Origin of the sequence: Paenarthrobacter sp. NPDC057355 (assembly GCF_042667405.1) — a bacterium.
Lineage (GTDB): Bacteria > Actinomycetota > Actinomycetes > Actinomycetales > Micrococcaceae > Arthrobacter.
In genome coordinates, this window is sequence record NZ_JBHVAL010000008.1 from 1 (window position 1) to 55,372 (window position 55,372).

Consider the following 55,372-nt stretch of genomic DNA (forward strand, 5'->3'; position numbering starts at 1 on the left):
ACAACAAAATCCATAACGGACCTTTCCCCGCCCCGCGTGCCAGGCCACAAGCGACACACAAACTGTCACACAACAGCCTGACACACAGGGAATTTGCGGGCGCGCTCGCAGGCTTCCCGCGAACTGGGCAGAGCCACCCATCATCCAAGGGCCCGCAGGATGCGTTCCTTGAAGGCCCGTTCCTGGAACAAGTCCTTCCACTCGATCCGAATGAAGCGCCAGCCATCTTCCATGAGTGCCTTCTCACGCCGGCGTTCCTGGAAGATGACCTCTTCCGTCGGCTTGTAGTCGAAGTACTTGGTTCGCCCGTCAAACTCCAAAGCCAGCTTCACGTCTTCCCAAGCGAAGTCCATGCGATGGTGGCCAATCCGGGTTTGAACCTCAAATTGCGGCTGAGGGGGCTTGATGCGCAATCTCTGCATCAGGTCACGGGTGAGCGTCTCCCCAGCGGACTCGGAGCGCGGATCCGCGTTCTCCAGTGCCTTGCGCAGCGTTCGGATACCCCGTTTGCCGCTGGAGGCCGCCGCCATGCGGGTGAGCATTTGGATGTCCGCGCCCAATCGCAGCCCATGGTCCATGATCACCAGTGCCTTTGGATAGCTGAGTATTCTCGCGCAGTCGAACATGGTGCGTTCCAGCGAGGTCGCCCGCAGCCCCCGAACCATCACCACCTCTTCTTCGGAAAAGCTCTCCGTGTGTCCCTTGACGTCCTTGCCCCAGCGGTCCGAAGAAGGCCTGACTGCGGAAAGCACATGGACCTTGTCGTCGACACCCCACACGAACAATCCATGGAGCCGTGCCGCAGAGAGGTGGCTGTACACGAATCCGCCCGACGACGTCGTCAGCGTGCCATGGGCGTGCGCCACGATGCGCTCCATCGCCTGCCGCCGAGGACCCAAGGCGTTCCACTTGCTGGTGCGGATGTAGCAGCCGTATCTCAGCCGCCGCATTTCCCCCGCGTCCACCATTGCCTTGATTCTTCGAGCGTTTAGCCCGAAACGGAGTAGTTCATCGGTTCTCCACAAGTAGCCGCGCGACGGCAGCGCCAAGACGGGCGTGACCGCAGTTGCTGACATCGATTCCATCGGTCCAGCATCACCGGGGCCCGGCCTGCCCTGGTAGAGCGGAGCGTCGCTATGTGGATAGCCACCCCGAAACAACGGGAACCCTGCGAAACCGCCTGCAACTTTGCGGCGATTGCGCACGCTTCCCTCGAAGTGGGGGAACAAGCCAACGCTGCAGCGTACGGTTGAAACAGCGGACGACGTCGACCACGAGTTGCCGGGTCACCTCACCGAGGTGCCCCGAACCGCTGAACTGCAACACTTTTGGGGAGTGAACATGGCAGAAGAGAAGAGCACCAGGAATCCGCCGAACCTGGGATTCCTTGCATTGCAGGAGACTGCCTGGACCTTGGGCGTCATAGCGATGGTCCTCAACGCAACGAACCGTGGCTTCGACTGGATCTGGATAAGCCTGCTGGTCTGCTGGCAAGCGTCCATCCTCTGGGGCTTCGTAAAGCTCCGCCGCGCACAAACCGCCTAAACACCCAAAGACTCCGCAGTCACTTCGCCGGGAGTAGCCAACCGGCCGGACGGCAAACATCCGCAAGCGTGCGTCAAAGCGACGAAGGAGCAGCACGCGGAGGATGTGTGCCGTCCGGCAGCATCGAAGCCCTACGCCCCCACGAACTCGTCGGACTCCTCAAACTCCACGGCCGCGATGATTTCCTTGGTTTCGGGGTGGATCATGAAGGCCTCCTCGTCGTCCTCGATCATGAGGTAGTCGCCGTGATCGGTGGAGAAGTGCCAGGCGAGGGTCTTCACGCCGTCGTGCTCGTAGTTCGGATCGCCCATGGTGATCTTCTCCAGCGCAAAGCCGGCCACATCGCACAGCTCGCGGATGATGACCTCGAACTCGGGGGCGTTGAGAAGGGCTTCCTCCTCGGCCTCCGCCTGTCGCAGGGCCAGATCCGGGATGAGGGCGACGCGCGCCGCGATGTGTGCCTCGATCTCTTCGTCGGAAAGAATCAGCAGTTCGGACTGGTCTCGGAGGTACACGGCGTTGAGATCGATGATGTCCTCCTCCTCGAGCAGGGCCTCGAACTCACCGTCGAGTTCTTCAAGGGCCACAACGGCCGCGACGGGCGTCTCGGACTCAGCCAACTCGCCGTCAAGGTAGGTTTCGGCTTCGTCCTCCGTCAACTCATCAAAAGCTGAGGCGGTGCGGTTAAAGAGCTCCAAGTGGCGGAGAGCGCCCATGGCTTCAAGGCCCGCACGGACATAGGCATCAACCTCTTCACGCTCTGGAGCGGTAAACACATACTGCGCGAACCCGCCGGAGAGTGCCTGGGTCAGGTAGAAGTCCACAAAGTAGCTGTTGAGCGCAGCCGGCGCGATCTCGTCGCTGTTGAGGAGCTCGGCGTACATCTCATTCACAACATTGACGTTGGAATCCACGACATCGGCGTTGCCTGCTTCCAAAGCGGTCTTGTTCAGGACGACGGGGTATTCGTTGGTAGTCATGGGAAATCCTCACTGCTGAAAGCTGATGGTGCTCCGGACACCTACAAAGTACGCGTGGCAATGGCGTCGCAATCGAGGTGGAGGTTAACGGTGGGCGAAGTTTGGGGGCCGCTGCAGGCTGACTAAGATTGAGCAGATAACCTCCTGCCGAAAGTAGCCCGACGCATGCCGTCCCCCACAGACGAATCCTGGGAACTGGCCATTCAGACTCCAGCCATCAACGACCGCTCCCTGGCGGCCGGACTGGCGTATGCCATGGGCAGCCGGGTGAGCGGCATTTCCTTCGATCCGGCTACCGGGCTCCTGTTGGGCAAGGTCCGCGGCAGCGGTCCGCAACCCTATTCGACGTCGGCCAAACTGGTCCGCAAACCGGCCGGCTGGAGCTGCACTGTGGGGATCTGTAGCTGCCCGGTCCGCAAGGACTGCAAGCACGTGGCGGCCCTGCTCTTCACAGCCGAAGACCACCCCACCATCCGCGCCCAGCTCCTGTCGCAGGCGCCCGGCATCCAGACGGCCAGACCTTCTGACATCGGCTCAGTGCGTCCGGCCTGGGAACAAGCCCTCAACAGGCTGATCGCCAAGCCCGGCACTGCGCCCACCGCTGCTGGAATCCCCCTGGCTCTCCAGTTCGAAGTGGAGGAACCGGCCGCACACTTCTCCTACACAGGACGGCGCGACCCCATGCGCAGCGTCCGCCAATTGAAGGCACGCCCGGTCATGATGGGTGCCAAGGGCAAGTGGATCCGCGGCGACGTGTCCTGGAACAACCTGAGCTATGTCAGTTTCCGGCGCGAATTCAACGAAGTCCACGTCGAGTGGCTTCAGACTTTCCTGGCAGCGCACGGTTCCAGCAACGGCCGGCAACAGCCCTCGGGCGCGATGTGGCTGAGCCTGAACGACTTCGCCGCCAAGAACCTGTGGGCCCTCCTCGATGAGGCGAAAAAGGCTGGCCTCCCGCTCGTCCACTCCGCTGGGAGCGAGCCTGTCCGCGTCGAGGCCCAACCCGCCGTCGTCGGACTCAGTTTGGCGCGACTGGACGCGAACGGAACCGAAAGCGCAACGCACGACGGCGGCCTGGAACTTGCGCCGTCCGTCACCGTAGGCGGGGAGGCCGTGGATCCCGGGACCTTGGGTTTCCTGGGTAAGCCGGCCACCGGCATCTTCTTTACCCATTCCGGCGAAACGCTGCCCGGAGTGCCGCAGCAGAACAACCTGATCACCCTTGCCCCGATTGAGGGTGCCATCAGCGACGAGCTGCTGGAGTTCGTCACCGAGGGGCAGACGCTCCAGATCCCCGCCGAGGACGAGAGCCGCTTCCTCACCTCGTTCTACCCGAAGCTGCGGCAATCCACGCCCGTGCAGGCCGCCGACAAGTCCGTGGAGCTGCCCACGCTGGCCGTGCCGACGCTCTCGCTCCTGGCCAACTACGGCAACGACCACAAAGTCCGGCTGCACTGGGAATGGCACTACACCTCGGGCACGCTCGTCACCGCCCAGCCACTCTGGCGGCATCCGGACGACCGCGGCTACCGCGACGACCCCGAAGAAGCCCGCATCCTGGAGTCGCTCGGCCGGCCGTGGGACTTGGTCCCTGCGCTCGCGGAGTCGGCAACGGGAGGATGGGGCGCCCCGCGCCTGGCTGCGACCGCGGAACTGGGCGGCCTGGACACACTGGCCTTCACCGAAGAGGTCCTTCCCGCCCTCAAGGAACTGCCCGACGTCGTGGTGGAAACTTCCGGCGACATCGCTGACTACCGCGAGGCTGAAGAAGCCCCGGTGGTGTCCATCTCCACCAAGGAGACCGCAAGTGGGGACTGGTTCGACCTCGGAATCGTGATCACCCTCGAGGGCGAGCCCGTCTCCTTCGCGGCCGTCTTCTCCGCGCTCGCCGCCGGCCAAACCCGCATGCTCCTGCCCAGCGGCGCGCACTTCTCCTTGGACCTGCCCGAACTGCACCAGCTCCGCGCCCTGATCGACGAAGCCCGCTCGCTGCAGGACAACCCGGACAACAAGGACGGCACCCTTCAGATCAGCCGCTTCCAGGCCGGGCTCTGGGATGAGCTCGCACAGCTCGGAATTGTGAATGAACAGGCCGTCGCCTGGCGCGAGGCCGTTGGCGGACTGCTCGACGACGGCGTGACCGGGCTGCCGCTGCCGGCCGGCCTTAACGCTGAGCTGCGTCCGTATCAGCTGGAGGGTTTCAACTGGCTCAGCTTCCTGTACAAGCACAGCCTCGGAGGCGTGCTGGCGGACGACATGGGCCTGGGCAAGACCGTGCAGGCGATCGCGTTGATGTGCGCGGCCAAGGAGCTGGCCGTGTCCAGCGGCAATGACAGGGCTCCGTTCCTGGTTGTGGCTCCTACCAGCGTGGTGAGCAACTGGGCCTTGGAGGCACAACGGTTCGCTCCGGGCCTGGTGGTGCGCACGGTTTCGGAAACCTTTGCGAAAAGCGGGCTGCTGCCCTCGGAGGCCATGGCGGGCGCCGACGTCGTCATTACTTCCTATGCCTTGTTCCGGATCGATTACGAGGCCTACGCCTATTTCCAATGGGCCGGACTGATGCTGGACGAGGCCCAGTTCGTGAAAAACCACCAATCCAAGGCGTACCAGTGCGCACGGAAATTGCCTTCCCGGTTCAAGCTGGCCATCACCGGCACCCCTCTGGAAAACAACCTCATGGAGTTCTGGGCGTTGACGTCCATCGTGGCTCCGGGTCTGTTCCCGAGCCCCAAGAGGTTCGCCGAGAACTACCAAAAGCCGGTGGAGAAAAACGGTGACTCGGCGCAGCTGGGCAAGCTCCGGCGTCGTGTGCGTCCGCTGATGATGCGCCGCACCAAAGAGCAGGTCATCAAGGACCTGCCGCCCAAGCAGGAACAGGTTCTCGAAGTCGTGCTGAACCCGCGGCACCAGAAGGTCTACCAAACCCACCTGCAGCGTGAGCGGCAGAAGATCCTGGGGTTGATCGACGACGTCAACAAGAACCGCTTCACGATTTTCCAGTCGCTGACGTTGCTGCGGCAGCTGAGTTTGGATGCGTCGCTGGTGGATTCTTCGCTGTCAGGTGTCCGGTCATCGAAGCTCGATGTGCTGTTCGAACAACTTGAAGACATCATCTCCGAGGGTCACCGGACGCTGATCTTCAGCCAGTTCACCGGTTTCCTGGGCAAGGTCCGCGAACGGCTGGATTCCGAGGGCGTGGAGTACTGCTACCTCGATGGCAGCACCCGGAACCGTGGCGATGTGGTCAGCGAGTTCAAGAACGGCACTGCGCCGGTGTTCCTGATCTCGCTCAAGGCAGGTGGCTTCGGCCTGAACCTGACCGAAGCCGACTACGTTTTCCTGTTGGATCCGTGGTGGAACCCGGCATCCGAAGCCCAGGCCGTGGACCGCACCCACCGCATTGGGCAAGCGCGGAACGTCATGGTCTACCGGCTGGTGGCCAAGGACACCATTGAAGAAAAGGTCATGGCGTTGAAGGCCAAGAAGTCGCAGCTGTTCGCGGATGTGATGGAAGGCGACGCGTTGGCCGGCGGCTCGTTGACTGCGGAGGACCTGGCAGCGCTGTTCGCGGAGTAGGGGCGGGTCACGTTTTCTTCCCGGCGGGCGGAGCCGCGGTGATATCCCCGCGCTCCCCGCCCTTGACGACCGTGATGGCCACGTCCTCCTCGACGCTGAACAGACGTTGCCCGACGCCGTTGACGTAGACCCAGACACCACTGCCATCCGGCATGACATTCACAACCACACCTGCATCAAAAGCAGCACCAGGTTGCTTAACCTCGACTTCGTCTCCCGGCACGAAGTATTCCCATGCCTTGTAGTAGCGCACCGGCAAGGCCTCCGGATCCGACATCACGAACACAGTGCTGTTTTCCACTGGTAACCGTTCCCCCTCACTTTCCCGCTTAACTAGCAGTGAGGGGAGGGGCCAGATCGTGACGGGCGGATCAGTCGTCCAGCCGAACACCCCGCAGCAACAGCATCGTCCCGCCCACGGCAACCGCCGATGCCAGGAACACTCCGGCCGCTCCCAGACCCACGGCCACAACGCCGATGGCACTGGGCAACAGCACTTGTCCCACACGGTTTCCGGCCAGCCTCAATGCCAGTGCGCGCCCGCGTTGACCGGCCGGGGCCTGAGCGGAAAGCCACGACATCGTAAGCGGCTGACCGATTCCCAACCCGAGGCCCAGGAATGCCATGACCACGAACAACAGCCAACCGGGCATCGGAACCGCCGCTACCGCAAGGGCGATGGTGGAGACGGCCAAGCTCAGCACCAGCAGCCGCATCCGGCCCAGCTTGCGGGACATGCTGCCCAGTCCGATCCGCGAAACCATGGAAAACAGTGCGCGGACGGTCAGCATGAGACCCACCGTGGCGGCGGACAGTCCGCGCTCGGCGCCCAGCGCGGGGAGGTAGACGACGGTCAGGTCGACGACGGCCAGAACGGTGGCGCTCGTGGCGAGAGCCCGTACGACGCCGGGCGTCTTCAGCAGCGCGATCGCACCACCCTTGGGCGCATTCTTTGCTTTCGGCTTGCTGTTCCGCCCGCTGACACGGCGCGAAACAACGAACGTGGTCAGGAACAACACCAGGCTCATGCCAACCGACAAGATAAAGATCGCTTGCGTGTTCGGGTGCACCGAAGCCCCGCCCACCACGGAGATCGCCAGCGGGCCAAGAGCCTGCCCCAGCGACGCCGCGAACGTCAGATATCCGAAGGCCGAGTCCAGACGGGACGAGGCCGCATTGTTCGCCACCACCGCCTGCTGCCCCACCACACAGGCCAGCTGTCCCGCGCCCAGGAGTGCCGTTCCGGCCACCAACGCAGCCACTGACGTCCCCCAGAAGAGCAGGAACAACGAACAACCAAGAACGACGGCGGACCCGATCGCCATCAGGCGACGCTCACCCAACCGGTCCACAAGTCCGCCAATCGGCAGCGCGAGCAGCAACGGGAAGACAGCGTAACTGGCTGCCAGGACGCCGAGAGCGAAGGCCGGGACGTCGAGTTCCAGTGCCCTGTAGGTGGCAGCTGGCCGGACCAGGAAAGTCACTGCTTGTATCAGTGCCGAGTGGATGAGGAGTGCTGTAGACGAACGGCGCCCGAGTTCGCCGATCATCGAACGTCGAGACCTTGCTGTGAAATGACCCGTAAGGTTTCATCGCGGGCACCAATGACGTGGTCGAAAGCAATCCGGCCCGCCTTTTCAGCATCCTTGGAAGCAATGGCATCCACCAGCAGCCGATGGTTGGCAAGTGCTTCGTCGCGCCGTTGGGGAGCGTTGTTGGTGAAGTATCGGTAGCGCTCCACGTGGCTGGAGATTTGCCCGTGAAAGCGTTGGGCCCAGGAGTTGCCGGCGATCCTGGCGATGGCAGCGTGCAGAGCTACCCCGTACTTCATCGCTTCATCCGCGAACTCCACCAGCGCTGCGTTGCGGGCCACGATCCCGCGAAGTTCTTCGAGGTCTTCCGCGGTGGCGTTGGCGCACGCTTCCTGGGCCATCAGGGATTCCAAGGCGGCACGGACGTCGTACAACTCTGAGATGGCTTTTTCGTCGAGCACCGGAACCAGCACTCCACCGGTGGGTTGTTGCTCCAGGAGGCTTTCAGAGATCAGCCTGCGGATCGCTTCCCGCAGTGGGGTCCGGCTGACCTGCAGCTCGTTCGCCATGGCGGGTTCATAGATGCGCTCCCCGGGCTTGAGTTCCAGGCTGAGGATTCGCCGTTTGAGCTCGCTGTAGACGAGGTGCGCTCCAGTGTTCCGGGCTTGTGAGTCTGCCAATGCTGCCGCCGTAAAGAGAAGGTGTACTTGTATACATCTATACACCATGCTGCGCCGAGTGATTGTCCGCCCCGCCCAGGGTCCCGCCTACTGCACCACGTCAAACCCTCCGTCACGTCCCATTACCTTCCCTGCGACCCTCGATCACTTGCTTCAAGAAAGTGCGGGAGCGATACGCCCAAGGCACGGGGATGTGCCAGAGGGTGGCAGGGAAAAGAAAAACGCTCCCCCACCGGCAGCTCCGGAAGAGCACTGGTGAGGGAGCGTCGGAACGCTTGGGGTTACTGTCCGGCGGAGCAGAGCTGGCCGAACTTGGCGCCGGCCTCTTGGAAGGCTTCGGTCAGTTCACCCATCCGGGCTTCGTCCGGGGTCTCTTTGGCTTGCTCGTCCAGGTATTCCAGGATGGCGGTGACCACTGGCTTCATTTCGTCAGATGCCACCGGCTCGATGGGTCGGACGGCGTTGGCTGCACGGTTCGACAGGGTCTGGCTCGGGACCTGTGAGATGCCGCCGGCCGCGGCGACGTTCACGCGGTCGCAGGTTTCCTTGGTGGTCAGCTGCTGCTGAGCGGAACAGGCGGAGGCCGAGACAAGCAGCCCGGCAGCGATCAGGACAGTGGTGAGTTTCTTCATGGTTCCCTCAGTGGTCGACGTCCCTTTGATTGTAAACAGAGCTGGGCCAAGCCCACGCATCGGCGCCACCTTCTCAGCGGGCTAGCTGGACGGTGGCGCCGTCGAACCACCGGTGGACCGGTTGGCTGAGAGGCTCACGCACGACGGCGTCCAGCAGTTCCGCTGCGGCCCTTCCGTACTCGCGAGGTGCTAAATCGATGGCGCTGATGAGCCGGTTTCCGACCTCAAGATGGGCCGCTCCTGCGAGCGACGCGACGTCCAGATCCCTGCCAAGGGAGAGATCGCGGCCCTCCAGGACTATCTGGCACTGCGCCGCGTGTCCCTGCGCGCCGCAGACCAATGCGTCGGCACCTTCCACGTCCACTGCCTCGGTGATGGCCGCAACCAAGTCCCGTGGAGATGCATTGGCTCCAACTTCCAGGACCCTTGCGGATATCCCGTTCCTCAAGCACCAACGAGTGAATGTTGCGCGCGTGTCCACGGCCCAGGACGAGGCGATGGCATCGTCCACCGCGAGCAGCACCGGATTGCGTCGGCCCCTCATCAACAGATGATCCAGCACCTCGGTCTGCAGTTCCGCGTGATGGGCTTCGAGTGTCGCCTGGATACCGTTTTCGCCCGGGCCGGAGTACCTGCCGACGCTTACAGTGGGGATGCCCTCCGCCAGCATGGTAGCCACCAATGGTTCCCCGGGTGAGGGGTCGATAGCGATCGCGCCATCCACTTGGAAGGCTCTTTTGGGGGTCAGATCCCGGGCGAAGAGTGTCACGTCGTAGTCAGCTGCGGCCGCGCCCTCGGTGACGCCGAAGGCAAAGTCCATGTAAAAAGCAAGACTTCGCGCCACTGGCGGAACGTACAGGCCGATGGTGCCGATCCGGTTCACGCGCAGGCTGCGGGCCGCCCGGTTGGTGACGTAGCCGAGGCGTTTTGCTGTTTCCTGGATGAGTTGGCGCTTCTCGTCGGAGATCCGGCCGGTTCCACCGAGCGCGCTGGAAACTGTCGTTTTGGAGAGGCCAAGCTCGCGCGCAATGTCCACTATTGTCGCCCTGCTTCTCGCCATTCCTCCATCCTAGGCGGACGAGCACATATAACCCTTCACTGGAATCCTCCGGCCAAATTTTCCCTTGACAACGGGCGATGTGACGGCGGACACTGGAATTGCGGGAACGTTCCCGCAAACTTCAAACCCTCATCATCCGGCCAATGATGCTCCGGAAGAAACGGATCCCCAATGTCCCTCGTCGTCTCAGCTTCGGATCGCCGACGCTACATCCGGAGAGCGATCTTCGCCTTCGACCTCCTGATCTTGCTCGCCCCACCTATCCATTGGTTCTTCGGCAATGGCGGCGCAATGTCCGTCTGGTATTTCCTTGGGGCCAACGCCCTGGTCACGCTGTCCTTGTTCGCCCTCTGGATGACAAGCAACAAGGAAGAGGAGGATGTCCGATGAACATGATGATCGGTTACGGAGCGATCCTTCTCTTCACTCTCCTGGTTGTTGTTGTTATGAACCGCAGCAAGCGCGGGGACTCGTCCCTGAGCGAATACGCAACGGGAGGCAGGTCCTTCAACTCTTTCTTCGGCACCATGGCCTTCCTCAACACCTGGATCGCGGGTACGGTTTTTATTGCTTTTGCTGGACTGACTGCCAGCGCGGGAGTCATCGGGTTCTACTCACTTTCCTACTCGTTGCTCAGCGTGGTGTTGATGTTCTTCCTGGGCACGCCCGTCAACAAGTGGGGCCGAATCCATGACTTGCGTACGCAAGCGGATCTTCTTGGCCTCCGCTACAACTCCCGCACGGTCCGGGTCATTGCTGCAATAATCGGCGTTGTTGCCTCCATCCCATGGGTGGTGCTGGGCATGCAGTCCCTCGGCTTGGTTTTCTCCACGCTGTCATTCGGAGCCGTTTCCCCCTATCTAGCGGTGGTGATAGGTGTCCTCTTCATCGCAGCCCGCCAAATCTGGACTGTCCGCCTTGGGACCCGCGGGCTCATCATCAGCGACATGGTCCAAGGTCTCTTCGCGTATGGAATCGGCTTCCTTCTGATCCTTGGGCTGCTCGTGTGGTTGTTCACCAACGGACACGGATTCGGCGAGGTATCCCCTGCCTTGCTCCTTTTGCCCGGCCCGGACAGCCCGGCGGGTCCGCTCTACCTGTTCTCCTTGATGTTCACGGGCATGATGGGGGCCTGGTGCTGGCCTGATCTTTTCGTCCGGATGTTCAGCGTGAGGACCCCTCGCACCGTGCAGAAATCAGCCGTCCAGGCCGCCCCGATCATGCTTCTCTTCTCCGGCGCACTGACAACGGCTTGCCTGCTCGCATCCAGCGTGCCGGGGGTAGCCGACGCTCCGGATACTGTGTGGTTCACGCTCGCCGGCGTTGGTGGTGCGGTGGGCATCGCCGTGGCAGGCGTGTGCGTTGTTGCCGCGACCATGGGCAATGTTGGAGCAAACCTCCAAGCCGTCGGAACCCAAGTTGTCAACGATGTCATCGGCGGCCGGGGCAGGGAGCGTGTGGAGTCCTCAAAGGGCGCAAAAATCGCGGTCGCCGTCATCACTGCGATCTCCGCGGGTGCAGCGCTTCTCATGGCAAACCAAGTTTCAGGCCTCATCGCCATCGCTTTCGTGTCCTACCAGGCCGTCTGCCAGCTCGCACCCACTCTATTGCTTGGAATTTTCTGGAGACGCGGCACTGCTGCCGCCGCTACCGCTTCCATGGTCACCGGAACCCTTACAGCTGCGGTCCTGGAGATCATGTACCCCAGTCCACTCTCGATTCCGTGGCTCGGCGGGCTGACCTCCGGAGTCGCCGGACTGATCGTCAACCTCGCCGTCTACTTGGCGGTTTCCCTCATCAAACCGGCCCCGGCAGCCGAGCAGCAACGAGTCAACACACTGTTCGACGACCTGAAGAGGACACCAAATATCCAACCGGCGCCCCACACCGCCGACGATCACGCCAGCGCATAAGCAACCGGCCAATCACCCGACCCGCGTTCCCAGCTTCAAGGAGAAATCCCGTGACAACCGCGGATGCAATCGTCTTCGCCAAGACCATCCACACGCTCGATCCTGACAAACCAGCCGCCACCGCCCTTGCGATCAAAGGCGGCCGGATTGCCGCCGTCGGGGACTTTCCGGAGATTCAGCCGCACCGCGGCACCTCCACAGTGATCCACGACTACGGCGATGCAACCATCGTCCCTGGCCTCAACGACAGCCACACACACGTTGTATTCGGGCTCGATTTGGTCCGGGGAATACAGCTGACCGACATCGGTCCCCTCGCTGAAGTCCAGCGCGTGGTGGCAGGCGCGGCATCAACTGCTGAGAAGGGAGGGTGGGTTACTGGCTGGGGCCTTGACCCGAACAACTTCACCAACACCGGCTTCAACGGCAGGCTCTTCGATGAATTTACCGGCGACTGGCCAATGTTCCTGCGGATGCGTGACGGCCACTCGGCAATTGTGAACTCCGCCGCTCTTGCCGCGGCCGGGATCACGGGGGCCGTGGACTTTCCCGACGAGTCAGTCGTGGAAGTCGACGACGACGGCGTCCCGACCGGTTACCTCGTCGAGTTCAGCGCCATGGACCTTGTAACGAAGGCGATGCCGAAGGAGACCTTCGAGGTCCGCGCCGAAAGGCTGGCCGCGTTGCTCAGGGCGATGGCCGCCGTCGGAATTACATCCACGCATGTTATGGATTTCGCCGATGGCTCCGGCGAACTGGCCGCGCATCTTGAATCCAACGGTGAGTTGCCACTGAGGTTGCGGTTCTCGCCGATGATTAATGCCGGCGCTTCGATGGCCGAGCTGGAAGAAGCCGCCGCCCTGCAGGGAACAGGCGGAAGGCGTTGGCGGGTGGAGGGCGTGAAGTTCTTCATCGACGGAACCATCGACAACGGCTCCGCCTGGCTGGAAAAGCCGGACATCTACGGCGAAAACAGGGAATCGGTGTGGACTGATCCGGAGGATTTCCAAAAGGCGCTGCGGTTCTTTGTTGAACGCGGGATACCGACGGCCACGCATGCCATCGGCGACCAAGGCGTGCGGTATGTCCTGGAAGCCTTGGAAGCTGCCGGCGACGCCCGTCACTTGGCCGCGCACAGGATCGAGCACATCGAAACCATTCCGGACGATCTGGTGGAGCGGTTTTCGGAACTGGGAGTCGCCGCAAGCATGCAACCCGTGCACGGAACCCACCACACCCGGGCCGACCGGACCGACAACTGGTCGGTGCGGCTCGGAGAGGAGCGCGCCTCGCGGGGTTGGCGCTGCCGGGACCTTCGGGAAGCAGGGGTAATTGTGGCCCTCGGATCCGACTGGCCGATCACCCCCTTCGACCCGAGGGCCATGATGGCGGATTCCATTCTTCGCCGCCCTGTTGAGCGTCCGGATGTGGTGCCGGTCCAGCCCGAACAAGCACTCACATCGCTCATGGCATTGGAGGGGTACACCACCCACGCTGCCGCGGCTGCAGGGCTTGGCTCGGAAATGGGAAGCATCTCCGTGGGTAAATTGGCTGATCTCACCATTTTCGAGCACGACCCGCTGATGGTTGCGCCCGAGAAACTTGCCCGGACTTCCGTGGTCGGGACGTTTGTAGGTGGAGTGCCCACCCAGTGACCGCGTCAACGGGACCCAGCGGGCTGCCCTAGGCTGGGGGACATGGCGATCATTCACAAAGCAACCCTGTCCCCCACCAAGCTCGAACTCATCGCTGACTACCTGCCCACGCAGCCGTGGTTCATCCAGGACGGCGCTCCGGAACTCATCGGCGCCTACCGCTTTGACGATCCCGCGGGCGAGGTCGGCTTGGAAACACACGTCGTGGCTGCGGGCGAGCGGATCTACCAGGTTCCCCTCAGCTACCGGGGCCACGAGCTGGGCGGCGCCAACGAATGGCTGATTGGCACCATGGAACACTCGGTCCTGGGCAAGCGCTGGGTGTACGACGCCTGCGCCGACCCGGTCTACGTCAAGGCCCTCGCCACGGCCATCCTCACCGGCCAGGAAGAGGCGGCCTTGATGGTCGACGGTGAGCCCGAGCCCCGGCCCAGCAGCGTCACAGTCAAAGGCAGCGGAACGCTCGACGGCGGCCTGCCCGCCTTGAGCGCGTCGGCGCCGGTATCGGGCAGCGGCGTGACAATCATCGACGCCGGCGAGCTCCGGTTGAAGGTGACCCGCGTTCTGGACGCAGCGGCGGACACATCTACAACCACGGGTGCAGCACCGGAACTTCACCACGAGCTGGTCCTCAACGGACAGTGGGCCGGCCTGGAGAAGCCCGTGGAGTTGGCCTCCGTGATCCGGAACTAGGTTCCGGGGTCGCCTCCTAAGGGCCTGTTGCCTGTCGGGCCCACGGCGTAGGCTGGCTCACGGGGCCATCTACTCCGATAGGGGTGCACAAATGTACAAACCGCAGAACATCTTTGCCGCTGCGCAGGACCTTGCCCAGGAATGGGTAAACCACGCAACAGAGGGAACCAGCTCACAGACCGATGCCGTGGTGCGGTGGGCCTTGGCCAGGATCAATCATGCGGATGTCCCGTCGGTGGTCCACGGCGTGATGCTCACTCTCACTGGTAACAAGAAGACTGCCAAAGCGGCCCAGCGCACCGCCGCCAAGGCCGTGAAGCGGGCAACGCGCACTCTGTCCCGCCAAACCAGGAAGCAACCAAGCGGTCCGCGGGGTCTGGTGATCGCCCTGCTGGCAGCCCTTTTCGGAGCCGGCGTCGTTCTGGCGTGGCGGACGATTATGCCTTCCGGCGAGCCTGAGCCCGCGAAAAGGGCAGATGGGTCCGTTCAACCTCCCGTGCCGCCGGTTCCCTGAAGCGCTGGCGCCCGCACAGCTACCCGGAAGCGTCCCCGCCGCGCTTGGCGATGCGCCGCCGCAACGAAGATCCGGCAAGAAGCAAGTAGGCTCCTGAACTGGCCAAAAGGAATCCCACCACGCCCAGTACCACCAGCTGGGTGATGATTCCCACGATCACCATCACGAAACCGCAAACGACGGCGAGGACTCCACCTGTAGTGCGGGCCATCGCTCCGCGAAGGCGGCCTGACTTCAGTTCAAGGGCAAGGTCTGGATCCGTTGCAACCAGGTCCCGCTCCAGCTCTTCCAAGCTCCTGCGCTCTTCATCCGACAAGGACACCGGAATCTTCCTCACCACACGAGCAGGGTCGCCATCCCGGCACTGCTGCTCACCTACCGGCACGGACGCTGCTTGCCGTGCTTTGCCTTCATTATCTTCCCGATTGTCCCTTCCAGCTACTGCCCTTCCAGCAATGTCCGCAACTGTCCTTCACCAGCTGTGAACCCGCGCGCATACTGGGGATATGAGCGACAGGGATGACTTTCTGGCATGGGTCAGGTCCGCTTTGTATGAAGCAGAATTGGCCCTTCATAACGGCGACGCGGCACCACGCCGGGTGCTGTGGTCCCGGAAAGAGCCCGTCAGCGTGCTGGGGGCCTTCCGCAATGCTTATGGGCAGCAGGAACTCAATGAACTCTTTGAAGCACTGGGCGCCAGCTTTTCCGACTGCACGTCCTACGAGTTCGAGCTCCAGGCCTACGACGTCATCGGGGACATGGCGTACACGGCAGGTTTGGAACACACCTCAGCCACGCTGAATGGGACCCCACGGACCTACACGCTCAGGGCAACCCAGGTGTACCGCCGCGAGAATGGCGAGTGGAAGGTAGCCCACAGACACGGCGATACAGTGGCAGACTGAGAGGGAGTTCTACTCTCTTTTCGGACAACGAACCACTGATCGGAAGGTTCCTCTTCCCATGGCCAAAAAATCCACAGTCACGTCCAAATCCACAGTCACGTCCACTCCCGTAAAAACCGTCCGCGTTCCCAGGAAACGTTCACGCGGGCGCACGCTCTGGCTCATCGCTGCAGGACTCGTTGCCGGCATCGCAGGCGGAGTCTTCGCTGTCAGGATGCTGGTGCCGCCCGGCGAACCCGAACCGGTTCGTAACCCTGAACCCCAGCCCGGTGAATTCCTGCCCAGGGAAGAGCCGGTGGAAATCTCAACGAGGATGCGCCCGGGAGAGTGGACCGAGGAGTCCCTTCAGGCGCACGTTGAGGACTATCGGCGCCGGATCAGGGAGATGGGTGCAAAAGAATCGCAGATCGTCACCAACGTGGAGCGCACGGAGACGGGTGCCGCCCGGGTGGTGGTCAGTTGGGACCGGACCCGGGATTAGCTCCCCGTTCGTACAGTTCTTCGCCCAGCCGCGGACGCCATACGACGACGGCCTGGGACCTGCCGCGCGGGCGCTGGCCCCGGGCGAGGCTCACCACGTCTCCGGCGGCTCCGGCCGCGAAGATCCTGGTGTCAACAGGCGTCCGGCGCCGCGACAGTTCCTCGGTCAGCTCAGCCACCCGGTACTGCAGGGCGGCTACCTGGTTTTCGAGGTCAAGAATGCGTTTAATGCCTTCGAGGGAAACTCCGGACTGTGAGAGGCGTTGGACCTCCCGCAGCTTGTTGACATCGTTTTGCGAATAGCGACGGGACTTGCCCGGCGCACGGCTGGGCGAGACGATGCCCAGCCGGTCGTACTGGCGCAACGTCTGCGGATGCATGTCGGCAAGCTCCGCAGCAACGGAGATGACAAATATCGGCTGGTTGACGTCGATTGCCATGACGTTCTCCTTACAACCGGGCCTTCGCGGCCAGGTCGTGACGCGGGTTGGCGTCAGAGGTGGCTGCAGCGAAAGCCTTCACGGCTTCTTCCGCTTCTTTGTTCAGGTTTTGGGGTACGGCGACGTCGATGGTCACCAGCAGGTCGCCGGTCGCCTTCGATGTCTTCACGCCGCGGCCCTTCACCCGCAATGTGCGGCCAGCGGGGGTGCCCGCCGGAACACGCAACTTGACGGTGTCGCCGTCGAGCGTTGGAACCTCAATGGTGGCGCCAAGCACCGCTTCCGCGAACGTGACCGGCACGTGGATGCGGATGTTGTCGCCGTCGCGCTGGAAGAAATCATGGGGTTTGACGTTGACCGTGATGATGAGGTCACCGTTTCCGGCCGGGCCAACGTTGCCCTTGCCGCGCTGGCGTACCTTCTGGCCGTCCTTGATCCCCGCGGGAATCTTGACGTCGATGACGTTCCCGTTGCTCTCACGAAGGCTCACCGTGGTGCCCTTGATGGAACCCGCGAACGAGATAGTGGTGGACGCGGTGCGGTCCGAGCCCTTCTGCGGTGCGCGCTGGAAGCCCGTGGGGCCACCACCGAATCCGCCGCCGAAGAGGTCAGCGAACTCAGGCGGAATACCGCCGCCCTGCGGCTGACGTGCCCCGGCTCCGCCGCCGAACAGGCCACCGAACAGGTCCTCGAACCCACCGTTGGCCCCGGCTCCGCCACGCCCTGCCCCCGGTGCGAACCGCGCGCCGCCACCCATGGCCCGGATGGCGTCATACTGCTGCCGGTCCTCGGGACTCGACAACACCGAGTAAGCCTCGGAAATGTCCTTAAACTTCTTCTCCGCGACTGCATCCCCGGCGTTCGTATCGGGGTGGTACTGCCGGGCAAGCTTGCGGTACGCCTTCTTGATGTCAGCGTCGGACGCGTCCTTGGCAACACCAAGGATCGCGTAGAAATCCTTTTCAACCCAGTCCTGGCTGGCCAAGAGCGTTTCCTTTCGTTGTGGGAACGAGATGGCAGTTCATGGCAATGTTTCGGTCAAACACTGTCACGAACTGCCATCTCGAAGGGTACTAAGCGGGAACCGCGACGATAACCTGGGCTGCGCGGAGGACACGCTCGCCTGAGCGGTATCCGGAGCGCAGCACTTGGCTGACAGTGTCAACCTGGATGTCTTCGCCGGGCTGCTGGATGAGTGCTTCGTGGATGGTGGGATCGAATTCGACTCCCGTGTCCGCGATGCGTTCCAGTCCGTACGTCTTGAGCGCGTTCTCCAGCTTGGTCGCGATGGCGGCGAAGGGACCGCCTTCGAGGTCACCGTGCTGGCGAGCGGCGTCGACGTCGTCCAGTACCGGGAGCAGGGAGTTCAGGACGCCTATGACGGCCATCTCCCCTGCTACGGCGCGGTCGCGCTCGACGCGCTTGCGGTAGTTGACGTACTCAGCCTGGAGGCGAAGGAGGTCGTTGCGGAGCTCCGCTGCCTGGGCTTCGGCTGCCGCACCGGAGGCCACCGACTCTTCAGCCGGCACCTCTACCCCGTTGAGGATTTCCTCAGCCTGGGAGAGGGCGTCGCCGTCCGTCGGAGCCGCGTTGCCTTCGGCACCCGCTTCGCCCTGGGGGTGGCGGGCGGCCCCGGTCTCCGGGTCAACCTTGCGGTTGTCCCGGATAACCGGCTTCTGCTGGCCCGATCCCTCGTTGGCGCCGCGCTCGTCAGAGTGCTCTGCTTCGTTGCCGTGATGAGGCATGGCTACTTCTTCGCTTCGTCTTCGTCGATGATTTCGGCGTCAACGATGTCTTCGTCGTTGGCAGCCTTGTCACCTGCAGGAGCACCTTCGGCACCGGCACCCGGAGCGTCAGCTGCGGCGGCCTGCGAGTAGATGGCTTCGCCGAGCTTGGTCTGGGAAGCCTGGAGCTTCTCGAACGCCGTCTTCACGGCTGCGTCGTCGGTGCCTTCCAGAGCGGACTTGAGGGCGTCGACGTCGGCCTTGACCTCAGTCTTGACCTCTTCAGGCAGCTTGTCGTCGTTGTCGGCGATCAGCTTCTCCACGGAGTAGGCGAGCTGCTCAGCGGAGTTACGGGTGTCCGTAGCTTCGCGGCGGGCCTTGTCCTCTGCAGCGTGCTCTTCGGCTTCGCGGACCATGCGGTCGATGTCGTCCTTGGACAGTGCCGTGCCACCGGTGATGGTCATGGACTGCTCCTTGCCGGTGCCCTTGTCCTTGGCGGACACGTGGACGATACCGTTGGCGTCGATGTCGAAGGTGACCTCAACCTGCGGAACACCACGAGGTGCCGGAGCGATGCCCGTCAGTTCGAACGTGCCCAGCGGCTTGTTGTCGCGGGTGAATTCGCGCTCGCCCTGGAAGACCTGGATGGCCACGGACGGCTGGTTGTCGTCGGCGGTGGTGAAGGTCTCGGAACGCTTGGTCGGGATGGCCGTGTTGCGCTCGATGAGGTGCGTCATGACGCCACCCTTGGTTTCGATACCGAGGGACAGCGGCGTGACGTCGATGAGGAGAACGTCCTTGCGCTCACCCTTCAGGACACCGGCCTGCAGTGCAGCACCAACGGCCACAACTTCATCCGGGTTGACGCCCTTGTTGGGTTCCTTGCCGCCAGCGAGTTCCTTGACGAGCTCGGAGACAGCAGGCATACGGGTGGAGCCACCGACGAGGACGATGTGGTCGATGTCGGAAACCTTGATGCCGGCTTCAGCAATGACGTCGTGGAACGGCTTCTTGGTGCGGTCCAGCAGGTCCTTGGTGAGGTCCTGGAACTTGGCACGGGTCAGCTGCTCGTCCAGGTGGACCGGGCCGTCGGGGGTGACCGACAGGTACTGGAGGGAGATGTTGGTGCTGGTCGAGGAGGAGAGTTCCTTCTTGGCCTGCTCGGCAGCTTCGCGAAGACGCTGCAGGGCGATCTTGTCCTTGGAGAGGTCGATGCCCTTGACCTTGAGCTGGCTCAGGAGCCATTCGACGACGCGGTTATCCCAGTCGTCGCCACCGAGACGGTTGTCACCGGCGGTTGCGCGGACCTGGATGGTGGAGAAGTTGTCTTCGTCCTTGCCAACCTCGAGGAGGGAGACGTCGAATGTTCCGCCACCGAGGTCGAAGACCAGGATGAGTTCGTCTTCCTTGCCCTTGTCCAGGCCGTAGGCCAGGGCGGCCGCGGTGGGCTCGTTGACGATGCGGAGGACGTTGAGGCCTGCGATTTCGCCGGCTTCCTTGGTGGACTGGCGCTCGGCGTCGTTGAAGTAGGCCGGAACGGTGATCACAGCGTCGGTGACCTTTTCGCCCAAGTAGCTCTCGGCGTCGTTCTTAAGCTTCATGAGGATACGCGCGGAAATTTCCTGCGGCGTGTACTTCTTGTCATCGATGGCGACGGTCCAGTCGGTGCCCATGTGGCGCTTGACGGAGGCGATGGTGCGATCGATGTTGTTGACGGCCTGGCGCTTGGCGATTTCGCCAACCAGGACCTCGCCGGACTTGGAGAACGCGACGACGGACGGCGTGGTGCGGCCGCCTTCTGCGTTGGCGATGACGGTGGGCTCGCCACCTTCAAGAACAGAGACCACGGAGTTGGTTGTTCCGAGGTCGATACCTACTGCACGTGACATATCTTGTTTCCTTTCAATGACCGATGTTGACGATTGCGTCCGGCCCGCAGGGGTCCGCTGCTGCGGCCTTGCTGGTTCGGGAGCCTGCTCAACAATCGCCTAGTTGAGCGTTCTGCACTCAACTGTACTCAGCCTCAGAAGGATGTCAATCCAAAGTTGAGTCGAGTACGCTCAACCTTGTCGGCCGGACCGTCTACTTGCCCGTGTTTGCAGGGATTCCGCTGCCCTTTTCGCTCTGGGTGAACTGATCCGGGGGCTCCGGCTTATACACCCAGGCCACCAGCACCACCGAGATGATCATCAGCAGGAACCACGCCAGGAGCTTGTCGATGGACACCGCCTGCCAGCCCGCCAGCTGGTTCGGATACAGCCACGCCCGCGACCACGTGCCGATGTTCTCCGCGAACCAGATGAACAATGCCACGAGCAGGAACGACACCAGGATCGGCATGCGGAACCGCTTCCGGAACACCCTGAAATGCATCACGCACCGGCCGTAGACAAGCACGACGGCGGCAAGCAGCACCCAGCGAAGGTCAAGGATGTAGTGGTGCGAGAAGAAGTTGACGTAGATCGCGCCGGCAACCAGGGCCGTGATCCATCGCCGCGGGTAGCGGTCGAAGCGGAGATCGAACAGCCTGAACACCCGGACCATGTACGAACCCACGGCGGCGTACATGAATCCGCTGAACAACGGCACGGCGCCGATCCGGAGCACCCCTTCAGCGTCGTAGGCCCAGGACCCAACGTCCGTCTTGAACAGCTCCATCACGGTCCCCACCACATGGAAGAGCAGGATCACCCGGAGCTCGCGCAATGTCTCCAGTTTGAAGCAGATCATCAGGACCTGGATGACGACGGCGGCAATGGTCAGGAAATCATTGCTGGCCAGGCCCGCGTTGGCGGGATACCAGAGCCGGACTCCGATGATCGCCGCCAGCAGCAGGGCACCGAATACGCAGGCCCACGCCTGCTTCAGGCCGAAGACCACGAACTCGGTGAGCCGCGCGCGGAGCTTTCCCCCGGAGCGGTCCAAGTAACGGTGGGCGGCTTGGTCGATCGCCTGCTCCACCGATGTGGAATTACGCATGGGGCTCCCCACTGTCCACAGCAAGTTGCCGCAAGTAGTAGTCCCGGGGCCAGTGCCGCACCCGCTGCGGCAGCCGAGGGTAGACGCGCCCCGCAGCCCTCATGACCCGGTTGAACCTGCGGGTATGGCCGGGGCTCCACTCGAAACCGTAGGCGTCGCGCACATGGCCGGGCAGCAGGCCGGCCGTGAGGAATCGGGCCAGCGGCATGGCCAGCCGCAGCAGCTGCGGACCCCCGGAAGGATGGAGCAAATCCCGGGCAACACCCAACGCCCTGGCGTCCGGCTGCAGCGCGGCCACCTCGGCATTCCAATACTGAGCGAAGGCGTTCCGGTCCCGTGGCCACATGCTGGCCGGGAGCTGCAGGGCAGTCCCGATCCGGGCGTATTCGCGGTAGATGCGGTCGGCGGCGTCGTCGTCGAGCGGTCCATGGACCTGTTCATAGACGGTGACGGCAGTGTCGTACAGGGTGGCGACCACCCACAGCTGGGATGCGGCGTCGAAGGCACTGTAGCCCGCGGACGAATCATCGGCTCCCCGGCGGACAGGAGCGTGGGCGCGATTCACGGCTCGGCGGACAGCCTTCAATTGTTCGTCGGAGCCGTAAACCACCGCATAGACGTAGGTCATGGTGGCGCGGAGCCTGTCCATGGGACGTTCGGCGAAATTGCTGTGCTCCGCAACGCCGTGACCCACTCGCGGATTGGCGATCTGCAGGAGAATCGCGCGTCCCGCACCGGCCAGCAGCACGCCCTCCGCGCCGATATCCGCCAATCCCCGAACCATCCGAATACTCTAGCGCCCTTCCCTTAGAGCCCGGCCACACCCTCAAGCACTGCCAGCTGGTGCTCGAACAGCTCGTCGCGGGCCCTGAATGTGTCTGGACCGTACTGACCGAAAACCTCGAAACTGATAGCGCCAAAAATTGAGGTCCACACGAGCACGCCGCGCGCCAGGGACGACTCCGCGACCGTGAGGTTCAGTTCGGAGCGGATAGCCTCCAGGTCCGCGGTCAGCGCCGGAGGAATCACGACGTCGGGACCCACCTCCGCGTTGAGCGCCCCCGCTCGCTGGGCTGCGTCAAAGATGCCCACCAGGCGGAAAATCACCCGGGTTCCCGGGACGGTGGTGCGCTCCCCCGGAGCCTGGTATCCGGGCACGGGGCTGCCGAAGAGGAGGGCGTAGCTGGCGGGCTCCCGGATCGCCCACTGCCGGACTGCACGGCCCAACGCCCTGAACTGCCCCGGAAAGTCCGCCTCCGGAACCGCTGCCACGGCTGCATCCACCTCGTCACCGAGCTCGTTGTAGCCGTCGATCAGCAGGAGGGTGAGGAGTTCGTCGCGGTTCTGGACGTAGCGGTAGACGGCGGAAGACACGACGCCGAGGTCCCTCGCCACGGCACGCAGGGACAAGGCGGCCGCGCCATGGATAGCCAAATGTTCCCGGCCGATCCTGACGATATCCACCAGCGTTTGGGCGCGGGCGCGTTCCCGTGGAGTCGCGGCCTTGGGCCTGGGGGTTTCGTTGGGTGCCATGCTTCCAGCTTGCCACAAGAGAGAGCGCCGTCAACATTCGAGAGCAGTGCTCTTGACATTCAACCAAACGGTCGCCATTCTGAATGAGAGAGCAGTGCTCTCTCATTCAATCCAAGCAAGCCCAGAAAGAGGCCACCATGTACGTTGTCACAGGAGCAGGACCCGTCGGATACACCATCGCCGAACAACTGGCGGAGCAAGGGCACAGGGTGCGGGTGCTGACCCGCTCAGGAAGCGACCCGGAACATCCCCTCGTGGAAAAGAAGCGCGTGGACGCCTCCGATCCCGCGCAGCTCAACGAAGCGGTGGCAGGAGCATCGGCCATCTTCCACTGCATCCACGGATCCGCCTACCGCGCCGCAGCGTGGGCCGCCGAACTCCCCCAGGCCGAGCAAGTGGTGATGGACGCAGCGGCGGCCGCGGGCGCCGTCGTCGTCTTTCCTGAAAGCCTGTACTCGTACAGCGAGCCGGACCGAATCATGACCGAAGCGGGCCCGCGAGCAGCCAGCGGCGGTAAGCGCGGCATCCGGACCTCCCTGTTGAACGCGCGCCAGGCCCACGCGGCGAACACCGTGAGCGTGGTGGCAGGCGACTTCTACGGCCCGCTCGTGAAGATGGCCCACGCCGGCGAGCGCATGGTCACGCCGCTCCTGGCGGGCAAAGCGGTGCAGGTCATCGGGAGCTCGCGCCAGCCGCATTCGTTTACTTATGTTCCCGATCTGGCCGCCGCCATGATCGCTGCGGCCAGGAAGCCGGCGCTATGGAACACTGTCCTGCACGCCCCCACCGGGCCAGCCATCACCCAGCGTGAGATGGCGGCAGCGTACGCCTCAACCGCCGGCGTTGCTGCTCCGAAGGTAAGCGCCGTGCCCGGCTGGGTGCTGCGGACGGCTGGCTTCTTTTCCACGGACATGCGGGAACTGGCCGAGCTGCTGTACCAGTTCGAGCGGCCATTCGTGATGGATTCCACGGAAAGCCAGCGGCTCCTGGGACTCGAACCGACTCCCCTGCCGGAGGCAGCCGCAGCTACCGTGGCATGGTGGCTGCAAGCCGCCCGGCAAACCGATCAGGCCGCTTAGCCCTGGCTGATGTCGGCTCAATGGGTTTGTGGCATCCTGGCCCTTGGATTCCAGTGACTACGCGGAATTGCGGGAGTAGCCTAGTTCCAGTTGAAGTTGTGGATCTCTGTCCGGCTGGGGTTTCTGCCGTGGGCCATGTGCATGCGTCGCTGTCCGACCTTCTGGGGGTACTTTCCAATGCCGTCGCTCCCCAACACGTAAGGTTCGACGACGGGTCCCCCACTGCCTTTGTTCCGCCGCCTGACGCTCCCGTTACGGTCCGCGCCGTCGCCCTTACCCGGGTGGGAAGGTCCCGGCGGGATGGACCTGTCCTGGACCTCGAATTGAGGGTGGCCGTGGAATGCCATGGACCGGAACAGCTGGACAACATGGAGCAGCTCCTCCTGGCGGTTGAGCTCCACACGCACTACTCAGTGGTGTCCAATGGGGAGTTCCGGCTTGAAGAGTACTCCAATGCCATTCAGCAGGGGCTGGGGTTCATGGTCCGCGTTCCGGTGGCACTCCCCTTTGAGGAACCCTCGGATCCCCCCTTCCGTGAGCCGGTCGCCGGGAACGCCAATGCCGGACGCAGGATCAGCGGGCGGTTGGTGGACGCGCACAACAAGGGCATCCCTGACGCCTATATCCATGCGCACTCATCTGCCGTAGCCGTGGTCAGCGATGCCACCGGGCATTTCGAAGTGCTGGCGTCCGCTGACGACCTTCAGCATTTTGCCGTTGCCGTGGGCGGCACGGAACGGGAAGTCTCGGCGACCACCCGTAGCCTTCCCGTGATTATCCGCTGGGTTTAGGGGATCACTTTCCGGAATGGTTTGCCCGCCGGTGCCCATGCCATGAAAAGATCAACCATGCGTCCCATGCAGCACTCCAGCAAACTACAGAACGTCCGGTACGAACTCCGCGGACCCATCCTCCAAGCAGCCAAGGCCATGGAAGCCGAAGGCCACCGCATCTTGAAGATGAACCTTGGAGACACGGCACCGTTCGGGCTGGAGGCGCCGGAGTCTGTGGTGGTGGACATGATCCACCACATCCGCGGTGCGCAGGGCTACAGCGACTCCAAGGGGATATTCTCCGCACGCACGGCGATCTCGCAGTACTACCAAACGCGCGGACTGATGAACATCGGCGTCGAGGACATCTTTATCGGCAACGGTGTCAGCGAGCTCATTTCCATGACCCTGCAGGCCTTCATGGAGAACGGCGACGAGATCCTTATCCCGGCGCCGGACTACCCCTTGTGGACCGCCGCCGTGACGCTCACCGGCGGCAAGCCCGTGCACTACCTCTGCGACGAGGACGAAAACTGGTGGCCGGACATGGCCGACGTCGAAGCCAAAATCACGCCCCGTACCCGCGGAATAGTGATCATCAATCCCAACAACCCCACTGGCGCCGTATATCCACGGCACATTGTGGAGCAGTTCGCGGCCCTCGCCCGAAAGTACGATCTGGTGCTCTTCTCCGACGAGATCTACGAGAAGATCCGTTACGTCGATGCCCCGCACATCCACACGGCCTCCGTCGCGGACGACGTCTGCGTGCTGACGTTCAGCGGCTTGTCCAAGGCCTACCGGATGCCCGGTTACCGTGCGGGGTGGGTTGCGGTGACGGGACCCTTGGCTGCCACTGCCGCCTACCGTGAGTCCTTGGAACTGCTGGCGTCCCTGCGGTTGTGCGCCAATGTGCCAGCGCAGCACGCAATCCAAACCTGCCTGGGTGGCTATCAAAGCATCGAAGCGCTCATCGCACCGGGTGGACGTCTGCGGGAACAGCGTGATCTGGCATGGAAACTCCTCACCGCTATCCCAGGAGTATCCTGCGTTCCTGCTGCCGGAGCGATGTACCTCTTCCCGCGCCTTGATCCGGAGATCTACCCCATCGCATCGGACGAGAAATTCGTCCTCCAGCTCTTGCAGGAACAGAAGATCCTGGTGTCACACGGAACGGCCTTCAACTGGCCAACTCCGGACCACTTCCGTTTCGTGATCCTCCCTGCAGTTGGGGACATCGAGGAAGCCGTACGCCGGATCTCGCATTTCCTCGCCGCGTACCGGAACCGCCCGGCGGAGGACTGACCGGAACCGGCTACGGTGCCGCCGGACCCGTAGCCGACTCCCGCAGCGCCTTCTTGGCGATCTTCCCGGTTGACGTCTTGGGAATCTCGGCAATGATGACCACCCGTTCCGGGATCCACCACTTCGCTACCTTGCCCTCGAGGTGCGACTGGATGGATTCTGCCGTGAGAACAGCGTTCTGGCGGGGAGCAACGTAGGCCACCGGCCGCTCGCCCCACTTCTCGTCAGGCAAAGCGACGACGGCGGCCTCCCACACCTCGGGGTGGCTGAGGATGGCGTTCTCCAACTCCGTTGAGCCGATCCATTCTCCGCCGGACTTGATCAGGTCCTTGAGGCGGTCCACCACGTGGACACAGCCGTCCGGATCGATGGTCCCCACATCGCCGGTTTTCAGCCATCCGTCGGAAGTAAAAGCCTCCGAGCCGTCCGATGCACCGAAGTATCCTCCGGCGACCGTGGCTCCGCACACTTGCAGCTCTCCCGTTTCCTTGCCGTCGTGTGGGGCAATGGTTCCGTCCGGCCGAACGACGCGGATTTTGACCAAAGGACTGGGATGGCCCGGAGCACACATCAGAGCCAGCGCTTTGTCTCCGGTTTCGTTCCTGGCCGGTTGCTGCCGTTTGGCTGGCGTCCGTGCAGAGGTGAGCAGCGGACTAGCTTCGGTCATCCCCCAGGTTCCCACCAATGGCACGTTCAAATCCTCGAGATACTGACGAGCCAAGTCGACGGGCAACGGACTGCCGCCGTTGGCCAGTCGCCGCAGTTTGGACAGGTCCCGCCCCTGAAGATGTGGCAACAGGCTTTTCCAGACCGTGGTCACCGCAGCGGACACTGTGACCTGCTCCTGTTCCATCAGTCCGGCAAGCTTTTCCGGCGACGTGGCCCGGCCTGGCAGGACGAGGGAAGCCCCGCACATGGCCGCTGCATAGGGAAGCCCCCACGCATTCGCATGGAACATGGGAACGATCGGCATCACGACATCTCCCCCGCCCAAGGCGAAGACATCAGCGAACAGCAGGGACATGGCATGCAGGATGATGGAGCGGTGGTCGTACAACACCCCCTTGGGTCGGCCTGTTGTTCCTGAGGTGTAGCAGAGTGCGGCGGCTGTTCGTTCGTCCGGGACGTCAAAGGTTGTTACGGCGTGCCCCTGCTCAAGGATCGATTCGTAGTCCAGGATGCGAGGGTCGTCGGGCACAGACGGCTTGTCACAGTCATCCATGACCACGATGTGCCGAAGCGTTGGCAGCTTGTCCGCGATCGGCCAAAGGACATCGAGCAAGGAGCGGTCTACGAAGAGGACGTCGTCCGCGGCATCGTTGATGATGTACTGAATGTCGGCGGGCGCCAGTCGATGGTTGATCGTATGCAGCACCCTGCCCGAACTGGGCACCGCGAGGTACAACTCAAAATGGCGCTGGGTATTCCATCCGAGGGTGGCAACCCGGGCCGACGCCGGCACGCCCAATGCGTCCAGGGCACCGGCCAGCTTCCTGATCCGCTGCGCCACTTCGCCGTAGTTCGCAGACCGCCGGTCATCGAACCCGGCCGTGACCACCGTCTTCTTGGCGAATGCTCCTTCGAGTCGGTCCACCAGCATGGGCGTGGCAAGGGAATGGTCCTGCATAAGTCCGTGCATCGTGTCAGCCTTCCTGCCGCGAATCCATGAGCCTTTGGGGTGAGAACGCCCCGCGCTCCTCGTCCGGATCGACCGTCATCGCCGAGCCACGGTCCTCGCGCTTCAGCGCCCACGTGAGAACCGGGGTGAGGGCTACGGAGATCCCGGATGCGGCAATGATGATGAAGAAACCGGTCGCCGGATCCCCCGTCGCTGTCTCGGCCACTCCGAAGAGATAGGGACCGACGAATCCTCCGATCAGTCCGATCGTATTGATGAACGCCAGGCCGGCAGCGGCCACAATCCCGGACATACGGGCCATGGCGATGGACCAGAACACCGGCAACGTACCGAAGATGAAGACTGCTCCGAGCGCGATGAGCACCACCCTCACCACCGGGGGCTCAACGAGGACGTAGGCAACAGCTGTGGCGAGGGTGCCCAGCGCCATGAAGCCGACCCAGGCAGCCTCTTTGGTCGAACGTCGGAACAGCCTTGGGATGAGCAGGACGCCGATGGTCGCGCCGATCCCCACGCTCCCGGAGATCAACCCGATCATGAACGGGCTCTTCACGTGCATGGACTCAATGATCGCCGGGATGTTGAACACCAATCCAACGCTGCTTACCTGGTTCAGGAAGTAGACAAGGGCAATGATCACAATGAAAGGACGGCCAAAGGCCCTGCGCAGGTTCCCCCGGATACGGTGGTCGTGCTCATCCGGCGTACCGGCATGACGGGACAGGCTGTCGGCTTCGTCCGCGGTCAGCCAGGAAGCTTGCTGGGGTGTCGACGGCAACTTGAACCACACCACGACGCCGACCACCATCGTGAGCAGGCCCTCGATCATGAACATCCATTGCCAACCGTGCAGGCCGAACAGGGAGTCGAGTTCCATCAGGGCTCCACCCGCAGGGCCGCCGATGATGAGCGCGATTGTCGGTGCCAGGTAGATGAATCCCATGACGCTGGCACGCTGGTTCTGCGCGAACCACACAGTCACCATGTAAGCCAATGCAGGAAACAGTCCAGCCTCCGCGGCACCCAGGATGAACCGCAGGATGTAGAAGGACACCTCTCCTTGCACGAACATCATGAGGGCGGAAATTGCACCCCAGGTCAACGCGATCCTGGTGATCCACGCCCGCGGCCCCACACGGTACATGATCAGGTTGCTCGGGACTTCGAGGAACGCGTAGCTGATGAAGAAGATGCCGGCGCCCAGCCCGTAGGCGGCGGCGCTGAGTCCTATATCTGCCTCAAGGTGGGTTTTGGCCAGGGACACGTTGGTCCTGTCCACGTAGGACATGAAGTACACAACGCAAAGCAGTGGAATCAGCTTCAACAGTGCCTTGCGGGTAGCTCGTGCGTGAACGTCGTCGGTACGCAGAGATGGTTCGGTCATGGTGCCTTGATCCTCGCTCGGAGTGGTCTTGGGTTGTGCCTTGAAAGGGTGGGAGGTCAGCAGACTTCGAAAAGACCGGCGGCTCCCATTCCGCCGCCGACGCACATGGTCACGACGGCGTAGCGCGCGCCTCTGCGGCGACCCTCCAGGAGGGCATGGCCCACCATCCGGGCGCCTGTCATTCCGTAGGGGTGGCCGATGGAGATTGCCCCTCCGTTGACGTTCATCCGGTCGGGGTCGATCCCGAGCCGGTCGCGGCAATACAGGGCCTGCGAGGCAAAGGCCTCATTGAGTTCCCACAGGTCTATGTCCCCTATCCGCAGCCCGTGTTCCCGGAGGAGTTTGGGGATCGCGAAGACCGGTCCGATGCCCATTTCACCGGGCTCGCAGCCAGCCACTGCCATGCCGCGGTAGATGCCGAGAGGTTCAATCCCCCGCCGGTTCGCGGCGCCGGCCTCCATGAGCACCAGGGCTGAACCGCCGTCGGAAAGCTGGGAGGCATTTCCGGCCGTGACCGTCGACGAGCGGGATGCCTGGCCATCGGCAAGCACCGGTCGCAGGGATGCCAATCCCTCCTTGGTGGTGGAGGGACGGTTGCCCTCGTCGCGGGCCAAGGTGGTCTCATTCCCTGCGCCACTCTCCTGCCCGTTTCCCGGCACGATGAACGGAACGATCTCGTCGTCGAAAAGGCCGGAGGCTTGTGCTTTTGCGGTGCGTTGCTGGGACAGCAGGGCGAACCCGTCTTGCGCATCCCGGCCGATCCCGTAGCGCTCCGCGACGATTTCCGCCGTCTCAAGCATGGACAGATACATGGACGGGCGGCGCTCCAGCAACCACGGATCCTGGGCGAGGTATCGGTTCTGGTGCTCGTTCTGGACCAGCGAAATGGACTCCACGCCACCCCCAACCGCAATGGACATACCGTCCGCAACGATCTGCTTGGCCGCTGTTGCAACTGCCATCAGCCCTGAGGCGCACTGCCTGTCGATGGTCATAGCCGGCACGGAATCAGGGAGCCCGGCACGGAGCACGGATTGCCGGGCAACATTGAATCCCGTGGTGCCTTCCTGCATGGCACATCCGAGAACGACGTCCTCGACCTCGTCGGGTTCCACGCCGGCACGTTCGACGGCGGCCGCAATGGCGTGGGCGGCCAGCGCGGGACCGGTAGTGGAACCCAGCGTTCCCTTGTACGCACGGCCAATGGGGGTTCTCGCCGTCGAAACGACAACTGCCTCCCTCACAGCGCGGCCTCGGCAACGTCGTCAGCCTCGCGCCGGGCGATGGCGATGTAGCGGCGTGTCTGTTCAAAGGCACTTTCAGTGACTACGGAACCGGACATGTCGCTCACCCGTGACCATTCAAGGGCAAGCTGCTCGGGGGTCCGCAGGCTCTCCGGCAGGTAGACACCGGCGGACTCCTCCATCCGTGCAACGGCGAACACTCCCGCGCCGGCCGCAAGGATGGTCTTGGTCGGAGCCTCGGGAGAGACCATGAACACTGCCCCGGGAGCCACGGCTTCAGGGGCCAACAGTGCAAGCTCCTGGGGTTCAAGCAGGTCTTCGGTCATTTGCGTCGCCGCGGTGGGGGCTAGGGAGTTGACCCGGATGCCCCTCTTTTCGCCCTCAATCGCAAGAACGTTCATCAACCCAACAACAGCCGATTTGGCCGCGCCGTAGTTGGCCTGGCCGAAATTGCCATAAATACCGGAAGCCGACGTGGTCATGAGGATCCGCCCGTACCCCTGCTCGACCATGTGCGGCCAGACCGCGTGGGAGCAGTTCACCGACCCCATCAGATGGACATCCACTACTGTTCGGAAGGCCTGGAGGTCCGACTTCGCGAAGGACTTGTCCCGCAGGATGCCCGCGTTGTTGATAAGGATGTCCACGCGCCCCCAGGTGTCGATGACCTGGGCAACCATCGCGGCGACAGCCTTTTCGTCCGCAACGTCACACAGTGTCACCATGGCCTCGCCGCCGGCTTCCTGGATCTCCCGCGCAACCCCAGCGGCAGCGGACTGGCTACCGGCGTCGCCTGCCGGCCCGCCGACGTCGTTAATGGCAACCTTGACCCCCCGCTCCGCCAGCGCCAAGGCGTGTGCCCGCCCCAGTCCGGTCCCTGCTCCGGTGATGATCGCTACTTGCCCGCGGAGGTCGATGCCCACAGATATCTCCTTCGTTATTCAACATACTACTCAGTATTATGTTGTCGAGATCACGTGACTGTCAACGGCCCCGGCGAAACGGGTGGCATGATGTTTTGGGACCAACGCCTGATGGAGGACATGTGACCAGTACTGCCGACGCCGACCCCGGCATCAGGGCGCGGGTCCTGGATGCGGCCGCTTCGGCGTTCGCACGCAGGGGATTCGCGAAGACAACGATCGACGACATCGCTATGGCCGTCGGGGCCACCAAAGGCCTGGTCTACTATCACTTCCGGTCGAAGTTCGATATCTTCCTGTCCGCTTACGAGCTCGGCATGCACAAGGTGAAGGCAGTGGTGGAACCCCTGGCCGATTCACCAGGATCCGGGCTTGAGCGGCTCAAGCGCATGGCGACGGCCCACGTGATCAACCTGATGGAGGACGTGGACTACCACCACGTGGTGCATCAAGGGGTGCGGGACCAGTCTTCGGAGTCGCTCACCGTGGGTCAACGTGAAGCCCTGGTCAATCTCAACCAGCTCAGGAAGGACTACGAGCTCCTGTTCCGGCGCGTGGTGGAAGAAGGCGTCGCTGACGGCTCACTCCGGAAGGTCGATCCACCCCTGGCCACCCGTGTTCTGCTGAGCAGCCTCAACGCCGTCGATGTCTGGTACCGCGAGCAGGAGAAGCAGCACGCGGAGGGCATCCGGGCCCTGGCCGGGGACGTGGTTGACCTCATCCTCGGTGGAGTCGCCGCCTCCTGACGCGACCGCCCGGTGCAGGACTCACCCGGCACATACCCACCCGGGGACTAAAGGGCCGGGTCCACCATGGTCATACCCGCCGGATTGGCCTTGTCGAAGCCGGGCAGCAGCGCCGCGGCATCCTCCAGGCCGATAGTGCGTTCAATAAGCAGCTGCGGCTGGAGCGCGCCCTGCTCAATGAGCGCCATCATGCCCGGATACTCCACGGCGGCCATGCCGTGACTGCCCAGCACGTCGAGCTCCCAGCCGATCACCCGCGCCATGGGAACCTGCGGGTTGCCATCGATTGAGGGCAACAAACCGATTTGGACGTGCCGTCCGCGGCGTCGAAGGCTGAGGATCGCATCGGCACAGGTCTGTTCACTTCCGACGGCGTCAATCGCCACGTGACTGCCACCATCGGTCAGCCGGGACACAGCTTTCGGGATGTCCGTACCGTCAGCAACAACAGTATGTTCTGCACCCAAACGCGCAGCCACAGCCAGCGCCTCGGGGTTCCGGTCCACGGCGATGACCCTGGCTCCCATGGCCTTGGCGATCATCACTGCGCTGAGCCCGACGCCGCCGGTACCCACCACAGTGACCCATTCCCCGGGCTTGACCTGCGCCCGGGCCGCCAAGGCGCGGTAGGCGGTGGCGAAGCGGCAGCCGAGGCTTGCCGCCGTCGTAAATTCGACGTTGTCCGGGAGGGCAACAAGGTTGCTGTCGGCGGCGTGCAGGGCAACGTACTCGGCGAACGATCCCCAGTGGGTGAAACCTGGTTGCTGCTGGTCCGGGCAGACCTGCGCGTCGCCGGCCAGGCACCATTCGCAGGTGCCGCAGCCGCAGACGAAGGGCACCGTGACACGGTCGCCGATCTTCCAGTTCCGGACACCTTCGCCCACAGAGTCGATGACGCCGGCGAGTTCGTGGCCGGGCACGTGGGGCATGGCAATGTCGTCGTGGCCGGCCCAGGCATGCCAGTCGCTGCGGCACATGCCCGTGGCCAACACCTTCACCACCACACCCCCAACAGGGGCGCCGGGCTTGGCGACTTCCCTGACTTCGGGCTGGGTCCGGACCTCATCAAAAACAACTGCGCGCACGGACTGACTCTAACAATTGACCGGCACTGTCACACTTCCGGCCCCGTCTCCGACATCACTGATGTAACGCACAAACTCTGAAGGGAAGTCAGCATGACCCGCATCAACATCGGTCGCAGCAACAAACTCGGCTACGCTGCCGTCATTGGCCTGGAAGGTTACGCCCGCACCTCTGTGGATCCTGATCTGTACGAGCTGATCAAGCTCCGTGCCTCGATCCTCAACGGCTGCGGTTTCTGCGTGGACATGCATGCGACCGACGGCCGGAAGCGTGGCATTCCGGCCCGAAAGCTGCACGCCGTGGCCGCCTGGCAGCACTCCAAAGTGTTTTTCGACGCCCGCGAGCAGGCTGTCCTTGCCCTCACCGATGCCTTGACGCAATTGGGGCCTGACACGGTGACCGACGAGATCTGGAATGCTGCCGCGACGCATTTCGACGACGGCCAGATGGGCGGCTTGGTCCTGGCGATCTCCACCATCAATGTCTGGAACAGGATTGCGATCAGCACACAGATGGAGCCGCCCGTGGATGAGAAGAATCCGCTGGTCTGAACGGTAACGTGGGCAGCATGACTCTTGCAGTCTCGGCCACGGTGGCGTGGCAAAGCGAACGGAACCGCCTGCTGGGGATTGCCTACCGGATGCTGGGCGACTTCGGCCATGCCGAGGACGTGGTCTCCGAGGTCGCCATCGACGCCGTACGGCAGGAACGGAACATCGAGGGCGGGCGCGTGGACTCCTGGCCGGCGTGGCTGACCACCGTGTGCGTGCGCCGTTCCATCGACCGGGTGCGCCAGCTCGCGGCGATCCGCGAGGACTACACCGGACCGTGGCTGCCCGAGCCCGTGGACACCGCACAGTTGCCCGAGGAAGCAATGGCCAACCGCGAACTGCTGTCCTTGACCTTGCTGCATCTGGCCGAGCAACTGGCACCGGAGGCGCGGGCGGCGTTGGTCCTGCACCGCGCCTTCGGAATGCCCGCGCCGGAGATCGCGGACATCCTGGACAAGACGCCGGCCGCCGTTCGCCAGCTGATTTCGCGGGCCGAACGCCGCCTGGACATCGACCCCGATGCACCCGCTCCCAGAGCCAAGGATCGGGCCGTGCTGGACAAGCTCGTCCAGGCCATCGAGCAGGGTGAGATCAACACGGTGGTTTCGATGCTCCACCGCGACGCCGTGCTGTGGGCCGACGGCGGCGGCAAGGTCAAGAGCGCGATGAACCCGCTGTTCGGGGCCTCGAGGATCGCACGATTCTTTGCGGCCATCCTTGGCAAGGCGGTGGCCTTCGATCCCGTGGAGCCGATCCGGGCCTGGGTTGTGGAGATCAACGGTGGAGCGGCTTTGGTCCTCAGGCACAACGGCCGCGCCGACGTCATCGAGGCGGACGCTGCCCCGGATGGAAGTATTCGGGGCCTGCGGCAACTGTCCAATCCGGACAAACTTACGAGGGTCTCCCGTTCTTAGCCACGAGTTCGCGGGAAGGCTGCCGGTTCGCCGGGAAACTTCCGGACGAAGTGGCACGCTTCCCGCGAACTCGCCCGGCAACCAGTGCGGCCACCCCCAAGCCTGCCGGGACGAGCAGCGCCCAGCCACTGAACACGAGCACCACCAGCATCACCACAGCCGCCACGATCACGCCGTACCAAGCCGGAGTTCCGCGGCGGAGCAGGACCACCCCGGCCGCCAAGCCAAAGGCCGTCACCGCGGTGAAGCACGCTGAGGCCGCTCCGATCTGGAACTCCATGCTCAGCAGCCCGGTCGCAGCCAGAACAAAGGAGATTGACGCCATCACTCCCAGGACCCCGAGACTCACCGAGGGGACCTCCCCCGGCCCGGCGCCACGCGCCAATGCCCGCGGCAGCACGCCGTCGGACGCCAAACGCGCACCCAGCTTGCTGGCACCGGCGACGAAAGTATTCAACGGACCGAACGTGAGGACAGCCGCCGCGACAGCGGTCACGGGTGCTGCCGCAGGGCCGAGCCCTTTCGCCAGCAACTCGGCAACCGGCACGTTGCTGCCCGCGAGCCCTGGCCCGAGGACGGCCACGCAAGCAGCCACCAGCCCGATATAGACCACTCCGACGACGACGAGCGTCAGCCAGGTTGCCCGCTTGAGGTCGCGCTCGGGGTTGCGGAACTCGCCGGCCAGGTGCGTGACGGCTTCCCAACCCGCGAAGCAGAAGAACAACAAGCTGGCCGCACCTCCCACAGCCCAATAGCCATGCGGGGCGAACGGCTCAAAGTTCTCAGCCCGGGCATATGGCGCGGCCACGGCAACAGCGAAGGCAAGCAACGCCACCAACAAGACCATCAGGAGCAGCTGCAGTTTGCTTGAGACCCTGATTCCCACCGCGTTGCTCAGAAAACCGGCCGCAAGGATCAGCCCCGCGGCAATCAGCGCCGTCTCCCGTCCACCTCCCATGGCGTGCGCGATGTACTCCCCGCCGATCACCGCGGTCGCGGGCGCGCCGAAGGGAATGGCGAAATAGAACAGGTAGCCGGCCACCACTGACGCCCGCTGGCCAAAGGCCCTCGTCACAAACGTTGCGATGCCCCCGGCGTCGGGCTGTTGCCTGGACATTTCGGCGAAGCTGAACGCCACGGGAGTGCAGAACACCAGGAGCAGGCCCCAGGCCAATATCGACGCCGGCCCAGCCACTTGTGCGGCGATGGCGGGCAGAACCAGGACCCCCGAACCCAGAATTGCGCCCACGTAGATGCCCGTTGCACGGAAGAGGCCCAGACCCGAACCTTTAACAGCTTTGTTCACCATTACACTGAACAGTGTTCGGAGGGGTTCCAACAAGCAGGGAAACTGCCTGCGAGGAGCAATATCCTGCCGAATTTCCGGGACACCTGATCTAGGCGGCCAGAGCCTGCGAGCGCCTGAGGCGGGCAACCAGCGTCGAGGCGAGCAACGCCGTCGTGATTTCCAAGCCGATCACCAGCAGCAGTTGCGCCGCCCCGGTGGCGTCGACAGCGCCCGACGGCGACCTGCCGCCGTGCGCGTGTCCGGCACCGCCCGCGCCGAGCAGCAGCGCGGCGTGCAGGGCAACCATGGCCAGGGCTGAGCCGGTGACCTGGTGGAGCGCCCCGACGCGGCTGTGGCGCCAGATGTGGACCGTGCACGGTACGCACACGGCCGCGAGAACGATCATGAGAATGCCGATCCAGGCGTCGTGGTGTCCGGAGGCAGCAAGCCAGAGGTGTACCGCGCAGGAAATGGCGGTGAGTCCCGCGCAGATCCGGGGATGGAGGACGGGCCCGGTTTGGCGGACCCGTCCTGCGATGATCGCCATGGCTAGTGGCAGTGCCCGGAGGCTTCGCCGGCAGCGGTTCCCGGGGTGGCGGTATGGCAGCTGGAGCCCGAGGTGTTCGCGGGCACGTCCAGCACCGGGCTGCGGTCGAAGAAGCCCTCGGGACGGAGCTTGAAGCCGACCGTGTCCACGGGCATGATCGGCCAGTCCTCCACGCGCGGGAAGTGGGTCAGGCCGAAGGTGTGCCACACGACGATGTCGTGCCCGTCGATGTCGCGGTCCTGGGCCACATACGCGGGAAGGCCTGCACCGCCGGAGTGCTGGTTCACGAAGTCGCCGGTCGGGTAGCGTTCCTCGTCCGCGTAACGGGTGACCCACACGTCCTTGGTGGCGAAGGCTGCACGCTTCGCGATGGAGGAGCCGGGGTCGGCCAGGAGCGTGGGCTGGTTCTCGGCGTGGAGCTTGTAGCCGACGGGTTCGCCCAGGCGGTTCTTCGACTCCGGGTTGGAGATGATCCAGGTCCGTCCGACCTTCGCGTCGGCTTCGCGGACACCTTCCGACTCCTTGGTCAGCGCCGTGCGCTTGCGGGAGAACGCGTTCCCGCGCTCGTTGCCCGGTCCCATGGGTTGCCGGACCACGTCCTCTTCTTCGACCCGGTTGGTGAAACCATCGATCGCCATGTCCAGGCGGGCGCTGAAAAGGTGCTGATGGAAGGGCGCGCCGAGCCCGGGAGCGAGCTGGGAGATGTTGTCCGAGCCGCCTTCCGGGAACGCGGAGGTAAACACGACGCCGGTCGCCTTGGCTTCGAACTCGATGGTGCCGTCCAGGTAGAGGTACCAGTAGAAGCCGTAGTCGTAGTTGCCGATGGTGGTGAAGAAGGAGATCACCAGGCGGCGGTTGCGGCGGGTGTAATTGATGCCCGTCCACAGGTCCGAGTGCTTGGAGAGGATGCCCCAGTCTTCCTCGTGCATGCAGATGCCGTTGCGGATCTCCCGGGGGTTGCCGAACGCATCGCTGATAACCGGGCTGAGGTAGGTGATGTCACCCAGGCAGTCGCACCCGAGTTCAAGGGAGTTGGCGTACTGGCCCACGAGGTATTCACCCGTATCGAAGTAGTTCTGCCAGGACCGGATCGGCGAAGGGTCACCGTAGGGAACCACCATTTCGGCGATGGAGGCCCGGTTGATGATGGGCCTTTTCTTCCCGCCGTCCTTGAAGGACAGGTTGTGGAGGACAACTCCTTCGCGGACATCGAAGCCTACATCCACGCTCCACTTTTCCCACTCCACGTGGTTGCCGCCGGTGACGGTGAAGCTCGGCCCCTCGGGCTGGGTGATGCTGATGGGCTTCTGGGTGCCGCGGAGCGGCCCGGTCAGCTGGGGGTCGGTGTAGTTTCCGTGTTCTTCGGGAATCGGCATGACCTCAAGGTCAATGACCCGGGTGACTTCCTTGTTGACCACGTCCACATAGGCCACGAGCCCGTCCACGGGGTGGGCCCAGGCGCTGTCTTCAGGGAAGTCCTGCACGAAGGCCAGCCCACGGAGGATGCGGCGGCCACGCTCTTCCTCGTACTCGAAGACGCCGGCGGACAGCGGCGCCACACGGACTTTTTCCACCTCCAGGCCGCGGGCGGCCAGGGCGGCGAGCCAGCGCTCGTCGGTCGCCAAGAGCGTCTCCACAACCTCGAATTCTTCTTCAAGGACCGGCAGTTCGCCGGAGACTTTGGTATCAAGTTCGACGGCGGACAGGATCTGCCCGCGGGTGGCGGAAACGAGGACGTCGGTGGGAGCGCCGCCGGAGATGTCATGGATGAAGACCCGGAACCGCCGGTCGTGTTCCTCGGCGCTGCGCGATGGATCCACCAGGCCCAGGTAGGCGATGCGGTGTCCATCGCCGAGGTGTCCCGCAGCCTGGAGGATGCCTTGGACCGTGACGATTTCTTCGGCGGTGGCAAGGCCGTACTGGGTGGAAATTTCAGTTGCTGTGGGCGTCATAGCTGCCTCTGGTCCGGGACCTGTGACGGTCAGGATTTATTTTCTATAGTTGTAGAGAATAACCAAAACGTAAGATGGGTCACAAGACCCTTCCGCAAAAATTTCCAGGAGCCCGACCCGTGCCAAAGATTGTGGACCACGATCAACGACGCCTCGAACTGGTGGACGCAACCTGGCGGATCATCGCAAGGCTTGGCATGGAAGGCGCCACCATGCGCGAAATTGCCGAGGAAGCGGGCTTCGCCAACGGCGCCCTCAAGCCCTACTTCCCCACCAAGGACCTGCTGCTTACATCCGCATTCGGGCACGTGTTCAACAGGACCAACCAGCGCATCGCGCTCGTGACGGAAGGGCTGTCAGGACTGGCGGCGCTGCGGGCCTTCTGCACTGAGATACTCCCCCTGGACGAGGAACGCGTCAATGAAGCCCGCATCGTGATCCCGTTCTGGCAAAAGGCCCTTAACGACGCCGACATGGCCACCCTGCACAGCGAGTCCATGAACCAGTGGCACACCACCATCACCACCCACACGTCAGCAGCCCGTGCGGCCGGCGAGATTGCCACCCCACTGGAGGATGCCTCCGTCGCCGACCACCTGCTCAACATGATGCTGGGCGCCCAAATCGTGGCAGCGCTATCGCCGGCAGAGCATTTTTCACAGGACCTCGAGGGCCAGCTGGACAACTATTTGGCGCTGCTGGCGGTCTGAATGCTAGCTCGCCGCCCCCGACGCAACCACGCCGACACCCAGTCCCGCGATGATTCCGCTGGAAGTACGTTCGACGGCGGTGCTCACCTTGGGCTTCTTGAGCCACCTCATCGCCTTGAAGGCCACGACGGCGATCATGGAGAGATAGGCAAAGGCGATCACAGCTACCACGACGCCGAGGATCAACGATGTGCCCATGGTGTCGCCGCCGTGCGGGATGAACTGCGGGACCACCGCCAGGTAGAACAAGCCAACCTTCGGGTTGAGGAGCGTTGACAGGGCCCCGGCACCAAGCGCCGAAAGCCGGTTGTAGGGCAAAGGCTCTTCAGCGGATCCACCGACGCCCGCCTTCGCAGCACGACGCGACTTGATGAATGAAGAGATCCCCAAGTACAGCAAGTACAACCCGCCGGCGATCTTGATCCAGCGGAACAGTTCCGCGGACTGCTCCAGGATCGCCGCCAGGCCAACGCCAACCAACGCTGCCCACACAATCGCCGCACCCGCCGAACCGGCAGCCGCGGCAATTCCCGCCGAAGGTCTGTTCAGTGCAATGCGAAGCACCAGGAAGGTGTCCGGCCCGGGAGTCACGGAAAGAACCAGGCAAAGACCGGCAAAAGCAGCAAGGGAAGCGAGAGTCACAAGAGTGATTGTGAGGCATACCGGCAGGTAGCGAAAGCCGGGAAAGCGTTCGCTTGCCGTCAAAGCCTGTTCGTCCAATGACAAGACCGCTCCACGTGACGCCACCCACACTGGAAACATCGCCGCGGCTCACGGGCCGCCAAGACTTACTACCTGAGCGGAGTACCAATGGAGACTTACGACGCCCTGCTGGCCTCGATCACCGCAGCCCCCGGCCAGAACAGCCGCACCATTTTCGATCCCGCCACGGGCGAAGCGGTCGGCGAGGCCCCGGTCCACACCGTCGAGGACCTCCAGCGCGCAATCGATGCGGCCGCCGCCGCCCAGCCGGCCTGGGCTGCCTTGGGCGACGACGCCCGGTCGGCTGCGCTCCTGAAAGCAGCCGACGCCGTCGAACGCTCCGCCGAAGAACTCGCCCAACTGCTCTCCCGCGAGCAGGGCAAACCGCTGAACGGCCCGAACGCCCGCTTCGAGGTCGGCGCTTGCGCCGCGTGGCTTCGTGCCACCGCCGGAACGCCGTTGGAACCCGAAGTGGTGGTTGACGACGGCGAAACCCGCGCCGAGCTGCACTACCGGCCCATCGGCGTCGTCGGTGCGATCGGACCGTGGAACTGGCCCATGATGATCACGGTCTGGCAGATCGCGCCGGCCCTGCGCATGGGTAACGCCGTGGTGGTCAAGCCATCGGAGTACACGCCGTTGTCCGTGCTGGCGCTGATCTCGATCATCAACCAGGAACTCCCCGAGGGTCTGCTCACTGTGGTGTCCGGAGGCCGCGACGTAGGCGAAGCGCTTGCCTCGCATGACGCGATCGGCAAGGTCATGTTCACCGGCTCCACCGCCACGGGCAAAGCGATCATCCGCTCCTCCGCGGACACGGTCAAACGGCTCACCCTGGAACTCGGCGGCAACGACGCCGGTATCGTCCTGCCCGATTCGGATCCCAAAGCGATCGCCGAGGGTTTGTTCTGGGGCGCCTTCATCAACACCGGCCAGACTTGTGCCGCCCTCAAGCGCCTCTACGTCCACGAGTCCCAGTACGAGGCCGTCTGCTCGGAACTCACTGCCGTTGCCGCTGCGATGCCGATGGGTGTTGGGCTCGATGAGAACAACGTCCTCGGCCCGCTGCAGAACCGCCAGCAGTACGACATCGTCGCCCGACTGGTGGACGCAGCCCGCGACTCCGGTGCCCGCATCCTGGTGGGCGGCAACCCTGACCCGGACCAGCCGGGCAACTTCTACCCCACCACGCTGGTTGCGGATATCGACAACGACAACCCGCTCGTCGCGGAAGAACAGTTCGGCCCGGCGCTGCCGATCATCAAGTACAGCACCGTTGACGAGGCCGTCGCCAAGGCGAACGCGCTCGACGTCGGACTCGGCGCCTCAGTCTGGTCCTCCGACGTCGCCGCCGCGCGCGAAGTCGCCGCCCGCATCCAGGCCGGAACGGTGTGGATCAACAAACACGGCGCCGTGGACCCGCGCGTCCCGTTTGGCGGAGCCAAGCAGTCCGGCTACGGGCTGGAATTCGGCGCCGAAGGCCTCAAGGCCCTGGGAGTGCCGCAGATCATCAACGGCTGATTCGATTCCGCACCCCAGCCAGGGGCAGCTAACGTCGCTATGAACCCTTCTAGCGACGTTATCTGCCCCTCAGGCTCTTCTATGTCTGTCAGGGCGTGAAAGTTGCTGAGGCGTTGAGTGTGCGGTAGATGTGGCGCGCGAAGTAGCTGTTGACGCATCAGAGGATTTCCTTTTGGTTCGTCGCTGTACGGCGTACCCAAGGGCTTTTGACCCCGTGTGTCATTCAGGTGATGGCGACCGTGGCCTTGAACCCACCGATCAAGACGTCCACCCCGGGGAACCAAACCAATTCTGGAGTTGGGCAGTTCCGGCAAATCCCTGTGTTGCCCGTCACGAAAGACGAGTACCCGTCACAAATAATTGGCGGGTGCTGATTCTCAGTGAACGTCAAACACAGAAATACGCACCTCCTTTCAGTCGGTGCGCTGACATAGATTGGGGAATTCATGTCAATGGTTATGGAGCGTCCGCAGCTGTTGTCTGCTGCGGTGCGCGAAGAAACTGAGGCGGAGTGGGCGGCAGCTGGCCTCGTGGCAGCAGTGCTTGGTATGGCACTTGCTGTCGTCGTCTACATCTGTTCTGTCTGCAGTGCGCGCTCTTTTGACGCCTGTATGCACGCGGTGCAGAACTACTGGGGATCAGGCTGCTGATTCGACATGTCTCAATTGATGCCAGGAGCGTGTTTCAGTCTTGCCCCTGGGATCGCTGTTGAGGATGGGTATCTCCGGGACGATCAGGACCGGAGATACCCACTCAATTCACTCGGCGTCAAAGTCTGCAAATCAGCGACGAAGCCGGTCGGCATCGACGAACTGATCGGGGCCCTGCTTGGCGGCAAAGACGACGAGGATATCCGCGATTCCTATATAAACTTCATTAACGACCTCAACCGTGCCGGTCTGGTGTCGATTCATCAGAGCTTTGTTGTGGAGATCGAGCTCGATGCAACGTTTCATAGGACAAGCCTCCTAGGAATAATGAGGCCCGCGCGCCCCCACCGGCGCGTGCCGCTCTATCGTCGCTATGTACCGACCGCCCGTTCCCTCGTTGCTGCAGTCGTCGAAGCACATCAACTTACAATGTGGCTTGGTGTGGCTGCCGTCGTCGTCTCTGCAGTCCTTGGATTTGCAGGCAGTCCGGACTTTCTCCGGGTTATCGGGGCCAGAAACCTGGCTCTGTCGGTTGCGTTCCTATTCTTGGGGATAGTCGGCACTGCCTACTTTCACGAGTTGGGGCATCTCTTGCTCGGAAAGATTCGAAGGGTTTGCCCGACGTCAGTCTATGTAAGGTCCGGGGCAGCAGGTGTTGCGTTCGGCCCGATGTCGGCACTGGACCGGATCAGGATCATCACCGCCGGCCCCCTGACCGGTTTGACCTTCGTAGCAGCAATCGAATTTTTGATCCTTCGCTCGCCAGACGGCCTCTGGACCCGGGCAGCCATGGATCAGCTCAGGCTGTCATTTGCGGCGGCATTCGCCTTGATCGGGCTCCTACAACTCCTGGGCCTGACGCCATTAACCAAGGATGGCCGGACGCTACTGAAGGCGATCCTTGGCGACAAAGGAAGGATCGCTGAACACGATGAATGAAGGCCTTGCGATCACCGATCTGTGCGTCGATTACAAGACATTTCGGATGGGACCTGTCACCGCAGTACTTGATCCGGGATCGGTAACTGCCCTCATGGGAACAAACGGTTCGGGCAAGACTTCACTCATTCGCGCCGTGCTCGGTCTGCAGCGGAAGGACACTGGTTCAGTGATTTTTCAAGGAACAGATCTAACGATCCGTGACGCAGCGATATTGTCTGACGTTGGATACGTCAGTGACTCTCATCGGGATTTGCTCGCGGAATTCACCGCAAAAGAGTATTGGCAGTACTGCAGGATCGCATTCGAGAAGGCGAGCGGGTCCCGGGCAAACGATTTCATGGGTAGGGCTAAGCATTACTCCACCTTGCTCGATTTCCCATACGAATCAAGAACAGCGATTGCGGGGCTCAGCCTGGGAACGGCCCGGAAAGTTCAGATCATCGGAGCCCTGCTGGGCGATCCTGAGTTGATTGTCATGGATGAGCCGTTTAGCGGACTCGACTTCATTGCATCGCGGGCGCTCGAATCGGTCTTGGGTGGCCTTCGGGATCAAGGCAAGACGCTGCTGCTTGCCAACCATGACCTTGACCTTGCAACCAGGCTCGCCAACCGCGTTTTGCTCCTTCACGCGGGACATATGCTCCTGGATTCGTCGATTGACATGTACGGCAGCGAACGCGAACTTGAGGCCACCGTCTCCTGTCTGCTCAACGATGCAAGACAGGGAGCCGAATCGTGCTCGCCCTAGTGACTCCAATATTCCGGGTCTACGTACGGCGCGCCACTGGAACCGCGAATATTCCAGGGCGTCGGCCGTATGTGTTCGCCGCCATCCTGACAACGATGGTCTCGGCAGTTGCATTGTTGTCGTGGAAAGCCTACTCAGACGGCCATGATTCCTCTGCATCGCGGGAGGTCAATGTCGCAATCGCCGTTTGCACGGCGTTTGCGACGTCGGGTCTCATTGTGCTGGCGGTCGAAGCGGCCCGGGATAAGAGTGGTTCCATGCTGCGCTCAATGGAGTCCATGCCAATCAGTTCATCCCACGTCCGATGGCTGCTGATCCTGCCACTTGGCGCGTTCGGAGTGGTCGGCCAGGCTTTCGTTCTGTTACCTCTGTGGGTCGGGATGGGCGCGAACGGTTTTTCAAGCCTCGACGCCCTTGGCTATTCGATGGTATCGATCATTGCGGGGACAGGACTTGGCCTGTTCTGCAATGGCTTTCCCCTCATAGTCATGCGCTCAAAACGGTGGGACAGCATCCGGATGCCGACATCGCTCATCCTGTGGGCTGTAGCAATGACAGCAGTACTCTCGGCCAGTGTTGACGCTTTCAGTAGCCCTCAACCGTGGCACCGGCTGTTGACCATCCCAACGGTTGTCAAGGAAGCTTGGGGAGGTCTGGGTTTCCATGCAATGGGCTGGATAACATCTTTGGCACTTCTGACCTTCGGCATCATCATATACGTCGCTGGTGTAACCCTTCAGTCAACCAATGCCGCCTATAAATCCATTCGACTGACGTGGACCGGGTCTTTGGACAGGAGACAATTTGTCGCGGAAGCAATCTATGCCCTGCGCGACACCAACGTTCTGTCCACCGCGCTTGCCAGCCTCATATTCAACGTTCTTCTGGTTTTCGCTTGGAAGAATCTCGCTCCGTCGTCTCTGAAAATTCTTGGGTTCGCAGTCGTTGTCGTGTCAACCGTCGTTGCTGGACTGGCAGCCAGGGTGACTCGGGGCATTTTCACAACGCGCTTTCCTCCAGCGGCCGTCCTTGGGCTGAGACTGCATTCGTGGTTTGGCTTGCAGTGCATGCTCGCTTCGGGGGTCTTCTCCCTGGCGTGGCTCCCCAGTTTGTGGGCGGTCAATACGATTCCACCGGACCGACTGCCGGAGGTACTTCTTTGTGCCGTGGTGTGTCTTGCCACGGCGATTCTGTTGAATTTTGCGGTCGTCGTAAGCACCGCCAATCCCATTGGACAGATTCTGGCGACCTGGCTCTATGCGGCAGTTGCAAGCGGTGCGGTGGCTGTAATCAGTCAACTGTTCACTAATGGGCTCTCGAGTGTTGCAGTGTTCTTTGCTGCTGCGGCAATGGCCGCTGCCGTTTTTGTCAGCCTAATTATCGAACGACGTCGATGGCACGCATGATTCGAAATGTCTCCCACACCAGAAGGAATCACCATGAAGTCTTCACGCCCTCGCTGGATGGCAACGTCCATCATCTTTACGACGGCCGTCACCGTGATTTGCTTGGCGGTCTTTGGGTTTATGTTCGTCGCGGCTTCCTCGGATGCGCGCGACGCAACGGTAGACCAAGTGTTCGCTCAATCCTTATTTGGCCTTCCTATCCTTGAAGGATTTCACCTCAATGGGAAGTTCGGCGTTCACATGAAACCCGGAGCCATGATCTTTATCGCCATCCCGCTCTTCGCCGGGGTTCTCACGAGCGTTCCGGCGTTGAAGGGGTTTGTTCATGGGACCCGCTAGCCTGATCAGCTGGATGGCTCTGGGCCTGGCAATGGTATTGGCCGAGATCCGTCTCGGAAACCGAAACGACGTGAATGCGACAACCCAGGCAAAATCGATGGATTTCCTCATGATCATGGGTAGTGGGTTCGCTCTGGTTGGTCCCGGAATCTTAGGAAGCATTCGTATTCAGTCCATTGATGTGCTGACATTCGCTGCTGGCCTCGGGCTCGGGTCGGCAGGGTTGCTCGTCCGTATCGTGGCAATGAATGAACTCGGCAGCCGCTACACCCTGACTCCTCAGGATCAGTCTGGAAATGCAGGAGTAATGCAAGACGGCCTATACGCCATAGTCCGCCATCCCGGATATAGCGGCATCCTTATCCAATTCGGGGGCATGGGCATTCTCGCCGCCGGTTGGTGGTGCGCCGTTTGTCTGCTGCCTTTGTGTCTCCTCACAGTTGCCAGAATCCATGGCGAGGAACGCCTGTTGATCCAGGAATTCGCTGCCCAATACCAGCGCTACCAATATTCCGTTCGCTGGAGGCTTGTGCCATGGATCTTCTAGACGGGGATGGTGGTGGGAGTGATCCGATCGAGGAAGCTGAGTTTGACTTGGCGGTCGCGGAGATACAGGCTGCCACTAGCCCCAGAATATTCAAGCTCCGTTTCTCGGCCTGGATACCGACACTGGTACTGCTTGGTGCAGTAATAGCCGCCTTTGTGAGTATCGCTTTGTCATAGCCATATCGATCGTGACGACCCCGGCTAGGGACAGACGCGTCCTATTAAACACTCAGAGGAGCAGGTGCTGTCACCCACACTCTGCTATGTCTGTCATAGCGCATGTTGCTGAGGCGTAGAGTGCGCGGATGTTGTGGCGTGCGAGTTAGCGCTTGTCGCAGCGGCGGATTTCTTTGTTGGTTCGTCCTAGGCACGTCGTCTTTCCGGGTGCTAAGTGCTTTGGCGCCACGGATCATTCGAGTGATGGCGGCCATGCAAAGGGCGCTATATTGTGTTCTGCCTCCGCCCCGGGTTCAGCCGGCGCCTGACCGTGTTTTCCTGAGAAACGGGTATCGGGTTCAACCCAGCGAGGGAGTCGACCTCCGCTTCGTTGCTGACCCTACCTTCGTGAGACCACTGGGCAGATGCCAACCAGTCCGGGACACAGCCTGACCAAGATTTACAGTTGGTTTGCCCAAGTCAAAGGATGGACGCTTTTGCGCCGGCGTATACCCGGCGTGAAACCATGAGCAGCATGGCCCAGAAGATTGCGTACCAAGGTGAGCCCGGAGCCAATTCGGACCTCGCATGCAAGGAAATGTTCCCCGAACTCGAAAGCGTGCCGTGCGCAAGCTTTGAGGATGCTTTTGAACTGGTCTCGAACGGGGATGTCGATCTGGCCATGATCCCCATCGAGAACTCCATCGCCGGGCGGGTGGCCGACATCCATGTGCTGCTCCCCCAGTCCAATCTGCAGATCGTCGGAGAGTACTTCCTGCCGATCCACTTCGACCTGATGGGCATTCCCGGCAGCACCATCGAGGCAGCCACGGAGGTGCACAGCCACATCCATGCCCTTGGGCAGTGCCGCCGCATCATCCGTGAGGCCGGCTTGAAGCCCGTCATTGCTGGTGATACCGCCGGCTCGGCACGGGAAGTCCGGGACTGGAACGATCCCCGCAAACTCTCCCTCGCTCCGCCGCTGGCTGCCCGGTTGTACGGGCTCGAGGTCCTGGCCTCCGGCGTCGAGGACAACCCCACCAACACCACCCGCTTTGTTGTCCTGGCGCGTGAACGCGAACTTCCCACCAAGGAAGAACTCCCCGGCCCGGCGATCACCAGTTTTGTGTTCCGCGTCCGCAACGTTCCTTCTGCCCTGTACAAGGCGCTGGGTGGCTTCGCTACCAATGGGCTGAACATGACCCGGCTTGAGAGCTACATGGTGGGCGACGAGTTCGCCGCCACGATGTTCCTTTCCGACGTCGAAGGCCACCCGGAGGACGCCCGCCTGCGCCGCGCGCTGGAGGAACTGGAGTTCTTCACCACCGAAGTGCGCGTCCTGGGCGTGTATGCGGCGGATGCATACCGGGAGCGGAACACGGTCAAGGCCTGAGGCGCGCCTCAGGCTACAACTACGGCTAGTTATAAGCTCGAAATCCGGCTAAATTGCCCGCATGAAGACAGTCCCTCTTAGCGAAGCCAAGGACAAGCTCTCGGCCTTGGTCGAAGAAGCAGACACCACACACGAGATCATCCAAATCACCCGCGACGGGCACCCCGCCGCTGTCCTCATGTCAGCGGAAGACCTGGAGTCGCTCCAGGAAACCATTCACTGGCTGTCCCAGCCGAACATCCGTGAAGATTTGGCTCAGGCCAGTCGCGACATCGCAGAAGGCAACACAAAGAGCGGCGATGATCTGCGCCGCGAGTTCGGGCTGCCGCCCCGGTGAGCGACACAGCGAGGAAAACGAACCTTGGAAGGTACAGGCCACCAGCCCGGCCCTGAAAACATTTCACAGCCTGCCGGTGAAGGCCGCCTCAGCGATTGTTGAATTCGTCACCGGAGCACTCGCCGGTAACCCTCACCGCCTCAGCAGGCCGCTAACCAATGAGCTCACTGTTAGCGCACGGCACGCCGGGGAGATTACCGTGTGCTGTTCACACTGGACCTTGAAGAGCACGTGCTTTACGTCCACCGGATTCAGCACCGCGCAGACGTCTACAAGCCTCGATGATTCGGCCAAGCTAAAAATGCGTCGGCTCCTCCACAAGTGCCGTGGCAATGCTGTCGGCATCTTCCAGGGCTGCGAGGTAGCGCTCGGCATCCAGCGCTGCCGAACACCCGGTTCCTGCGGCCGTGATCGCCTGCCGGTAGCGGTGGTCCACGGCGTCGCCGCAAGCGAACACACCGGACAGATTGGTGCACGTGGTGGGCGAATCCACCTTGATGTAGCCCTCCGCGTCGAGCTCCACCTGTCCCGCCACAAGCTCCGTCCGCGGCAAGTGTCCGATTGCCACAAAGATGCCGGACGCTGCCTGCTCCCTGGTTTCGCCCGTGCGGGTGTCAGTGAGGGTCACCCCCGTTACCTTGGTATCTCCATGGATCTTGGTGATGGCGGAGTTCCACGCGAAACTGATTTTGGGGTTGTCCTTGGCGCGCTGGGCCATGATGCGGGAGGCGCGCAGCTCGCCCTTGCGCACGACGACGGTCACGGACTTTCCGAATCGCGTCAGGAACGTCGCTTCCTCCATGGCTGAGTCTCCGCCGCCGACCACAATGATGTCCTGCTCGCGGAAGAAGAATCCGTCGCAGGTGGCACACCAGGACACACCATGCCCGCTGAGCTTCTTCTCCTCCGGCAAACCCAGTTCCTTGTAGGCCGAACCCGTCGCCAGGATCACTGCCGTAGCTTCGTGCGTCTCCCCGGCTCCCGTGACCACAGTCTTGACGTGACCTGCAAGCGAAACTTCAGTGACGTCGTCGAACACTATCCGGGCACCGAACTTTTCCGCCTGGGCTTGGAGCCCGTCCATCAGCTCAGGGCCTTGTATACCCTCAGGGAAGCCGGGAAAATTCTCCACTTCCGTGGTGTTCATGAGGGCTCCGCCAGCGGTGACGGAACCAGCCAGGACCAAGGGGTTCAGGCCTGCCCGGGCTGCGTAGATTGCTGCCGTGTAGCCCGCAGGACCGGACCCGATGATGATCAGCTGTTCCATTGATTCTCCTTTGGTTACTGCGTTGCCGGTTACTGCGTCGCCCGATACTGATGGGCCGGTTACTGCGCGTCGACGTGCCGGGCGGGAAGCAGCGAGGCAATCAGCCCCTGGATGCGGGTCTTGATGTCGTCGCGGATGGGACGCACGGCCTCCACCCCCTGACCGGCGGGGTCCTCCAGTACCCAGTCCTCGTAACGTTTGCCCGGGAAGTAGGGACATTCGTCTCCGCAGCCCATGGTGATGACGACGTCGGACTCCCTGACAGCGTCCTCGGTAAGGACCTTGGGTATCTCGGCTGACATGTCGATCCCGAGCTCGGCCATTGCTTCCACAGCTGCGGGATTCACCTGGTCCGCAGGCTGCGAGCCAGCGGAGCGCACCTCAATGGCATCGCCCGCCAGCGATGTCAGAAACGCTGCTGCCATCTGCGAGCGCCCTGCGTTGTGAACACACACGAAGAGGACTGAAGGCTTCTTGCCGGCTTCGGCGGTCATGGGATTCTCCTGGATTGATCTGGTCGGGGCGGTCCGCCCCACCGCCACGAACGATACATCGATGCGCTGAGTATGGTTCCGTTTGCTGGTGATTTTCAAGATGGAGGGAGCGCTGCGACGGGGCCCCCTTGGGTCTCACCTAGTCTTATATCGGGGGTTACATGTTGAAAAATTCGAACCAACGATCCGCGCCGATTCTGTCCTGGGTGATGATCGCGGCTGTGGTGGCGCTGTTCATCTGGATGGCCCGCAATGCATTGCTTCAGGCATCGCCACTTTTCGTGGTGGCGGCCGCTTACGCCTTCCTGCTGCTCCGGGTGTTCTCCGTCTCCACCCGCGCCTACATGGTGATGCAATTCGGAACACTGCTCATTTTCTTCTCCTGGCTTTCCGTCGAGGACGACCTCGGAATTCCCGCCGCAGGCTCCTGGCTGCTGGGGTTCGCCGCCGGGGCCATCGGCAGCAGTTTGTCCGGAAAAGGTTCGGGAGCGGAGGCAGTCCGCGAACGCGAGCGCAAGGCCAAGGACGGCGGTGGTTTCACGGGCGGGATTCGTTTGGCGCTGGTCAACGCCGCCAGCGTCGCGATTCTCTTGGGAAGCGGATTGGCGCATCTCGGGTTTCAATCCCCGACGGCGGCAGTCACCGCAGTTCTGGCCGGCGCCTTGGTCTGTGGATGGGCACTGTACCGCTTCCCACCTTCGGCACTGACCCGGAACGTCCTCCAACTGGTCATCCCGGTGGAGTTCCTGCTGTTGATGATGCTTGCGGGAAATACAGGTCAGCTGGCCCTGCCTTTTGTGTGGACTTATGGCGTTCTCGCCGGCATCCTCCTCGGCGGCCGGTACTGGAGCGGCCCCCGGCTGGGCGAACCCCGGCCGCCCTTCAGTGGCCAGGGCACCAAGCGCCGCAAGCGGAAGCCTGTTCGGAAGGCGCAGCAGAAACGGCGGGCGCAGCGCCAACAGAAGAACAGGGACAAGACTGCTGCCCGCTGAGATGCGGAGAAGTCTTTATTCGCCATTGCCGGCGGAGGGTTCCGTTGGCCTTCCGGTCAACGGACCCACCGCCGGACAATGGCGCGACACCCGGCTGCTTGAGTGCCGCACGCCCGCCATGGATTGACGGGACGGGCACGATCTACCGCCCCATGGACGCTGCCTCTTCCTCACGTTCTCCCCGCGGACCAACGGGCGCCTCCGTCGACTTACGTCCGAGCTTGCTTGGCCACCAGATCTTGTTTCCGATGTCGTAGGCCAAGGCCGGGACCAACAAGGACCGGACCAGCACGGTGTCCAGGAGCACTCCGAACGCCACAATGAACGCCAGCTGCACCAGGAACATGATGGGGATAACGCCCAACGCTGCGAACGTGGCGGCGAGGACCACGCCGGCCGAGGTGATGACACCGCCAGTCACCGAAAGACCCCGGAGGATACCCGGACGCGTCCCGTGCTTGAGTGACTCTTCGCGGACCCTGCTCATCAGGAAGATGTTGTAGTCAACGCCCAGCGCAACCAGGAACACGAAGCCGAACAGCGGCACAGTGGCGTCAGCTCCCGAGAATCCAAAGACGCCGTTGAACACCCAGGCGGAAACACCCATCGCTGCGCCGTAGGACAGAACCACCGAGAGCACCAGCAGCACAGGCGCCACCACCGAGCGCAACAGCAGCATCAGGATGAAGAGGATCACCACGAGCACGATCGGAATGATGACTGCCAAGTCACGCTGTGCAGTGGTGTTGGTGTCCAGGGCTGTGGCAGTGACACCGCCGACCAACGCTCCCGGGTCTGCTTCCTTGACGGCAACACGCAGCGCTTTCACGGCATTTTCGGCCTCGATCGAATCCGCTGCGTTGTTCAACGTGGCATTGATGAGCACCTTGCCGTCCCGGACCGCGGGTTCGGAGGGCGTCCCCGGGGCACCGGTGATGGGCACGCTTCCGTCGGCCAGCAGGTAGGCGTCGCCAACGCCGCCGGCCGCTTTGACCTTGTCCAGGACCTGCTGCGCGGCCCCTTGGGAGGCGACCACGACGGCGGGGCTGCCGCTGCCGGCGTCGAAGTGGCGCGCCAGCGCGTCCTGGCCGTCTACGGCGTCGGACTTGGACAGGATCACGTCCGTCTGGGGAACACCGTTGGCTTTCAACTGCAGGACACCCGTTGCAGCGACCAGGAGCAACAGCACCGAAGCGACCCAGACGACGCGCGGGCGCCGGGAGACCAGGCGGCCGGTAGCGCGCCACAGACCCTTTTGTCCCTCAAGTCCGGTGACGATCTCAGGTTCGCGTTCGTCGTCGGGCAGCAACTTGGGGCGGAACGGCCAGAAAGCAGCGCGGCCCAGCAACGCCATCAACGCGGGCAGGAGCGTCAGCGCGGCGAACAGTGCGCACAGGATCCCGGCGGCAGCCACGGGACCCAGCGCCTTGTTGGAATTCAGGTCGGAGAAGAGCAGGCAGAGCAGGGCGATGATGACCGTGGCGCCCGAGGCAAGAATCGGCTCGAATGACGCCTTCCAGGCTGTCAGCACGGCCTGCGTGCGGTTGCGGGTGTGGGTCAGGGCCTCACGGAACCTGGCCACGAACAGCAGGGCGTAGTCGGTAGCGGCACCGATCACCAGGATGGACAGGATGCCTTGGCTTTGGCCGTTCAGCTGGATCCAGCCGATCTTGGCCATGCCGAAGACCAGCAGGATCGCGGCGCACAGGGCAAAGACCGAGGTGAAAAGCACCGCCAGCGGAAGGACCACTGAGCGGTACACAAGCAGCAGGATCACGAACACGGCGCCCAGTGCAACCAGCAGCAGGATCCCGTCAATGCCGCCGAAAGCGTTAACGAGGTCGGCAGTAAGTCCCGCAGGTCCTGTGACGAACGCCTTCATCCCGTCCGGGGCGCCGGGCTGCACGACGTCGCGCAGCTCCTTCACGACGTCGCGGATTTCATCGGATTCGGCGATCGGAACGATGTACTGGACGGCTTTGCCATCTTCCGAGGGAATGGGACCGACGACGGCGCTCCCCAGCTTGAGTGCCTCGATGTCGGCTTTCAGCTTGGCTGCTTCGCCCAGCTGGGCGGAGGTGAAGGCCTCATCATTCTCGATGATGACCACTGCAGGGATTTCTTCGGAATCACGGAACTTGGCTTGCCAGTCGCCGGCTTCGGTGGCTTCGGCCCCGGCGGGCAGGAAGGATGCCTGGTCGTTGGAGGAGACCTCGTCCAGGCGCCCGAAGGTGGGGCCGCCCACCCCGGCAATTCCAAGCCAGGTTATAACGAGCACCACGGGCACCAGCCAGCGTAGCCAGAACGGTACTTTCTGCGGATTCATGAGTCCTTCTTCTTGGGAAAGCATGTGAGTGGTTTTATTAGACTATAGAGTATCTCCATCATGGAACTAATCAAATGGCCCGCCTTGACGGATGCGCTGAAGGGGCGTGCCGGGGAGTAATATCCGGAGGGCAGAAATGACTCAAGGAGGGCAGATGTCGGACATGAACGGGCAGCGCACCGGCGACCCCGCCGCACTCCCGAACGCCACGCCGGGCGCCGCCCCGGGCGCCGCGGCCCCGGAAGGTGCCGTCCCGCCGTCGGGCCCCTCCCAAGACCTGGTCCGCCTGCTCCAGGACTTCACCCTGGAGGCCAACCACTACGTGGACGCCGCAGGCGGAGCGAACGACATGCACCGCACCGACCTCAACGCTTTGGCAGTGATCATGCGACATTCCGCTGCCGGACTCGTGGTGACACCTGGCGTGCTCCGCAGCGAATTACGCCTCAGCTCCCCCGCCACCACCGCGCTGGTCGACCGCCTCCACGCGAGCGGTCACGTGGTCCGCGAGCGCCTGGGCACAGACCGCCGCCAGGTCCAGCTCCAGATGACCCCCAAGGCGTACCAGGACGGCAGTGCCATCTTCATGCCGCTCGCCATGCGCATGGGCAAGGCCATGGCCTCGTACACCGCGGAGGAACTGGAACTCGTGAGCCGCTTCATGGCCGACATGGTGGAGGCGACCATCGAAGCCCGGCGGCAGGCCACCCACCAGGAACCCAAGTAGGTAGCAGCTAACGGCGCTTTGACCGCTCAAAACGCCCACAATTGCGACCCAGTTGGGCGGCGTAGCTGTAGCGTTTCCCTATGAACGCGCAGCAGCCAGAAGATGTCTATACCCACGGACACCACGAGTCGGTTGTCCGGGCCCATGCCTCACGGACTGTCGAGAATTCGGCGGCGTTCGTGATCCCCCATCTCACCCCCGGAACGTCAGTTCTCGACGTCGGTTGCGGACCCGGGAGCATAACGTGCGATTTCGCGGGGCTGGTTGCGCCGGGGCAAGTGATCGGTTTGGACCGGTCGGCCGATATCGTGGCGCAGGCAACCGAGCTGGCCAGGGAACGCGGCGTGGACAACGTGACCTTCCAAACCGGCAACATCTACGATCTCGACTTCGAGGACGAATCGTTCGACCTCGTCCACGCCCACCAGGTCCTCCAGCACCTCACCGACCCGGTCGCGGCCCTGCGTGAGATGCGGCGCGTAGCCAAACCCGGTGCCATCGTGGCCGTGCGCGACGCCGATTTCCACGGGATGAGCTGGTACCCGGAAGTTCCGGAACTCGACGATTGGATGGAGCTGTACCAGAAGATCGCCCGGCGCAACGGGGCAGAACCCGACGCCGGAAGGCGCTTGGTTTCGTGGGCGCAGCAGGCAGGTTTCACGCAGGTGGCGCCCACCAGCAGCAACTGGCTCTACGCCACGGCCCAGCAGCGTGCCTGGCAATCGCGGGTCTGGAGCGAACGCGTACTACATTCCGCGTTCGCCGAGCAGGCCTTGGAATACGGCTTGGCCAACGAGGCCGACCTTGCCCGGATCGCCGCCGGCTGGCACCGCTGGGGCGCCACCGAGGACGGCTATTTCCTCATTCCGAACGGCGAAGTCATCGCCCGGGCCTAAATACTTTCCCGAAGCATGTAGAAATGCCATCGCCAGTTCCGACCCATGAGTGAAGCACCCACCCAGGGCGCCACGTCACAAGGAGTTAGACATGAAATACATGATCATGATGTTCGGGTCCGCTGAAGGCATGATGGAGACCGCCGAGCCTGAATGGATCCGGGAAATGATCGGGTTCATGATCCAGATCGACAAGGACCTGACCGAGTCCGGGGAACTCGTCTTCAACGCCGGGTTGACCGACGGCAGTACGGCGAAGCTCGTCAAGCAGACCCCTGACGGTGTCATCACCACCGATGGCCCCTACGCTGAGTCCAAGGAGTCCCTGGTGGGCTACTGGGTGGTTGATGTGGCCAGCGAGGAACGTGCCGTGGAAATCTGTTCCAGCATTGTGAAGTACTCACAGGTGGTGGAGCTCCGCGCCCTGGCGGACGGCCCTCCGGAGGTTTAGCTTTTGACCCAACCCCCTCGCGACACGCGATTGGAGGACCTGCTGCGCACCCTCGCGCCGCAGGTCCTCGGCGTGCTGGCACGCAAGCACGGCCAGTTCGATGCATGCGAGGACGCCGTCCAGGAAGCACTGTTGGAGGCGGCCCTCCAGTGGACCTCCGCCCTGCCGGACAACCCGAAAGCCTGGCTGCTGGCGGTTGCATCACGGCGCCTGGTGGACTTCTACCGCAGCGAAAGCGCCCGGCGGGCACGTGAAGAACGGGTCGCGGTCATGGACTTCCAGTACAGCGCCGCCGCGGAGACAGACGACACCCTCACGCTCATGTTCCTTTGCTGCCACCCCGCGTTGTCGGCACCATCGCAACTGGCCCTGACGCTGCGGGCAGTTGGAGGACTCACGACGGCGGAAATCGCCTCTGCTTTCCTCGTCCCCGAAGCGACCATGGGACAACGCATCAGCCGGGCAAAACAGGGGATCCAGAAGGCCGGGGCAACCTT

At 62.9% G+C, this 55,372-nt stretch carries 56 protein-coding genes (1 of these 56 cut by a window edge); 29 read left to right on the forward strand and 27 right to left on the reverse strand.

The annotated features are described in order from the left end of the window. Positions 1-140: 140 nt before the first annotated feature. On the reverse strand, positions 141-1,076 hold the full coding sequence (locus tag ACFUOZ_RS10930; protein WP_377548197.1) for a hypothetical protein: 936 nt from the start codon (positions 1,074-1,076) through the stop codon (positions 141-143). Between the two features lie 121 nt (positions 1,077-1,197). Between ACFUOZ_RS10930 and ACFUOZ_RS10935 the strand changes: the two genes are divergently transcribed. Further along, the gene (locus ACFUOZ_RS10935; protein WP_377547833.1) at positions 1,198-1,545 is read left to right on the forward strand and encodes a hypothetical protein; all 348 of its coding nucleotides are present in this window, start codon (positions 1,198-1,200) and stop codon (positions 1,543-1,545) included. A 131-nt stretch (positions 1,546-1,676) separates the two neighbouring features. Here the strand turns inward: ACFUOZ_RS10935 and ACFUOZ_RS10940 are convergent, their stop codons facing one another. After that, positions 1,677-2,525, reverse strand: a complete 849-nt coding sequence (locus tag ACFUOZ_RS10940; RefSeq protein WP_377547835.1) for a hypothetical protein — start codon at positions 2,523-2,525, stop codon at positions 1,677-1,679. 165 nt (positions 2,526-2,690) lie between these two features. Here ACFUOZ_RS10940 and ACFUOZ_RS10945 point away from each other — a divergent pair, with 165 nt between their 5' ends. Beyond that, a complete protein-coding gene (locus tag ACFUOZ_RS10945; protein ID WP_377547837.1) occupies positions 2,691-6,101 on the forward strand; it encodes an SNF2-related protein in 3,411 nt (1,136 codons plus the stop codon). Positions 6,102-6,108: 7 nt separating this feature from the next. Here the strand turns inward: ACFUOZ_RS10945 and ACFUOZ_RS10950 are convergent, their stop codons facing one another. The 5 genes from ACFUOZ_RS10950 to ACFUOZ_RS10970 all read right to left on the reverse strand — a co-directional run bounded on the left by ACFUOZ_RS10950 (position 6,109) and on the right by ACFUOZ_RS10970 (position 10,005). Beyond that, the gene (locus tag ACFUOZ_RS10950; RefSeq protein ID WP_377547839.1) at positions 6,109-6,402 is read right to left on the reverse strand and encodes a hypothetical protein; all 294 of its coding nucleotides are present in this window, start codon (positions 6,400-6,402) and stop codon (positions 6,109-6,111) included. Between the two features lie 70 nt (positions 6,403-6,472). Further along, positions 6,473-7,651, reverse strand: coding sequence for an MFS transporter (locus ACFUOZ_RS10955; RefSeq protein WP_377547841.1), 1,179 nt, complete (start codon positions 7,649-7,651; stop codon positions 6,473-6,475). After that, on the reverse strand, positions 7,648-8,313 hold the full coding sequence (locus tag ACFUOZ_RS10960) for a GntR family transcriptional regulator (protein WP_377547843.1): 666 nt from the start codon (positions 8,311-8,313) through the stop codon (positions 7,648-7,650). The genes ACFUOZ_RS10955 and ACFUOZ_RS10960 overlap by 4 nt, the downstream gene beginning before the upstream one ends. A gap of 281 nt (positions 8,314-8,594) precedes the next feature. Continuing rightward, positions 8,595-8,945 carry a hypothetical protein gene (locus ACFUOZ_RS10965; protein WP_377547845.1) on the reverse strand — a complete coding sequence of 117 codons (351 nt, stop codon included), beginning with the start codon at positions 8,943-8,945 and terminating at the stop codon, positions 8,595-8,597. A gap of 73 nt (positions 8,946-9,018) precedes the next feature. Further along, the gene (locus tag ACFUOZ_RS10970; RefSeq protein WP_377547847.1) at positions 9,019-10,005 is read right to left on the reverse strand and encodes a LacI family DNA-binding transcriptional regulator; all 987 of its coding nucleotides are present in this window, start codon (positions 10,003-10,005) and stop codon (positions 9,019-9,021) included. Between the two features lie 171 nt (positions 10,006-10,176). On the opposite strand from ACFUOZ_RS10970, the gene ACFUOZ_RS10975 reads away from it, so the two are divergent. From ACFUOZ_RS10975 to ACFUOZ_RS10995, 5 genes are all read left to right on the forward strand, one after another. Beyond that, positions 10,177-10,395, forward strand: coding sequence for a hypothetical protein (locus ACFUOZ_RS10975; RefSeq protein WP_377547849.1), 219 nt, complete (start codon positions 10,177-10,179; stop codon positions 10,393-10,395). Beyond that, on the forward strand, positions 10,392-11,918 hold the full coding sequence (locus tag ACFUOZ_RS10980; RefSeq protein ID WP_377547851.1) for a sodium:solute symporter: 1,527 nt from the start codon (positions 10,392-10,394) through the stop codon (positions 11,916-11,918). The genes ACFUOZ_RS10975 and ACFUOZ_RS10980 overlap by 4 nt, the downstream gene beginning before the upstream one ends. 50 nt (positions 11,919-11,968) lie before the next feature. After that, positions 11,969-13,573 (forward strand): amidohydrolase, encoded by a 1,605-nt coding sequence (locus ACFUOZ_RS10985; protein WP_377547854.1) that lies wholly within the window; start codon positions 11,969-11,971, stop codon positions 13,571-13,573. Between the two features lie 42 nt (positions 13,574-13,615). Continuing rightward, the gene (locus ACFUOZ_RS10990) at positions 13,616-14,266 is read left to right on the forward strand and encodes a hypothetical protein (protein WP_377547856.1); all 651 of its coding nucleotides are present in this window, start codon (positions 13,616-13,618) and stop codon (positions 14,264-14,266) included. Between the two features lie 91 nt (positions 14,267-14,357). Next, positions 14,358-14,780, forward strand: coding sequence for a hypothetical protein (locus tag ACFUOZ_RS10995; RefSeq protein ID WP_377547859.1), 423 nt, complete (start codon positions 14,358-14,360; stop codon positions 14,778-14,780). Positions 14,781-14,799: 19 nt separating this feature from the next. Here ACFUOZ_RS10995 and ACFUOZ_RS11000 read toward each other — a convergent pair whose 3' ends face one another. Next, a complete protein-coding gene (locus ACFUOZ_RS11000) occupies positions 14,800-15,102 on the reverse strand; it encodes a DUF3040 domain-containing protein (RefSeq protein WP_377547861.1) in 303 nt (100 codons plus the stop codon). Between the two features lie 184 nt (positions 15,103-15,286). Between ACFUOZ_RS11000 and ACFUOZ_RS11005 the strand changes: the two genes are divergently transcribed. Together ACFUOZ_RS11005 and ACFUOZ_RS11010 are read left to right on the forward strand one after the other, a co-directional pair. Next, a complete protein-coding gene (locus ACFUOZ_RS11005; RefSeq protein ID WP_377547863.1) occupies positions 15,287-15,685 on the forward strand; it encodes a nuclear transport factor 2 family protein in 399 nt (132 codons plus the stop codon). Positions 15,686-15,743: 58 nt separating this feature from the next. Further along, the gene (locus ACFUOZ_RS11010; protein ID WP_377547866.1) at positions 15,744-16,166 is read left to right on the forward strand and encodes a hypothetical protein; all 423 of its coding nucleotides are present in this window, start codon (positions 15,744-15,746) and stop codon (positions 16,164-16,166) included. Here ACFUOZ_RS11010 and ACFUOZ_RS11015 read toward each other — a convergent pair. The 7 genes from ACFUOZ_RS11015 to ACFUOZ_RS11045 form a co-directional block, all read right to left on the reverse strand. Next, on the reverse strand, positions 16,141-16,605 hold the full coding sequence (locus ACFUOZ_RS11015; protein WP_377547868.1) for a heat shock protein transcriptional repressor HspR: 465 nt from the start codon (positions 16,603-16,605) through the stop codon (positions 16,141-16,143). The genes ACFUOZ_RS11010 and ACFUOZ_RS11015 overlap by 26 nt on opposite strands. Before the next feature lie 10 nt (positions 16,606-16,615). Then, positions 16,616-17,590 (reverse strand): DnaJ C-terminal domain-containing protein, encoded by a 975-nt coding sequence (locus tag ACFUOZ_RS11020; RefSeq protein WP_377547871.1) that lies wholly within the window; start codon positions 17,588-17,590, stop codon positions 16,616-16,618. Between the two features lie 88 nt (positions 17,591-17,678). Next, entirely contained in the window at positions 17,679-18,350 is a 672-nt protein-coding gene (locus ACFUOZ_RS11025; RefSeq protein ID WP_377547873.1) for a nucleotide exchange factor GrpE, read from the reverse strand. Positions 18,351-18,352: 2 nt separating this feature from the next. Then, on the reverse strand, positions 18,353-20,218 hold the full coding sequence (gene dnaK / locus ACFUOZ_RS11030) for a molecular chaperone DnaK (RefSeq protein WP_377547876.1): 1,866 nt from the start codon (positions 20,216-20,218) through the stop codon (positions 18,353-18,355). 193 nt (positions 20,219-20,411) lie between these two features. Next, positions 20,412-21,308 carry a DUF817 domain-containing protein gene (locus ACFUOZ_RS11035; RefSeq protein ID WP_377547879.1) on the reverse strand — a complete coding sequence of 299 codons (897 nt, stop codon included), beginning with the start codon at positions 21,306-21,308 and terminating at the stop codon, positions 20,412-20,414. Then, positions 21,301-22,092 (reverse strand): oxygenase MpaB family protein, encoded by a 792-nt coding sequence (locus ACFUOZ_RS11040; protein ID WP_377547881.1) that lies wholly within the window; start codon positions 22,090-22,092, stop codon positions 21,301-21,303. The genes ACFUOZ_RS11035 and ACFUOZ_RS11040 overlap by 8 nt, the downstream gene beginning before the upstream one ends. 23 nt (positions 22,093-22,115) lie before the next feature. Continuing rightward, positions 22,116-22,841, reverse strand: a complete 726-nt coding sequence (locus ACFUOZ_RS11045; protein WP_377547883.1) for a TetR/AcrR family transcriptional regulator — start codon at positions 22,839-22,841, stop codon at positions 22,116-22,118. A 137-nt stretch (positions 22,842-22,978) separates the two neighbouring features. Between ACFUOZ_RS11045 and ACFUOZ_RS11050 the strand changes: the two genes are divergently transcribed. From ACFUOZ_RS11050 to ACFUOZ_RS11060, 3 genes are all read left to right on the forward strand, one after another. Next, on the forward strand, positions 22,979-23,920 hold the full coding sequence (locus ACFUOZ_RS11050) for an NAD-dependent epimerase/dehydratase family protein (protein WP_377547886.1): 942 nt from the start codon (positions 22,979-22,981) through the stop codon (positions 23,918-23,920). A gap of 128 nt (positions 23,921-24,048) precedes the next feature. Beyond that, complete coding sequence (locus tag ACFUOZ_RS11055) at positions 24,049-24,711, forward strand: hypothetical protein (RefSeq protein WP_377547888.1); 663 nt, start codon at positions 24,049-24,051, stop codon at positions 24,709-24,711. Between the two features lie 57 nt (positions 24,712-24,768). Beyond that, positions 24,769-25,998: a pyridoxal phosphate-dependent aminotransferase gene (locus tag ACFUOZ_RS11060; protein ID WP_377547890.1), complete on the forward strand. Its 1,230-nt coding sequence runs from the start codon at positions 24,769-24,771 to the stop codon at positions 25,996-25,998. 10 nt (positions 25,999-26,008) lie between these two features. Here ACFUOZ_RS11060 and ACFUOZ_RS11065 read toward each other — a convergent pair whose 3' ends face one another. The 4 genes from ACFUOZ_RS11065 to ACFUOZ_RS11080 are packed head-to-tail and all read right to left on the reverse strand — an operon-like array spanning position 26,009 to position 31,188. After that, positions 26,009-27,637 carry a long-chain fatty acid--CoA ligase gene (locus ACFUOZ_RS11065; RefSeq protein WP_377547893.1) on the reverse strand — a complete coding sequence of 543 codons (1,629 nt, stop codon included), beginning with the start codon at positions 27,635-27,637 and terminating at the stop codon, positions 26,009-26,011. A 4-nt stretch (positions 27,638-27,641) separates the two neighbouring features. Beyond that, positions 27,642-29,021, reverse strand: a complete 1,380-nt coding sequence (locus tag ACFUOZ_RS11070; RefSeq protein ID WP_377547895.1) for an MFS transporter — start codon at positions 29,019-29,021, stop codon at positions 27,642-27,644. A 56-nt stretch (positions 29,022-29,077) separates the two neighbouring features. Continuing rightward, entirely contained in the window at positions 29,078-30,265 is a 1,188-nt protein-coding gene (locus ACFUOZ_RS11075; RefSeq protein WP_377547897.1) for an acetyl-CoA C-acyltransferase, read from the reverse strand. Further along, positions 30,262-31,188: an SDR family NAD(P)-dependent oxidoreductase gene (locus ACFUOZ_RS11080; RefSeq protein ID WP_377547899.1), complete on the reverse strand. Its 927-nt coding sequence runs from the start codon at positions 31,186-31,188 to the stop codon at positions 30,262-30,264. Before ACFUOZ_RS11080 ends, ACFUOZ_RS11075 begins: the two co-directional genes overlap by 4 nt. A 122-nt stretch (positions 31,189-31,310) precedes the next feature. Between ACFUOZ_RS11080 and ACFUOZ_RS11085 the strand changes: the two genes are divergently transcribed. Further along, on the forward strand, positions 31,311-31,934 hold the full coding sequence (locus ACFUOZ_RS11085; RefSeq protein WP_377547902.1) for a TetR/AcrR family transcriptional regulator: 624 nt from the start codon (positions 31,311-31,313) through the stop codon (positions 31,932-31,934). A gap of 47 nt (positions 31,935-31,981) precedes the next feature. Here ACFUOZ_RS11085 and ACFUOZ_RS11090 read toward each other — a convergent pair whose 3' ends face one another. Next, positions 31,982-33,019, reverse strand: a complete 1,038-nt coding sequence (locus tag ACFUOZ_RS11090; RefSeq protein WP_377547904.1) for a zinc-dependent alcohol dehydrogenase family protein — start codon at positions 33,017-33,019, stop codon at positions 31,982-31,984. A 93-nt stretch (positions 33,020-33,112) separates the two neighbouring features. Between ACFUOZ_RS11090 and ACFUOZ_RS11095 the strand changes: the two genes are divergently transcribed. Continuing rightward, positions 33,113-33,571 carry a carboxymuconolactone decarboxylase family protein gene (locus tag ACFUOZ_RS11095; RefSeq protein ID WP_377547907.1) on the forward strand — a complete coding sequence of 153 codons (459 nt, stop codon included), beginning with the start codon at positions 33,113-33,115 and terminating at the stop codon, positions 33,569-33,571. A gap of 17 nt (positions 33,572-33,588) precedes the next feature. Next, positions 33,589-34,485, forward strand: a complete 897-nt coding sequence (locus tag ACFUOZ_RS11100) for a sigma-70 family RNA polymerase sigma factor (protein WP_377547909.1) — start codon at positions 33,589-33,591, stop codon at positions 34,483-34,485. Here ACFUOZ_RS11100 and ACFUOZ_RS11105 read toward each other — a convergent pair. The 3 genes from ACFUOZ_RS11105 to ACFUOZ_RS11115 form a co-directional block, all read right to left on the reverse strand. Then, entirely contained in the window at positions 34,463-35,794 is a 1,332-nt protein-coding gene (locus ACFUOZ_RS11105; RefSeq protein ID WP_377547911.1) for an APC family permease, read from the reverse strand. The two genes, ACFUOZ_RS11100 and ACFUOZ_RS11105, sit on opposite strands and share 23 nt — an antisense overlap. Before the next feature lie 88 nt (positions 35,795-35,882). After that, a complete protein-coding gene (locus ACFUOZ_RS11110; protein WP_377547914.1) occupies positions 35,883-36,320 on the reverse strand; it encodes a hypothetical protein in 438 nt (145 codons plus the stop codon). A gap of 2 nt (positions 36,321-36,322) precedes the next feature. Then, positions 36,323-38,272 carry a primary-amine oxidase gene (locus ACFUOZ_RS11115; protein ID WP_377547916.1) on the reverse strand — a complete coding sequence of 650 codons (1,950 nt, stop codon included), beginning with the start codon at positions 38,270-38,272 and terminating at the stop codon, positions 36,323-36,325. Between the two features lie 119 nt (positions 38,273-38,391). Here ACFUOZ_RS11115 and ACFUOZ_RS11120 point away from each other — a divergent pair, with 119 nt between their 5' ends. Further along, positions 38,392-38,982, forward strand: coding sequence for a TetR/AcrR family transcriptional regulator (locus ACFUOZ_RS11120; protein WP_377547918.1), 591 nt, complete (start codon positions 38,392-38,394; stop codon positions 38,980-38,982). 3 nt (positions 38,983-38,985) lie between these two features. On the opposite strand, the gene ACFUOZ_RS11125 is transcribed toward ACFUOZ_RS11120, so the two are convergent. After that, positions 38,986-39,624: a LysE family translocator gene (locus ACFUOZ_RS11125; RefSeq protein WP_377547921.1), complete on the reverse strand. Its 639-nt coding sequence runs from the start codon at positions 39,622-39,624 to the stop codon at positions 38,986-38,988. Positions 39,625-39,792: 168 nt separating this feature from the next. On the opposite strand from ACFUOZ_RS11125, the gene ACFUOZ_RS11130 reads away from it, so the two are divergent. From ACFUOZ_RS11130 to ACFUOZ_RS11165, 8 genes are all read left to right on the forward strand, one after another. After that, the gene (locus ACFUOZ_RS11130) at positions 39,793-41,205 is read left to right on the forward strand and encodes an aldehyde dehydrogenase family protein (RefSeq protein ID WP_377547923.1); all 1,413 of its coding nucleotides are present in this window, start codon (positions 39,793-39,795) and stop codon (positions 41,203-41,205) included. Between the two features lie 656 nt (positions 41,206-41,861). Next, the gene (locus ACFUOZ_RS11135; protein ID WP_377547925.1) at positions 41,862-42,794 is read left to right on the forward strand and encodes a hypothetical protein; all 933 of its coding nucleotides are present in this window, start codon (positions 41,862-41,864) and stop codon (positions 42,792-42,794) included. Beyond that, positions 42,787-43,545 (forward strand): ATP-binding cassette domain-containing protein, encoded by a 759-nt coding sequence (locus ACFUOZ_RS11140; protein ID WP_377547928.1) that lies wholly within the window; start codon positions 42,787-42,789, stop codon positions 43,543-43,545. The genes ACFUOZ_RS11135 and ACFUOZ_RS11140 overlap by 8 nt, the downstream gene beginning before the upstream one ends. Before the next feature lie 71 nt (positions 43,546-43,616). Then, positions 43,617-44,951, forward strand: a complete 1,335-nt coding sequence (locus tag ACFUOZ_RS11145; protein WP_377547930.1) for a hypothetical protein — start codon at positions 43,617-43,619, stop codon at positions 44,949-44,951. A gap of 33 nt (positions 44,952-44,984) precedes the next feature. Beyond that, a complete protein-coding gene (locus ACFUOZ_RS11150; RefSeq protein WP_377547932.1) occupies positions 44,985-45,290 on the forward strand; it encodes a hypothetical protein in 306 nt (101 codons plus the stop codon). Positions 45,291-45,303: 13 nt separating this feature from the next. Further along, positions 45,304-45,837 carry a methyltransferase family protein gene (locus ACFUOZ_RS11155; protein ID WP_377547934.1) on the forward strand — a complete coding sequence of 178 codons (534 nt, stop codon included), beginning with the start codon at positions 45,304-45,306 and terminating at the stop codon, positions 45,835-45,837. Between the two features lie 690 nt (positions 45,838-46,527). Next, positions 46,528-47,385, forward strand: a complete 858-nt coding sequence (locus ACFUOZ_RS11160) for a prephenate dehydratase (protein WP_377547936.1) — start codon at positions 46,528-46,530, stop codon at positions 47,383-47,385. A 61-nt stretch (positions 47,386-47,446) separates the two neighbouring features. Then, a complete protein-coding gene (locus ACFUOZ_RS11165) occupies positions 47,447-47,722 on the forward strand; it encodes a type II toxin-antitoxin system Phd/YefM family antitoxin (RefSeq protein ID WP_377547939.1) in 276 nt (91 codons plus the stop codon). 295 nt (positions 47,723-48,017) lie between these two features. Here ACFUOZ_RS11165 and trxB read toward each other — a convergent pair whose 3' ends face one another. Then, the gene (gene trxB / locus ACFUOZ_RS11170; protein WP_377547942.1) at positions 48,018-48,989 is read right to left on the reverse strand and encodes a thioredoxin-disulfide reductase; all 972 of its coding nucleotides are present in this window, start codon (positions 48,987-48,989) and stop codon (positions 48,018-48,020) included. A 59-nt stretch (positions 48,990-49,048) separates the two neighbouring features. Further along, positions 49,049-49,483: an arsenate reductase ArsC gene (locus ACFUOZ_RS11175; protein WP_377547944.1), complete on the reverse strand. Its 435-nt coding sequence runs from the start codon at positions 49,481-49,483 to the stop codon at positions 49,049-49,051. 161 nt (positions 49,484-49,644) lie between these two features. Between ACFUOZ_RS11175 and ACFUOZ_RS11180 the strand changes: the two genes are divergently transcribed. Further along, complete coding sequence (locus ACFUOZ_RS11180; protein WP_377547947.1) at positions 49,645-50,475, forward strand: hypothetical protein; 831 nt, start codon at positions 49,645-49,647, stop codon at positions 50,473-50,475. 142 nt (positions 50,476-50,617) lie between these two features. Here ACFUOZ_RS11180 and ACFUOZ_RS11185 read toward each other — a convergent pair whose 3' ends face one another. Continuing rightward, entirely contained in the window at positions 50,618-52,801 is a 2,184-nt protein-coding gene (locus ACFUOZ_RS11185) for an MMPL family transporter (protein ID WP_377547950.1), read from the reverse strand. A gap of 154 nt (positions 52,802-52,955) precedes the next feature. Here ACFUOZ_RS11185 and ACFUOZ_RS11190 point away from each other — a divergent pair, with 154 nt between their 5' ends. The 4 genes from ACFUOZ_RS11190 to ACFUOZ_RS11205 all read left to right on the forward strand — a co-directional run. Next, entirely contained in the window at positions 52,956-53,528 is a 573-nt protein-coding gene (locus ACFUOZ_RS11190) for a MarR family winged helix-turn-helix transcriptional regulator (protein WP_377547952.1), read from the forward strand. Between the two features lie 80 nt (positions 53,529-53,608). Further along, on the forward strand, positions 53,609-54,424 hold the full coding sequence (locus tag ACFUOZ_RS11195; RefSeq protein ID WP_377547955.1) for a methyltransferase domain-containing protein: 816 nt from the start codon (positions 53,609-53,611) through the stop codon (positions 54,422-54,424). Between the two features lie 91 nt (positions 54,425-54,515). Continuing rightward, positions 54,516-54,875 (forward strand): YciI family protein, encoded by a 360-nt coding sequence (locus ACFUOZ_RS11200; protein WP_377547957.1) that lies wholly within the window; start codon positions 54,516-54,518, stop codon positions 54,873-54,875. 3 nt (positions 54,876-54,878) lie between these two features. Next, positions 54,879-55,372, forward strand: the start of a protein-coding gene (locus ACFUOZ_RS11205; RefSeq protein WP_377547959.1) for an RNA polymerase sigma factor. 733 nt of this gene lie beyond the right edge of the window; 494 of the gene's 1,227 nt are visible here — the first part of the coding sequence; it begins with the start codon at positions 54,879-54,881; its stop codon lies beyond the right edge, outside the window.

What these genes read in the sequence shown, in the direction of transcription:
- ACFUOZ_RS11040 (WP_377547881.1), bottom strand. Translation starts at nt 22,092, where the DNA reads ATGGTTCGGGGATTGGCGGATATCGGCGCGGAGGGCGTGCTGCTGGCC.
- ACFUOZ_RS11105 (WP_377547911.1), bottom strand. Translation starts at nt 35,794, where the DNA reads ATGGTGAACAAAGCTGTTAAAGGTTCGGGTCTGGGCCTCTTCCGTGCA.
- ACFUOZ_RS11115 (WP_377547916.1), bottom strand. Translation starts at nt 38,272, where the DNA reads ATGACGCCCACAGCAACTGAAATTTCCACCCAGTACGGCCTTGCCACC.
- trxB (WP_377547942.1), bottom strand. Translation starts at nt 48,989, where the DNA reads ATGGAACAGCTGATCATCATCGGGTCCGGTCCTGCGGGCTACACGGCA.
- ACFUOZ_RS10970 (WP_377547847.1), bottom strand. Translation starts at nt 10,005, where the DNA reads ATGGCGAGAAGCAGGGCGACAATAGTGGACATTGCGCGCGAGCTTGGC.
- ACFUOZ_RS10990 (WP_377547856.1), top strand. Translation starts at nt 13,616, where the DNA reads ATGGCGATCATTCACAAAGCAACCCTGTCCCCCACCAAGCTCGAACTC.
- ACFUOZ_RS11070 (WP_377547895.1), bottom strand. Translation starts at nt 29,021, where the DNA reads ATGACCGAACCATCTCTGCGTACCGACGACGTTCACGCACGAGCTACC.
- ACFUOZ_RS10975 (WP_377547849.1), top strand. Translation starts at nt 10,177, where the DNA reads ATGTCCCTCGTCGTCTCAGCTTCGGATCGCCGACGCTACATCCGGAGA.
- ACFUOZ_RS11160 (WP_377547936.1), top strand. Translation starts at nt 46,528, where the DNA reads ATGGCCCAGAAGATTGCGTACCAAGGTGAGCCCGGAGCCAATTCGGAC.
- ACFUOZ_RS10930 (WP_377548197.1), bottom strand. Translation starts at nt 1,076, where the DNA reads ATGTCAGCAACTGCGGTCACGCCCGTCTTGGCGCTGCCGTCGCGCGGC.
- ACFUOZ_RS11150 (WP_377547932.1), top strand. Translation starts at nt 44,985, where the DNA reads ATGAAGTCTTCACGCCCTCGCTGGATGGCAACGTCCATCATCTTTACG.
- ACFUOZ_RS10940 (WP_377547835.1), bottom strand. Translation starts at nt 2,525, where the DNA reads ATGACTACCAACGAATACCCCGTCGTCCTGAACAAGACCGCTTTGGAA.
- ACFUOZ_RS11130 (WP_377547923.1), top strand. Translation starts at nt 39,793, where the DNA reads ATGGAGACTTACGACGCCCTGCTGGCCTCGATCACCGCAGCCCCCGGC.
- dnaK (WP_377547876.1), bottom strand. Translation starts at nt 20,218, where the DNA reads ATGTCACGTGCAGTAGGTATCGACCTCGGAACAACCAACTCCGTGGTC.
- ACFUOZ_RS10980 (WP_377547851.1), top strand. Translation starts at nt 10,392, where the DNA reads ATGAACATGATGATCGGTTACGGAGCGATCCTTCTCTTCACTCTCCTG.
- ACFUOZ_RS11195 (WP_377547955.1), top strand. Translation starts at nt 53,609, where the DNA reads ATGAACGCGCAGCAGCCAGAAGATGTCTATACCCACGGACACCACGAG.
- ACFUOZ_RS10945 (WP_377547837.1), top strand. Translation starts at nt 2,691, where the DNA reads ATGCCGTCCCCCACAGACGAATCCTGGGAACTGGCCATTCAGACTCCA.
- ACFUOZ_RS11200 (WP_377547957.1), top strand. Translation starts at nt 54,516, where the DNA reads ATGAAATACATGATCATGATGTTCGGGTCCGCTGAAGGCATGATGGAG.
- ACFUOZ_RS11095 (WP_377547907.1), top strand. Translation starts at nt 33,113, where the DNA reads ATGACCCGCATCAACATCGGTCGCAGCAACAAACTCGGCTACGCTGCC.
- ACFUOZ_RS11005 (WP_377547863.1), top strand. Translation starts at nt 15,287, where the DNA reads ATGAGCGACAGGGATGACTTTCTGGCATGGGTCAGGTCCGCTTTGTAT.
- ACFUOZ_RS10965 (WP_377547845.1), bottom strand. Translation starts at nt 8,945, where the DNA reads ATGAAGAAACTCACCACTGTCCTGATCGCTGCCGGGCTGCTTGTCTCG.
- ACFUOZ_RS11110 (WP_377547914.1), bottom strand. Translation starts at nt 36,320, where the DNA reads ATGGCGATCATCGCAGGACGGGTCCGCCAAACCGGGCCCGTCCTCCAT.
- ACFUOZ_RS10995 (WP_377547859.1), top strand. Translation starts at nt 14,358, where the DNA reads ATGTACAAACCGCAGAACATCTTTGCCGCTGCGCAGGACCTTGCCCAG.
- ACFUOZ_RS11165 (WP_377547939.1), top strand. Translation starts at nt 47,447, where the DNA reads ATGAAGACAGTCCCTCTTAGCGAAGCCAAGGACAAGCTCTCGGCCTTG.
- ACFUOZ_RS11135 (WP_377547925.1), top strand. Translation starts at nt 41,862, where the DNA reads ATGTCTCAATTGATGCCAGGAGCGTGTTTCAGTCTTGCCCCTGGGATC.
- ACFUOZ_RS11010 (WP_377547866.1), top strand. Translation starts at nt 15,744, where the DNA reads ATGGCCAAAAAATCCACAGTCACGTCCAAATCCACAGTCACGTCCACT.
- ACFUOZ_RS11100 (WP_377547909.1), top strand. Translation starts at nt 33,589, where the DNA reads ATGACTCTTGCAGTCTCGGCCACGGTGGCGTGGCAAAGCGAACGGAAC.
- ACFUOZ_RS11045 (WP_377547883.1), bottom strand. Translation starts at nt 22,841, where the DNA reads ATGGCACCCAACGAAACCCCCAGGCCCAAGGCCGCGACTCCACGGGAA.
- ACFUOZ_RS11050 (WP_377547886.1), top strand. Translation starts at nt 22,979, where the DNA reads ATGTACGTTGTCACAGGAGCAGGACCCGTCGGATACACCATCGCCGAA.
- ACFUOZ_RS11175 (WP_377547944.1), bottom strand. Translation starts at nt 49,483, where the DNA reads ATGACCGCCGAAGCCGGCAAGAAGCCTTCAGTCCTCTTCGTGTGTGTT.
- ACFUOZ_RS11065 (WP_377547893.1), bottom strand. Translation starts at nt 27,637, where the DNA reads ATGCACGGACTTATGCAGGACCATTCCCTTGCCACGCCCATGCTGGTG.
- ACFUOZ_RS11015 (WP_377547868.1), bottom strand. Translation starts at nt 16,605, where the DNA reads ATGGCAATCGACGTCAACCAGCCGATATTTGTCATCTCCGTTGCTGCG.
- ACFUOZ_RS11035 (WP_377547879.1), bottom strand. Translation starts at nt 21,308, where the DNA reads ATGCGTAATTCCACATCGGTGGAGCAGGCGATCGACCAAGCCGCCCAC.
- ACFUOZ_RS11140 (WP_377547928.1), top strand. Translation starts at nt 42,787, where the DNA reads ATGAATGAAGGCCTTGCGATCACCGATCTGTGCGTCGATTACAAGACA.
- ACFUOZ_RS10955 (WP_377547841.1), bottom strand. Translation starts at nt 7,651, where the DNA reads ATGATCGGCGAACTCGGGCGCCGTTCGTCTACAGCACTCCTCATCCAC.
- ACFUOZ_RS11060 (WP_377547890.1), top strand. Translation starts at nt 24,769, where the DNA reads ATGCGTCCCATGCAGCACTCCAGCAAACTACAGAACGTCCGGTACGAA.
- ACFUOZ_RS11185 (WP_377547950.1), bottom strand. Translation starts at nt 52,801, where the DNA reads ATGAATCCGCAGAAAGTACCGTTCTGGCTACGCTGGCTGGTGCCCGTG.
- ACFUOZ_RS11025 (WP_377547873.1), bottom strand. Translation starts at nt 18,350, where the DNA reads ATGCCTCATCACGGCAACGAAGCAGAGCACTCTGACGAGCGCGGCGCC.
- ACFUOZ_RS11180 (WP_377547947.1), top strand. Translation starts at nt 49,645, where the DNA reads ATGTTGAAAAATTCGAACCAACGATCCGCGCCGATTCTGTCCTGGGTG.
- ACFUOZ_RS11190 (WP_377547952.1), top strand. Translation starts at nt 52,956, where the DNA reads ATGTCGGACATGAACGGGCAGCGCACCGGCGACCCCGCCGCACTCCCG.
- ACFUOZ_RS11155 (WP_377547934.1), top strand. Translation starts at nt 45,304, where the DNA reads ATGGCTCTGGGCCTGGCAATGGTATTGGCCGAGATCCGTCTCGGAAAC.